At 50.1% G+C, this 57,671-nt stretch carries 47 protein-coding genes (2 of these 47 only partly in view); 19 read left to right on the forward strand and 28 right to left on the reverse strand.

Translation table 11 applies throughout. From position 1 onward, the window contains the following. From ACX9GV_RS14925 to ACX9GV_RS14935, 3 genes are all read left to right on the forward strand, one after another. Window positions 1-1,248, forward strand: partial view of a DNA polymerase II gene (locus tag ACX9GV_RS14925; protein WP_473196040.1) — the 3' portion only. The gene continues 1,119 nt to the left of window position 1, outside the view; only the last 1,248 of its 2,367 coding nucleotides appear in the window; its start codon lies beyond the left edge, outside the window; it ends in the stop codon at window positions 1,246-1,248. 446 nt (window positions 1,249-1,694) lie between these two features. Further along, on the forward strand, window positions 1,695-4,601 hold the full coding sequence (rapA, locus tag ACX9GV_RS14930) for an RNA polymerase-associated protein RapA (protein WP_023490583.1): 2,907 nt from the start codon (window positions 1,695-1,697) through the stop codon (window positions 4,599-4,601). 453 nt (window positions 4,602-5,054) lie between these two features. Next, window positions 5,055-6,113 carry a hypothetical protein gene (locus ACX9GV_RS14935; RefSeq protein WP_473196041.1) on the forward strand — a complete coding sequence of 353 codons (1,059 nt, stop codon included), beginning with the start codon at window positions 5,055-5,057 and terminating at the stop codon, window positions 6,111-6,113. A 210-nt stretch (window positions 6,114-6,323) separates the two neighbouring features. Here the strand turns inward: ACX9GV_RS14935 and ACX9GV_RS14940 are convergent, their stop codons facing one another. Both ACX9GV_RS14940 and ACX9GV_RS14945 read right to left on the reverse strand, forming a co-directional pair. Continuing rightward, window positions 6,324-7,484, reverse strand: coding sequence for a glycerophosphodiester phosphodiesterase family protein (locus tag ACX9GV_RS14940; protein WP_473196042.1), 1,161 nt, complete (start codon window positions 7,482-7,484; stop codon window positions 6,324-6,326). A gap of 403 nt (window positions 7,485-7,887) precedes the next feature. Beyond that, on the reverse strand, window positions 7,888-8,820 hold the full coding sequence (locus ACX9GV_RS14945; protein WP_473196043.1) for a LysR family transcriptional regulator: 933 nt from the start codon (window positions 8,818-8,820) through the stop codon (window positions 7,888-7,890). 82 nt (window positions 8,821-8,902) lie between these two features. Between ACX9GV_RS14945 and ACX9GV_RS14950 the strand changes: the two genes are divergently transcribed. Further along, complete coding sequence (locus ACX9GV_RS14950) at window positions 8,903-9,409, forward strand: ester cyclase (RefSeq protein WP_473196044.1); 507 nt, start codon at window positions 8,903-8,905, stop codon at window positions 9,407-9,409. Between the two features lie 179 nt (window positions 9,410-9,588). Here the strand turns inward: ACX9GV_RS14950 and ACX9GV_RS14955 are convergent, their stop codons facing one another. Together ACX9GV_RS14955 and ACX9GV_RS14960 are read right to left on the reverse strand one after the other, a co-directional pair. Next, window positions 9,589-10,554 carry an XdhC family protein gene (locus tag ACX9GV_RS14955; RefSeq protein ID WP_473196045.1) on the reverse strand — a complete coding sequence of 322 codons (966 nt, stop codon included), beginning with the start codon at window positions 10,552-10,554 and terminating at the stop codon, window positions 9,589-9,591. A gap of 8 nt (window positions 10,555-10,562) precedes the next feature. Next, window positions 10,563-10,685: a hypothetical protein gene (locus tag ACX9GV_RS14960; RefSeq protein WP_473196046.1), complete on the reverse strand. Its 123-nt coding sequence runs from the start codon at window positions 10,683-10,685 to the stop codon at window positions 10,563-10,565. 258 nt (window positions 10,686-10,943) lie between these two features. On the opposite strand from ACX9GV_RS14960, the gene ACX9GV_RS14965 reads away from it, so the two are divergent. Genes ACX9GV_RS14965 through ACX9GV_RS14975 form a run of 3 tightly spaced genes read left to right on the forward strand, consistent with a single transcriptional unit; the run spans window position 10,944 to window position 15,522 of the window. Beyond that, window positions 10,944-13,733, forward strand: a complete 2,790-nt coding sequence (locus tag ACX9GV_RS14965) for a xanthine dehydrogenase family protein molybdopterin-binding subunit (RefSeq protein ID WP_473196047.1) — start codon at window positions 10,944-10,946, stop codon at window positions 13,731-13,733. Continuing rightward, a complete protein-coding gene (locus ACX9GV_RS14970; RefSeq protein WP_473196048.1) occupies window positions 13,730-14,281 on the forward strand; it encodes a (2Fe-2S)-binding protein in 552 nt (183 codons plus the stop codon). The genes ACX9GV_RS14965 and ACX9GV_RS14970 overlap by 4 nt, the downstream gene beginning before the upstream one ends. Then, window positions 14,281-15,522: a c-type cytochrome gene (locus tag ACX9GV_RS14975; RefSeq protein ID WP_473196049.1), complete on the forward strand. Its 1,242-nt coding sequence runs from the start codon at window positions 14,281-14,283 to the stop codon at window positions 15,520-15,522. The genes ACX9GV_RS14970 and ACX9GV_RS14975 overlap by 1 nt, the downstream gene beginning before the upstream one ends. Before the next feature lie 133 nt (window positions 15,523-15,655). Here the strand turns inward: ACX9GV_RS14975 and ACX9GV_RS14980 are convergent, their stop codons facing one another. Further along, on the reverse strand, window positions 15,656-16,066 hold the full coding sequence (locus tag ACX9GV_RS14980) for an ASCH domain-containing protein (RefSeq protein WP_473196050.1): 411 nt from the start codon (window positions 16,064-16,066) through the stop codon (window positions 15,656-15,658). 647 nt (window positions 16,067-16,713) lie between these two features. On the opposite strand from ACX9GV_RS14980, the gene ACX9GV_RS14985 reads away from it, so the two are divergent. Next, window positions 16,714-16,971: a cag pathogenicity island Cag12 family protein gene (locus ACX9GV_RS14985; RefSeq protein ID WP_473196051.1), complete on the forward strand. Its 258-nt coding sequence runs from the start codon at window positions 16,714-16,716 to the stop codon at window positions 16,969-16,971. Here the strand turns inward: ACX9GV_RS14985 and ACX9GV_RS14990 are convergent. Next, window positions 16,968-17,315 (reverse strand): hypothetical protein, encoded by a 348-nt coding sequence (locus ACX9GV_RS14990; protein ID WP_473196052.1) that lies wholly within the window; start codon window positions 17,313-17,315, stop codon window positions 16,968-16,970. The genes ACX9GV_RS14985 and ACX9GV_RS14990 overlap by 4 nt on opposite strands. Window positions 17,316-17,745: 430 nt before the next feature. Between ACX9GV_RS14990 and rluA the strand changes: the two genes are divergently transcribed. Further along, window positions 17,746-18,366 carry a bifunctional tRNA pseudouridine(32) synthase/23S rRNA pseudouridine(746) synthase RluA gene (gene rluA, locus ACX9GV_RS14995; RefSeq protein WP_473196053.1) on the forward strand — a complete coding sequence of 207 codons (621 nt, stop codon included), beginning with the start codon at window positions 17,746-17,748 and terminating at the stop codon, window positions 18,364-18,366. A 53-nt stretch (window positions 18,367-18,419) separates the two neighbouring features. On the opposite strand, the gene djlA is transcribed toward rluA, so the two are convergent. Continuing rightward, window positions 18,420-19,247 carry a co-chaperone DjlA gene (djlA, locus tag ACX9GV_RS15000; RefSeq protein ID WP_023492719.1) on the reverse strand — a complete coding sequence of 276 codons (828 nt, stop codon included), beginning with the start codon at window positions 19,245-19,247 and terminating at the stop codon, window positions 18,420-18,422. Between the two features lie 373 nt (window positions 19,248-19,620). On the opposite strand from djlA, the gene lptD reads away from it, so the two are divergent. From lptD to apaH, 6 genes are all read left to right on the forward strand, one after another. Further along, entirely contained in the window at window positions 19,621-21,957 is a 2,337-nt protein-coding gene (gene lptD / locus ACX9GV_RS15005) for an LPS assembly protein LptD (protein WP_473196054.1), read from the forward strand. Window positions 21,958-22,039: 82 nt separating this feature from the next. Continuing rightward, entirely contained in the window at window positions 22,040-23,341 is a 1,302-nt protein-coding gene (gene surA, locus ACX9GV_RS15010) for a peptidylprolyl isomerase SurA (RefSeq protein ID WP_473196055.1), read from the forward strand. Continuing rightward, window positions 23,328-24,320 carry a 4-hydroxythreonine-4-phosphate dehydrogenase PdxA gene (gene pdxA / locus ACX9GV_RS15015; protein WP_473198044.1) on the forward strand — a complete coding sequence of 331 codons (993 nt, stop codon included), beginning with the start codon at window positions 23,328-23,330 and terminating at the stop codon, window positions 24,318-24,320. The genes surA and pdxA overlap by 14 nt, the downstream gene beginning before the upstream one ends. Further along, window positions 24,313-25,131, forward strand: a complete 819-nt coding sequence (rsmA, locus tag ACX9GV_RS15020; RefSeq protein ID WP_473196056.1) for a 16S rRNA (adenine(1518)-N(6)/adenine(1519)-N(6))-dimethyltransferase RsmA — start codon at window positions 24,313-24,315, stop codon at window positions 25,129-25,131. The genes pdxA and rsmA overlap by 8 nt, the downstream gene beginning before the upstream one ends. A gap of 13 nt (window positions 25,132-25,144) precedes the next feature. Further along, the gene (gene apaG, locus ACX9GV_RS15025) at window positions 25,145-25,522 is read left to right on the forward strand and encodes a Co2+/Mg2+ efflux protein ApaG (protein ID WP_473196057.1); all 378 of its coding nucleotides are present in this window, start codon (window positions 25,145-25,147) and stop codon (window positions 25,520-25,522) included. A 1-nt stretch (window position 25,523) separates the two neighbouring features. Continuing rightward, the gene (apaH, locus tag ACX9GV_RS15030) at window positions 25,524-26,375 is read left to right on the forward strand and encodes a bis(5'-nucleosyl)-tetraphosphatase (symmetrical) ApaH (protein ID WP_473196058.1); all 852 of its coding nucleotides are present in this window, start codon (window positions 25,524-25,526) and stop codon (window positions 26,373-26,375) included. 191 nt (window positions 26,376-26,566) lie between these two features. Here apaH and folA read toward each other — a convergent pair whose 3' ends face one another. From folA to ribF, 11 genes are all read right to left on the reverse strand, one after another. Next, window positions 26,567-27,049 (reverse strand): type 3 dihydrofolate reductase, encoded by a 483-nt coding sequence (gene folA / locus ACX9GV_RS15035; protein ID WP_473196059.1) that lies wholly within the window; start codon window positions 27,047-27,049, stop codon window positions 26,567-26,569. Between the two features lie 183 nt (window positions 27,050-27,232). After that, window positions 27,233-27,697 (reverse strand): threonine/serine exporter, encoded by a 465-nt coding sequence (locus ACX9GV_RS15040; RefSeq protein WP_037386403.1) that lies wholly within the window; start codon window positions 27,695-27,697, stop codon window positions 27,233-27,235. After that, complete coding sequence (locus ACX9GV_RS15045) at window positions 27,694-28,494, reverse strand: threonine/serine exporter family protein (protein ID WP_037386437.1); 801 nt, start codon at window positions 28,492-28,494, stop codon at window positions 27,694-27,696. Before ACX9GV_RS15045 ends, ACX9GV_RS15040 begins: the two co-directional genes overlap by 4 nt. Window positions 28,495-28,594: 100 nt before the next feature. Next, window positions 28,595-31,819 carry a carbamoyl-phosphate synthase large subunit gene (carB, locus tag ACX9GV_RS15050; RefSeq protein ID WP_473196060.1) on the reverse strand — a complete coding sequence of 1,075 codons (3,225 nt, stop codon included), beginning with the start codon at window positions 31,817-31,819 and terminating at the stop codon, window positions 28,595-28,597. A gap of 16 nt (window positions 31,820-31,835) precedes the next feature. Further along, window positions 31,836-32,984 (reverse strand): glutamine-hydrolyzing carbamoyl-phosphate synthase small subunit, encoded by a 1,149-nt coding sequence (carA, locus tag ACX9GV_RS15055; protein WP_023489408.1) that lies wholly within the window; start codon window positions 32,982-32,984, stop codon window positions 31,836-31,838. Between the two features lie 465 nt (window positions 32,985-33,449). Next, the gene (dapB, locus tag ACX9GV_RS15060; RefSeq protein WP_473196061.1) at window positions 33,450-34,271 is read right to left on the reverse strand and encodes a 4-hydroxy-tetrahydrodipicolinate reductase; all 822 of its coding nucleotides are present in this window, start codon (window positions 34,269-34,271) and stop codon (window positions 33,450-33,452) included. Between the two features lie 39 nt (window positions 34,272-34,310). Next, on the reverse strand, window positions 34,311-35,264 hold the full coding sequence (gene ispH / locus ACX9GV_RS15065) for a 4-hydroxy-3-methylbut-2-enyl diphosphate reductase (protein WP_473196062.1): 954 nt from the start codon (window positions 35,262-35,264) through the stop codon (window positions 34,311-34,313). Then, the gene (gene fkpB, locus ACX9GV_RS15070; RefSeq protein WP_473196063.1) at window positions 35,245-35,715 is read right to left on the reverse strand and encodes an FKBP-type peptidyl-prolyl cis-trans isomerase; all 471 of its coding nucleotides are present in this window, start codon (window positions 35,713-35,715) and stop codon (window positions 35,245-35,247) included. The genes ispH and fkpB overlap by 20 nt, the downstream gene beginning before the upstream one ends. 1 nt (window position 35,716) lies before the next feature. After that, the gene (lspA, locus tag ACX9GV_RS15075; RefSeq protein ID WP_037386435.1) at window positions 35,717-36,223 is read right to left on the reverse strand and encodes a signal peptidase II; all 507 of its coding nucleotides are present in this window, start codon (window positions 36,221-36,223) and stop codon (window positions 35,717-35,719) included. Window positions 36,224-36,366: 143 nt separating this feature from the next. Then, on the reverse strand, window positions 36,367-39,183 hold the full coding sequence (gene ileS, locus ACX9GV_RS15080; RefSeq protein ID WP_473196064.1) for an isoleucine--tRNA ligase: 2,817 nt from the start codon (window positions 39,181-39,183) through the stop codon (window positions 36,367-36,369). A gap of 32 nt (window positions 39,184-39,215) precedes the next feature. Beyond that, entirely contained in the window at window positions 39,216-40,154 is a 939-nt protein-coding gene (gene ribF / locus ACX9GV_RS15085; RefSeq protein ID WP_473196065.1) for a bifunctional riboflavin kinase/FAD synthetase, read from the reverse strand. Window positions 40,155-40,611: 457 nt separating this feature from the next. Between ribF and rpsT the strand changes: the two genes are divergently transcribed. Further along, window positions 40,612-40,875: a 30S ribosomal protein S20 gene (gene rpsT, locus ACX9GV_RS15090; protein WP_023489415.1), complete on the forward strand. Its 264-nt coding sequence runs from the start codon at window positions 40,612-40,614 to the stop codon at window positions 40,873-40,875. A gap of 75 nt (window positions 40,876-40,950) precedes the next feature. On the opposite strand, the gene nhaR is transcribed toward rpsT, so the two are convergent. The 4 genes from nhaR to dnaK form a co-directional block, all read right to left on the reverse strand. Further along, window positions 40,951-41,847 (reverse strand): transcriptional activator NhaR, encoded by an 897-nt coding sequence (nhaR, locus tag ACX9GV_RS15095; RefSeq protein ID WP_037386400.1) that lies wholly within the window; start codon window positions 41,845-41,847, stop codon window positions 40,951-40,953. 235 nt (window positions 41,848-42,082) lie between these two features. Next, on the reverse strand, window positions 42,083-43,249 hold the full coding sequence (gene nhaA / locus ACX9GV_RS15100) for a Na+/H+ antiporter NhaA (protein WP_023492391.1): 1,167 nt from the start codon (window positions 43,247-43,249) through the stop codon (window positions 42,083-42,085). Between the two features lie 221 nt (window positions 43,250-43,470). Then, window positions 43,471-44,595, reverse strand: a complete 1,125-nt coding sequence (gene dnaJ, locus ACX9GV_RS15105) for a molecular chaperone DnaJ (RefSeq protein ID WP_023489758.1) — start codon at window positions 44,593-44,595, stop codon at window positions 43,471-43,473. A gap of 105 nt (window positions 44,596-44,700) precedes the next feature. Further along, window positions 44,701-46,614: a molecular chaperone DnaK gene (gene dnaK / locus ACX9GV_RS15110; RefSeq protein WP_473196066.1), complete on the reverse strand. Its 1,914-nt coding sequence runs from the start codon at window positions 46,612-46,614 to the stop codon at window positions 44,701-44,703. Between the two features lie 309 nt (window positions 46,615-46,923). Between dnaK and satP the strand changes: the two genes are divergently transcribed. Then, window positions 46,924-47,493, forward strand: a complete 570-nt coding sequence (gene satP / locus ACX9GV_RS15115) for an acetate uptake transporter (protein ID WP_023489760.1) — start codon at window positions 46,924-46,926, stop codon at window positions 47,491-47,493. Window positions 47,494-47,557: 64 nt separating this feature from the next. Here the strand turns inward: satP and ACX9GV_RS15120 are convergent, their stop codons facing one another. The 3 genes from ACX9GV_RS15120 to tal all read right to left on the reverse strand — a co-directional run bounded on the left by ACX9GV_RS15120 (window position 47,558) and on the right by tal (window position 50,690). Further along, window positions 47,558-48,850 carry an MFS transporter gene (locus tag ACX9GV_RS15120; protein ID WP_023489761.1) on the reverse strand — a complete coding sequence of 431 codons (1,293 nt, stop codon included), beginning with the start codon at window positions 48,848-48,850 and terminating at the stop codon, window positions 47,558-47,560. A gap of 121 nt (window positions 48,851-48,971) precedes the next feature. After that, window positions 48,972-49,559, reverse strand: coding sequence for a molybdopterin adenylyltransferase (gene mog / locus ACX9GV_RS15125; protein ID WP_473196067.1), 588 nt, complete (start codon window positions 49,557-49,559; stop codon window positions 48,972-48,974). A 177-nt stretch (window positions 49,560-49,736) separates the two neighbouring features. Then, the gene (tal, locus tag ACX9GV_RS15130) at window positions 49,737-50,690 is read right to left on the reverse strand and encodes a transaldolase (RefSeq protein ID WP_023489763.1); all 954 of its coding nucleotides are present in this window, start codon (window positions 50,688-50,690) and stop codon (window positions 49,737-49,739) included. A 476-nt stretch (window positions 50,691-51,166) separates the two neighbouring features. Here tal and ACX9GV_RS15135 point away from each other — a divergent pair, with 476 nt between their 5' ends. Next, entirely contained in the window at window positions 51,167-52,600 is a 1,434-nt protein-coding gene (locus ACX9GV_RS15135; protein WP_473196068.1) for an alanine/glycine:cation symporter family protein, read from the forward strand. Between the two features lie 142 nt (window positions 52,601-52,742). After that, complete coding sequence (gene yaaA, locus ACX9GV_RS15140) at window positions 52,743-53,516, forward strand: peroxide stress protein YaaA (protein ID WP_473196069.1); 774 nt, start codon at window positions 52,743-52,745, stop codon at window positions 53,514-53,516. A gap of 68 nt (window positions 53,517-53,584) precedes the next feature. Here the strand turns inward: yaaA and thrC are convergent, their stop codons facing one another. The 3 genes in view from thrC to thrA are tightly spaced (at most 3 nt apart) and all read right to left on the reverse strand, a layout consistent with a single transcriptional unit that may run on beyond the window. Further along, window positions 53,585-54,874 carry a threonine synthase gene (gene thrC / locus ACX9GV_RS15145; RefSeq protein ID WP_473196070.1) on the reverse strand — a complete coding sequence of 430 codons (1,290 nt, stop codon included), beginning with the start codon at window positions 54,872-54,874 and terminating at the stop codon, window positions 53,585-53,587. A 3-nt stretch (window positions 54,875-54,877) separates the two neighbouring features. Further along, on the reverse strand, window positions 54,878-55,807 hold the full coding sequence (thrB, locus tag ACX9GV_RS15150) for a homoserine kinase (protein ID WP_473196071.1): 930 nt from the start codon (window positions 55,805-55,807) through the stop codon (window positions 54,878-54,880). Between the two features lies 1 nt (window position 55,808). Then, window positions 55,809-57,671, reverse strand: partial view of a bifunctional aspartate kinase/homoserine dehydrogenase I gene (gene thrA / locus ACX9GV_RS15155; protein ID WP_023489768.1) — the 3' portion only. Its footprint extends 597 nt past the window's final position; the window shows 1,863 of its 2,460 coding nt (coding positions 598-2,460); its start codon lies off the right edge, out of view; its stop codon occupies window positions 55,809-55,811.

A 57,671-nucleotide genomic window follows, 5' to 3' on the forward strand; every position in this document is an offset into this window, starting at 1 on the left:
GCCGCATTCAGCCATCTTTATATTCCCCGCATGCATCGGCAAGGCTATGTCGCCCCGAATCAAGGGGAATTACCGGAGGAACATAGCCCAGGCGGTTTTGTGATGGACTCACAGCCTGGCCTGTACGACTCGGTACTGGTACTGGATTACAAAAGCCTCTACCCCTCTATTATCCGCACCTTCCTGATCGATCCAGTCGGCCTGGTGGAAGGGATGCAGCAGCCTGACGATCAATTTTCAGTACCGGGATTTCGTCAAGCCCGTTTCTCACGCAGCAAGCACTGCCTGCCGGAGATCGTTCGCCAGATCTGGCACGGGCGTGAAGTGGCTAAACAGCAGCATAACAAACCGCTGTCACAAGCCCTGAAGATCATCATGAACGCGTTTTATGGCGTGTTAGGGGCCAGTGGCTGTCGCTTTTTTGATCCAAGGCTGGCCTCTTCCATAACCTTGCGGGGTCATGAAATCATGCGCCAAACCCGGCAATTAATTGAAGAACAGGGTTATCAGGTGATTTATGGCGATACCGACTCGACGTTTGTCTGGCTGAAAAAAGCCCATAGCGAACAGCAGGCAGTCGAGATTGGCCAGCAATTGACTGCCCACGTCAACCAATGGTGGCAGCAACATCTGCAACAACAATATGGCTTGGATAGTGCGCTGGAATTGGAGTTCGAAACCCATTACTCACGCTTTTTGATGCCGACTATCCGCGGTGCCGAGCAAGGCAGTAAAAAACGTTACGCTGGGTTGAGTATCCAGCCCGATGGCAGTGAAAACATGGTATACAAGGGGCTGGAAACCGTGCGTACTGACTGGACGCCACTGGCCCAGCAATTTCAGCAGCAACTTTATCAGCGTATCTTCAAACAGCAGCCTTATCAGGGGTTTGTTCGCGAGTATGTGGCTAAAACCCTCAACGGAGAATTTGACGATCAACTGGTGTATCGCAAACGTCTGCGGCGTAAGCTGGACGATTATCAACGCAACGTCCCCCCTCATGCGCGCGCAGCACGTATTGCTGATGACTACAATCGCCAACAAGGGCGGCCTTTACAATATCAAAACGGGGGTTGGATCAGCTATGTAATGACCTTGGCCGGGCCTGAGCCGCTGGAAACCCGGCACTCCCCCATTGATTACAACCACTATCTTGAACGTCAACTTCAACCGGTCGCTGACGCTATCCTGCCCTTCCTACATGATGACTTTGCCACCCTGATCACCGGGCAGATGGGGTTGTTCTGAGGAGAGATAGATCGCCACTCCTCTTCAAGTGGCAGAGATGAAAGCTGCAACTAGAATAAACGGGGGATACATTGCGATGAAGCAGCAAAATCATTCGGTTTGGCAGGTGACGTATGCGCTACCTTCCATTACCATAGCGCCCTTCTGAATTTTGTGCGCCTTGCAAGCGCCGATACCCCAATTCATTCATGTTGCTGCCAGACGGCAAATGGAGTGTAGCTTATAAATCAAGCGAGTCGCTCTGCAACTTGAAGCATGAAGGATATATACCCAAAATAATTCGAGTTGCCTGTAGGCAGCAAGTGATGGAATCCCCAGGAGCATAGCTGACTATGTGACTGGGGTGACAGAGCGCAGCTAACACCCAAGCAACTTGAAGTATGAAGGGTATAAGTCACTATTATCCGGTGACGGGACTAACTTAATAAAAATCGAGCCAACAAATTATGCCTTTTACACTTGGTCAGCGCTGGATCAGCGATACAGAAAGCGAATTGGGATTGGGTACCGTGGTAGCACTGGATACCCGTATGGTTACCCTATTGTTCCCTGCTATCGGTGAAAACCGCCTCTATGCCAGAAACCACTCTCCCATCACCCGTGTCATGTTTAATCCGGGGGATACCATCAGCAACCACGAAGGTTGGCAGTTGCAAGTGGAGGAAGTCAAAGAGGAGAACGGCCTGCTGACCTATATCGGCACACGTCTGGATACGCAGGAAAGCGGCGTCGCCATGCGTGAAGTGCTGCTGGACAGTAAATTGACCTTCAGCAAACCACAAGACCGCCTGTTTGCCGGGCAGATTGATCGTATGGATCGCTTTGCCCTGCGTTTCCGCGCCCGCAAATACCAAAGTGAACAATATCGCCTGTCGTTTGCCGGTTTGCGCGGCATGCGTACCAGCTTAATTCCGCACCAATTGCATATTGCCTATGAAGTCGGCCAACGCCACGCCCCGCGAGTGTTATTGGCAGATGAAGTGGGGTTGGGTAAAACCATTGAAGCCGGGATGATTATTCATCAGCAATTACTGGCTGGCCGCGCCGAACGCGTATTGATCGTAGTACCGGAAACCTTGCAGCATCAGTGGCTGGTGGAAATGATGCGCCGTTTCAATCTCTATTTCTCGCTGTTCGACGATAGCCGCTATAGCGAAGCCTTGCTGGATAGCAGCAATCCCTTCGAAACCGAGCAACTGGTCATCTGTTCGCTGGATTTTGTGCGCAGTAACCGCCAACGCCTTGCTCAGTTAGCTGATGCCCAATGGGATCTGCTGGTGGTGGATGAGGCTCATCATCTGGCCTGGAGTGAAGAAGCCCCCAGCCGCGAATACCAGGTTATTGAGCAACTGGCAGAGGAGATCCCTGGCGTACTGCTATTAACCGCCACCCCGGAACAACTGGGTCAGCAAAGTCACTTTGCCCGCCTGCGCCTGCTGGATCCCAACCGGTTTCATCACTATGCAGAATTTGTCGCTGAACAACAAAAATACCACCCGGTGGCGGATGCAGTCGCCCTGTTATTAAGCGGCGAACGGTTGACGGATGATCAACTCAACCTGCTGGGTGAACTGATCGACGAACAAGACATTGAGCCATTACTTAAAGCGGCCAACAGTAACAGCGATAATCGCCAGCAAGCACGGCAAGAGCTGGTCACCATGCTGATGGACCGCCACGGCACCAGCCGTATCCTGTTCCGTAATAGCCGCAATGGCGTGAAGGGGTTCCCTCACCGTCATCTGCACCAAATCAAGCTTCCGCTCCCCGCACAGTATCAAACCGCCATTAAAGTCTCTGGCATCATGAGCGCGAATAAAACCCTTGAAGCTCGCGCCCGTGACCTGCTCTACCCTGAACAAATTTATCAGGCGTTCGAAGGGGAAAACGCCACCTGGTGGAATTTTGACCCTCGGGTTGAATGGTTGTTGGATTATTTGGTGGCTAACCGCCATGAAAAAGTGCTGGTGATTTGTGCCAAAGCCGCCACAGCACTGCAACTGGAGCAAGTGTTACGTGAACGGGAAGCTATCCGCGCAGCGGTTTTCCATGAAGGGTTATCAATCATTGAGCGTGACCGCGCTGCGGCTTACTTCGCGTCACAAGAAGAAGGGGCACAAGTGTTACTGTGCTCTGAAATCGGTTCCGAAGGGCGTAACTTCCAGTTTGCCAGTCACTTGGTGATGTTTGATCTGCCCTTTAACCCAGACCTGCTGGAACAGCGTATTGGTCGTTTGGACCGCATCGGCCAGATGCATGATATTCAAATCATGGTGCCTTATCTGGAAAATACCGCCCAAGCGGTGTTGGGGCGCTGGTTCCATGAAGGGCTTGATGCTTTCGAACATACCTGCCCCACTGGCAGGCCGATTTATGACAGTTGCTACCAGCAGCTAATGGGTTACCTGGCGGCACCGCACGAGCAGGCTGACCTGGATGATTTTATTCATCGTTGTCGTCAGCAACACAACCAACTCAAAGCACAGTTAGAGCAAGGGCGTGATCGTCTGCTGGAAATGCACTCCAATGGTGGAGAGCAAGCCCAGGCACTGGCTAACACCATTGCGGAGCAGGATAATGACGTCAATCTGATAAATTTTGCGCTGAATCTGTTTGATATTGTCGGCATCAATCAAGAAGATCGCAGTGATAACCTGATTGTCCTAACCCCTTCCGACCATATGCTGGTGCCAGACTTCCCGGGCCTGCCGCAAGATGGCTGTACCGTCACCTTCGACCGGGAACAGGCGTTATCCCGTGAGGATGCCCAATTTATTACCTGGGAGCACCCCATTATTCGCAATGGTCTGGACCTAATCCTCTCCGGCGATATGGGCAGTACCGCAGTCTCCCTGTTAAAAAACAAGGCACTGCCAGTAGGAACACTGTTGGTGGAACTGGTTTATGTGGTTGAAGCACAAGCGCCGAAACAACTGCAACTGACCCGCTTTCTGCCGCCGACGCCAATCCGCCTGCTGATGGACCGCAAAGGTAATAACCTGGCAGCACAAGTGGAGTTTGAAAGCTTCAACCGCCAGTTAAATGCCGTTAACCGCAATACGTCCAGCAAGTTGGTCAATGCCGTGCAGCAGGAAGTGCATAGCATGATATTGCAGGCTGAAAACCTGTTGGAACAACAAGCTCGGGAGTTGATCGAACAAGCCAAACAGCAAGCTGATGATAATTTGAGTAGCGAACTGGCCCGTTTGGAAGCCCTGAAGGCGGTCAACCCCAATATCCGTGATGACGAAGTGGAAGCGCTGGAATTAAACCGTAAGCAAGTGCTGGCTAACCTGAACGAGGCCGGGTGGCGGCTGGATGCCATCCGCCTGGTGGTGGTGTCTCACCAGTAACCCTACTTATGGGGGGATTGATTCACGTTTAACGTGTACCGCAATCCCCCGCTATATACCCCAAATAATAGATATGAACGCTGCTGGCGCGCCTCATTAGGGCAAGGCTTAGAAAGAACCGGGTACCTGCGATAAAAAAGGACTTTTCACCCCCAGAACCTCACCACTATTTTCAGTGTTATATTTCGAATAAATTTTTTTTATAGAATATAAAACCCATTGGTGACGTTTTTTATACTAAATGCATCGTTAAATCATCAATAGAACACATTGCCATCACGGTTACCTCGCGAGGTCAGTCGCAGTATACTCCGCACTCTCCAAATTTATACCCAAGTTCATTTATATTGCTTACAGTGCCCTCGAGTGGCGTGAGACTCAGGGAGCAGGCGAAAGCAGCTACCAGCACCGGCGACTTGAAGAACAAGGAGTATATTTCCATCGGTGAATAGAATGACAACAGGGATATTAATCATGAAGATAAGATTGCCATTACTGCTATTGACATTACTTTTCCCATCGTTAACCAAAGCAGATTATGTCAGCGTTTTTTATACCGGTTGGGTCAACCCTGCTAATAATTTTAACGTTAGCATAACCAACGGTCACGTCCCTGTTTTTTTATATTCAAATATATTTATCTTACGGACGAATGCTAATGCCATGGCAGCAAAGTGCGATGTAGGCTCTGTTTCTACCCAGACTCTATATCGACGGTTTTGGCTGCTGATGCCCAATGAAACGGTTGTGCAAGGAATAACTTTTATCCGTAACTCCAACACGGGGCTGACGCAGATAACGAATGTTCCCATTCCGGCCGGCTATACTCTTTGGGCTTCAACGGAAGATCGGACGAACATGGCTGAGCCATACCCTAATATTGCTTGCCCCAGCCCAGGGAGCCAAGCTGACGTCAATTGGTCAAGAAACTTTCTAGGTGGGATTACATACAATGTAAAAAATCCCATCGGGGGAGCCTATAATATTCGCCTGCCAATCTATGCCGGCGTACAGTTTATTTATTCTTCAACCGCCAGCAGGCCCACTACCGCCGTTTTTGATAGAGAAGTGTCTAATTTACTGTTATCTGCTGGCCCTGAGTACATTAATATACGAGCCACTGTTCAAGCAGAATGTTCTTTGAGTAGTGGCGGTAGTGACATTAATATTAATCATGGACCCATTATGTTGCAGCAAGGTGTTACCGCTTACCCATCCAACGATTACACGTTAGGGTTAAATTGCACGTCACCGGCTTCGGCGAGTTTTTCCCTAAAGGGGACTAATCCCGTCAGTGGCAAGAGCGAAAATTATACACAATGCGGGCCAGGGGGGACTTGTCAGTTACTCTTTGATATACCCAGTGACAATATTTTTGACCAATATTCGGCCACCACAGCTCGTTCCTCAGGGAATAAAAATATTCTTATTCGCTCTATTTATCAACCCAATGCGGTACCTGTTGCGGGTGACTTTACGGGCTCTGCCGTATTGACGGTGTTGATCAATTAACGTTGATAGCCATCACCAATCAAGCTACAGCGCTGTTAGCTATATGACGAGGTCCATCCGTGGACCTCACCGCTTACCGGCTAACGTGAGGGAGTTCAAATCGGTCCTGACCGATTTTTCACTCAGTTGCCGCCTACAAGCAAATCAAATTATTTTGGATATAAAGCCTATTACCATTACTTTATTACTCGATTAACTTACTGTTACTTATTATTTATTTTGGCTCTCAGTAGGCAAGCGTTTTTGTGTTTCGATAAATATCGACTTTGCTTCAACGGCTATATCAGGGTAATTTGAGAAAAAGCCATCCATTCCCAATTCAAAGAAACCCAAGTATTCAGCAATAGACAGGGCATCTGCCCTTGATTTATTAAACGTCCAGCCGGTTACCGTCATACCAAGATCATGAGCATATGTATAAAGTCCAGGTGTATATAGAGGCCAACTTGAACTTGTTGTCAATGCTTTAGAGGTGGAGAGAGATACACCAATATTTGGCGCGTATTCTTTTATATCCGCCAGACGAATCACCTGTGGGGGATTGTCTTGTGTAAGGACGCAGTAATCTTGGCAATCCACGCCTAAATTGGCACTGTAATCAGTATCATTAAAGCCACTATCAACCGCATTACCCAGTTGTACCAGTGGTAATAAATACCCTCTATTTTGCATTTTATTTTTTAAGCTTTTTAATGTTTCCGCACTAAAAGATTGAATGAAAACTTTACTTTTTTCAGTGTAACCATATTTCTCCAATGACTCTAATATTTTATCCTCTTGGACTTCATCTTTCAGTTTAGCTTCTGGGTAGATACCAATCTCTTTTCCTGTCTCTTTTGACAGCCTTTGAGCCAACTCAATCACTTCATCAAAAGTAGGAACTTTAAAGGCATTATCGGATACTGGCGTAAAACCAGGATAAGTATTTTTAGCTGTACCGTTTAGCTTCATTTCAAGCTGTTTGATCTCCGCTAAGGTGTACTCCCCTACATTAGTAGAATCATTTCTAGCACCAAAGCGCTCTAAAACATCCGTTGTCCGCGCCAGGGTGTTATCATGAACAGCGACAAGCACCCCATCTTTTGTTAATTGGAGATCAGGCTCAATGTATTCAGCACCCATTTTAACTGCCAACTCATAAGCCCCTAATGTATGCTCAGGTAAATATCCGCTTGCCCCTCTGTGTGCAATGATTACCGGTGATTTAATGGGTTTTAGTTCTGGGTCGATATATTCCGTTTTTGTAACATACTCGGTATCACCTTTGATATATTCCGTTTTTGTCTCATACTTGGTATCACCATCGCAGCCAATTAATAACATCGCACTTAATGCCGCAGTGCTAAAATTAACTATTGTATTGCTCCTCATTACACTCTCCTTTGGTAAATTAGGATTAATAATAAATTTTAAACGTCATTTAAATCAAGGTTGCTTTATCCAAAAAACCAGACAAATACATTATCACAGGCTATACCCATTTCATGCCTATGCTAACCACCTTATATTACAGTCTTATGAAAGAAATAATTCACATCAGTTTAAAAATAATTTTTCTTTAAGAAAATCATCAGGATTAGCAATCCGAACCTTCTTTAGCGTATGACCCCTGCCCAAAAAGCTCATCGGATCTCGAAGAAATCATTGGCTACGTGCTGAGGTAATGGTGATTATTTCAGTCATGGCCTCACCAATTTCATCGTCACGCTGATGGTTTAGGCTTAGTGAATGGGCAAATGCTAACCTTCTCGTGCTTAAATGAAAGGCGATAAATTCAAAACAGCTTTCCTGCCTCAGCCAGCTTGGCCTGATAAATTTCGGCAAAACACTCCCGTAACCACTGGCTGGCTGGGTCATTGTTCAAACGGGTACTCCAAGCTAATACATGTGGCATATCCGGTATAGCAAATGGAACGGGCTTTACCTGTAATTCAAAACGCTCCATCGCATCGGCCAAAACAATCACAGGTAAGGTGGTGAGCATATTGGTTTGCGCCAATAAGGGGGCCACGGCACCAAACGTTGGTACCACAAGACCCGTTCTTCGCTGCAATTTGACTTTTTCTGCTGCAGATGTCACTGGATTATGTACCCGGTCACCGATGCCAACCACAATATGGGGCCAACCAGCCCATGCCTTTTTACCCCAGCGTTGCAGCGCAGGATGCCCCACTCGCATAAAACATGCCCACTGAAAATCCCCTACGCGTCTTGAAGCGACCCCCTCTGGCTTTGGGATCGCTTCTGGCAATAACGCCAAATCAACCAGCCCCTCAGCAACATCTACAGGCGTACTGAATTTTGGAATATCCCACTCAATCAGTATATTGGGCGCTTCTCGCTGAATACGTTGCATCAGGTGAGAAAATAAATTCATAGCCAAATCGGGAACAACCAGGCGAAAACGTCGAGTCGAGGTTGCTGCATCAAAAGCTTCACGCGGACTCAAGATACGCTCAATACTGCGTAAAAGGGGGCGAACCTCTTCTAACAACTCCAGTGCGTAGGGACTCGGTTGCATCCGCCCGCCCACTTTAACCAATAACGGATCACCCAATTGGTCCCGTAAACGTGCAAGCGCATGACTAATCGCAGACTGTGTACGCCCTAATTGTTCGGCCGTCTTGGAAACACTACCTTCGCGCATTAACGTCTCGAACAATAACAGCAGGTTCAGATCCACTTTTCTTAAATCAATTTTATTCATGAGGTGTTAATAATATTCATTATATTCATCTTATCTTATGCCATAAAATCGGTTTCGTATCTAAATTTTCATGGAGAGAATAATGACAAAATCTGCGTTTTACCTACGATTGGTCTGTGGAGCCACGTTACTGACCAGCACATTTGTGTCTCTGGGGCTTCAAGCGAAAAACCTTGCCCCAGCGGAGGCGCAAGCGATAGTCGCGCCATTTTACGATGCACTGAACGCCGCTTCCGGTAAAAATGCTGAAAAGCTTGTTTTACAGGCTACCGCGCCAGAATGGGTGTCTTGTAGTGGCAATGATGAGTGCAAACCACGTGAGAAAGTAGCGGTGGGCATCGCAGGCTTTGGCAAAGTGATCCCAAATTTGAAATGGGAAATCAAAGAACTGCTGGTCGACGGTAACCGTATTATTGTTCGTGGTGAAGCCTCTGGTACACCCGCTAATGAATTTATGGGAGTACCTTATGGCGGCAAAAGCTTCAAGATCATGTCTATCGATATCCACACTGTGAAAAATGGTAAAATCGAGCGTTCTTACCATGTGGAAGATTGGATGAGCGCGGTGCGCCAACTGTCCGCGAAATAATTCTATATCCAAGTTGATTCAAGTTGCCTGTAGGCTCCTGAGCTTATCGCCTACCGGCAACTTGAATTTATCTATTTCGACTGAGCCGCTAACCAATTAAAACCAACACTGTTTCGCTATACCACAGCGGGCGGGTTACACCTAAACCAGACAGTTAACCCCGTCCAAACACCAATCCATCAGCGAACCTGATTCTTCTGTTGCACAATATCGGCCATCACCGCCAGGGCAATCTCTGCCGGCGTTTTACTGCCGAGCGGTAAGCCGATAGGGGCATGGATACGCGCGAGTTCCTGGGGGCTAAATTCTGCAATCTGTTTGAGCCGTTGGCGGCGGCGATCGCTGTTTCGTTGAGAACCCATCGCACCAATATAAAACGCCGGGGTATGGATAGCCTCCATCAGCGTTAAATCATCCATGCGCGGATCGTGGGTCAGCGCCACGATCGCCGTATTGGCGTGGCAGCCCCCTTGTTCAATAAACTTTGCCGGAAACTGGCGTAGTAAAGTGATGGGGGGCTTGAGCTGGCTGGCGAAGTTCTCCAGCGCTTCTGGCCGGTTTTCGCACACCAGAACCTCGAAGCCTAATGCGCTGGCAAAATCGGCGCAAAACAGCGCGACGCTGGAAAGCCCGGCAATCAATAACCGTGGCGCTGCGGCAATATGTAATGTGATGGTTTGCTGATCCCGTACCACTTGGCTCGTGCTGACAAATTGGGTGGTTTCCAGACTGTTACAGGCATTAGGTAAGGTCAGGCGTTTGATCAAGGCATGGTGACCAGCCAACGCATCGGCAATGGTACGTATATAACGGATGCTGGCATCACCTGCGGGCAGGTGCTCGATCAAGACATCCAGAACGCCACCGCAAGGGAGAGCAAGGTTAGGGGCCAATCCGCCCGCGCCGTAACGGATCACTTGGCTGGCAGCTTGATATTCACCGGCGGCCAAACGGTGTAGAAAATCCTCTTCCACACAACCACCGGACAGCGAGCCACAATAGTGCCCATCGCGGGTGGTCACCATCAGCGCGCCAGGGGAACGGGGGGAGGATCCGTAAGTGTTCAGCACGGTACACAACCACACTGGCTGCTGTTCTAGCCAGTTTATCGCCTGGCTGACTACGCTGATATCAAGGTGTTGCATCAATGAATTTACTCGTTCGCTGCCAGCGGTGATGGCAGAAGGTTATGTTCAAATACGGTGGGCTTGAATTTATCAGCCTGGATAACGTGATCATGATGTCCGGTAACGATCATCACAATATCTGTTGCCATCTTATCTAACCGCTATTGCGCAAGTCATGCTACCTGCAAAGAATTCACGTGTTTTTATATGTGATTTTTTTGAAAGCAGAATGTTAATTCTTACATAATTTCTTTTATAAGCATATGATTATAGCGTCTCCAGCAAGATTCCATGCAGTTGCGCAACGAACCTGCTGAAAAAAAACGAATTAGCCCTTACCTCCCCAGTCTCGGTGTTATTAGTTGCAGGGGGATATAGTGGATATATAAAGATATCAAGGACACTTTATGAGCAATTTCGACCTGTCACGACGCCGTTTCATCAAAGGTAGCGTGATTGCAGGGATATCTGTTTACCTCGCTCCCCTCTACAGCCGTGCCTATGCTGCACTATTTGAACAGAGGATCCTGCAATCACCCAATTGGGATGCCCATGCCAGACGCATCCGCTATCGCATTGATGGCCGCTCCAAAGTGATGGGGCAGAAAGTGTTTGCCCGTGACATCCGTGCGGTCGATATGCCGCACTGGCCGCAAAAGCAGGCGCATGCTTTTATTCTCAGGGTGACGAAAGCCGATCGCTTGTTTACCGGTATCGATCTCTCCCTGCTCGGTGACGACCTGCGGCCGGATCGCTTGGTGACGGCAGAAGATCTGGCCCGTGATGGCCTGGCCTTCCCGGAATTCTACGGCGACGACATGCTACTGCCGACGGGGAAAACCCCAGCCTACCTTGGCCAAGCGGTGGCGATCCTGATCTATCATGATTTTGCCCGTTTCCGCTTTGCCAAAGACAAGCTGAAATTCCGCGATGAAGTGATCCAATATGGCAGTGAAACCGGTCCGTTAGAGCGCGACCCTTGGGGTAGCTTCCGCTTTGTGCGCGTTGGTGGCGCTCAATCTTCTGATGACGATCGCTTCTCCAGTCTCAAGGACAGCCCAATCTTCCCGCTGGCAATGAGAAGGCACTTGCCGGTATGGCCGGAAGGGCGCGAGGGCGGCAAACTGGATCAGGAGGGGATGTATTACGCCGGTATGATTGACCAGCAACTGCAATCCCCACCTACTGACTGGCTGGTGATGGCACGACGCTATACCACACAATCCGCTGATACTTCGGCGTTAGAACCGGATAACGCCAATGGTTGGTTTGATCCTGCAACCCAAACGCTGCATTTGGTGATCCCGACTCAGTCTCCGCAAGAGGTGGCTGAACAAATGCCGCACATGTTGGCTAAACGCCTTCAGCCGGTAAAACAGTTGATCCTACACCCTTGCTATACCGTCGGATACGGTTCAAAAGACCATTATAACTTCCCGTATTACGGTGCTGTTGCCGCGCTTTATGGTGATGGGCTACCGGTGCGGCTGGCCAATGACCGCTTTGAACAGTTCCAGACATCCATCAAACGTCACGCTTTCGATATGAACTACCGTATCGCGGTTGATAAGCAAACGGGGGTGTTGCAAGCGTTCCAAGGTTCGATGACGGCAGACGGTGGTGGGCGCTGCAACTTTACGCCTTCGGTGGTGATGGTGGCGGCCACTGCGGCACAGTCGATTTACTATTTCCCGAAAAGTGACCTTTCGGCGGTGGGGTTGGCGTCTCGCGCCATTGATGCTGGTTCTGCCCGTGGTTACGGCACCCTGCAAAGCATGGCCGCCACCGAAATGATGATCGATGAGTTGGCAGAGGAGCTGAAACTCGATCCGATCGAGTTCCGCTTGCGCAACGTTCTGAAATCCGGCATGAAAAATACCCAAGGGGCGATCCCGGCGGGTGCGATTCGCGCCGACGAAGTGTTAGAGAAGGCCGCACAGCATGAAATGTGGCTTAAACGTGCCGAACGTAAAGTGGCGTTTGAACGCCAGAACCCAGGTAAACGCTATGGCGTAGGCTTCGGTTGTGTACAAAAAGACTTTGGCACGGGGGCCGAAACCTCCTTTGCCCGGGTGGAATTGAGTGACGATGGGCGCATTACGCTTTACCACAGCGGGGCTGAAATGGGCACAGGCATGTCCACCTCGCAGTCCGTGCTGTGCGCGCAATGGCTGGGTAAACCGGCCGATGTGGCTAATTTCTCGGTGACCGATTGGTCATTATTACCGATGGTGACCAGTGGCGACCCTTACCTGATGTCGCAGGAAGAGCAGGACAAGCTGCAAACCAACCCCAATTGGACACCCAGTTATTGCTCACCTTCCAGCGCCAGTAACTCCGCTTACTATTTCTCGCACAGCACGCGTGAAGCGGCACGGTTGGTGTTCGAACAAGGGATATGGCCAGCCGCGTTGGCGATCTGGCAGTCCGGCATTGGTGGTGGCCAGGCGGCTCCGCTGGTGGTACGCAAAGAAGAGGCTCGCTGGGTTGAAGGGGGCTTGACGGCAGCAGGGATGCAGATCTTGCCACTGGAGCTATTAGCAAAGAAAGCCCACCAGATGGGGTTTCTTACTGGTGCAGTGGTGCATGTATTCAATCGCTGGCAGTGGGCTGAAGCAGAATTCATGCTGAATAACCAACGTGAGCGCTTACCCATCGACGGGCTGGCGGTGCGCCTGGGTGGCGGTGAGTTCAAGACCATGGCGCGTGAACAGGCCTTTTATCCGCCGACCCAGCGTAACAACGCCGCAGTGACCTACTACAGTGCCGCAGGCACGTTGGCCGAAGTTGCGGTGGATATCGCTACCGGCAAGGTTGAACTGTTGAACCATCACTCGATTATGGAGTGCGGCAATCTGATTGTGCCTGAACTGGTTTCCGGTCAGTTGCAGGGCGGGTTGGCGATGGGGATTGGCCATGCGTTGCATGAATATCAACCATTATACGAAGACGGGCCGGGTAACGGCACCTGGAACTTTAACCGTTACCATTTACCGCGCGCCAGTGACGTGGCGGTCTGGAAGCAGACCGGTGACATCCTGCCTGCGTTGTCGGAAACCGATCCGCCGAAAGGGATGGCGGAAGTGGTGATGATCCCAGTGGTTGCCGCACTGGTTAACGCCATCGCCCATGCTACTGGGCACCGTTTCCGTGATTTGCCTGTCCGTGCCGAGAATATTCTTGAGGTATTACCATGAGCATTAAAACCCACCCTATTACGCTTACCGTTAACAGTAAACAGGTCGGTCCCATCGAAGTGCCAGAAGGTTTGATGATGATCGATTTTCTTCATGAATACCTCGATCTCACCGGTTCGCGTCTCGGTTGTGGCCAAGGGATTTGCCATGCTTGTGTCGCGATCCTCGATCATCCTAGCGGTACCAGCGAAGAGATTCGTACCTGCATTACCGGCGCTCACTTCTTCAATGGCAAGCAAATACGCACCATTGAGGGGCATGCGGCAGTGGATAGCAAAGGGGAAACCGTTGAACTCTCGCCGATCCAGCAGTCGTTCCTTGAGCATTACAGCTTCCAGTGCGGTTATTGCACCCCGGGGTTTGTTAACGCGGCGACCATTTTTGTTGAGCAACTCAAACGTGAACCGATCCCGCGCGAACAGTTAGAAGAGGCGATTGCTCAGGCTTTGGAAAATCATATTTGTCGCTGTACTGGCTATGTGCGTTATTACCAAGCGGTGCGTGACGTGGTGTTGAAAACGCCAGGTTTGCTTAAGGAGACGGCGTGATGAAAAAACGTTTGGCACTGTGGATCCTGTTAATTGTGGCTATCGTGATCGCCGTACTGTGGTGGCGGGAAAATCGCCGCTATGACGGTCCGGTCCAGCAGGTTACCGCCAGTAGCGAGCAGATTGCCCGTGGGCGTTACCTAACGCAGGCTGCCGACTGTGCGGCTTGCCATACCGCTACCGGTGGCGCACCGCTGGCGGGTGGCTATCCCATGGAGACACCGTTCGGCACGATTTACGGCAGTAACCTGACGCCTTCTGCAGACCACGGTATTGGCCGCTGGACCAAAGATGATTTCTTCCTGGCACTGACCCAAGGGATTGCGCCAGGGGGGCGCCATTTGTACCCGGCGATGCCTTACACGTCCTACAAAGGGATGTCGCGTGAAGATGCTGATGCCATTTATGCCTATCTGATGTCACGCCCTGCGGTAGATGTCGCCACGCCGAAAAACGATATGCCATTCCCGTTCAACCAGCGTATGGCGATGATCGGCTGGAATTTGCTGTTCCGTAGCAGCGATCCGTTGCCAGCAAGTTCACAGGGCGCTTCTGCCGAATGGTTGCGCGGTCGCTATCTTGCTGATGTGCTCGGCCACTGTGGCGAATGCCATACGCCACGAGGCATGTTTGGGCAGATGGAATTGAGCAAGCCAATGCAGGGTGGCGATCTGGGGCGCTTTACCGCGCCTGATCTAACCCCGCAAGGGCTGGCACAGCGCGGCTGGACGCTAGAGGATATGACCCGTTTCCTGAGTACCGGCATAGCGCCCCAGGGCTCCGCTTTCAGCGAAATGCATACCGTGGTGGCACTCAGTACCCGTCATTTAACGCCGGAAGATCATCGGGCATTAGCGACTTATCTGCTGGGCGACAAACCACCCCAGGCGGTGGCTGTGAAAATCGGCCAGGGCAATGAAGCCGGGCGTATCACGTATCTTGACCAATGTTCGGGTTGCCATGAGCGCGATGGTGCAGGCAAACCCCATGTCGCCGTGGCGATGCGCGATAATTCAACTTTACGCCAGCCAGACGGTAAGAATCTGATCGTCTCCGTGTTGGATGGCCTGCCTGCGCAACAGTTCCCTGGCAACGAAAGTATGCAAAGTATGCCGGGTTTTGCCGATCGGCTGAATGATGCGCAAATTGCAGAGTTGGTCAATTATCTGCGTGTAACCTGGGGAGGCTTACCGGGGGATATCACTGCAGAACAGGTGAAGGCACTGCGTAAAGCGCATTAATGATGGTTAATAAACAGGCTCACGGATGTGAGCCTGTTAAGTGATGCCAGAATGGCGATTCAGTCTCTTTTTCTTATTGAGTTCGCTGGCCACCTGAGCGATCACCTTTAATACGGTGGCAGTTACACATAAGCTAAACAATTTCGATTAATTGAAACTCTTCAAAAACAAGCTCCATATCCTCAGAATATGTGCCTTCACGTTCAAAAAATGCTTGATGTGCCTTTTTCCAATAGTCCAGACTCAGATCGCCCTCCCCTTCTTTTTTAGCCAATTCTGCAGTCACATCAGAAAAACACTTAAGGTACATAGCTGTAGTTCTTATCACGCAAACAGGGGAACCTTCACCGCTAAGAACAATGCTATAGCTACCGACTGAGGGGGATCCGTCCTCCTTTTCAAAAGACGAAAAAGAACCGCAACTTGCTGTTTTCAGCCCTTTCATGACTAAAGCTGCAAGTGCGTCTGCCAACTCAGGTGAATCCCCAAAAGACCAGGATAAAGCATTAGGGTATTTCGCCTTCAATTGCTTAATAATAGTCAAAATAAATTCCTTTTTAACAGCGGGTTAACTGATTTATCAGAATGTGAACCTAGCCAAAATTATACCTTATTTGACAATTAATCATCACTTGAAGAATGAATGATACCCTAAAGCGTTAAATGTGATCCTACGCTGTATCTAGTCAAGGCTGCGTTACAATCGGCTTTCACCAATGAGCGGCGTCTGATCGCACCACTTGTATTTAAGGTCACTGGTGGTGCGTAGATCGTTATTGATGCATTGGCAACCAGCGGTATAACCGCCGATTGTGTGGAAATATAGTGATGCCTACATCTTAACATTGAACGTTTATCAATGAGGTATCAGCAGATATCAGGTCGAGATAGCGCCTGTAAGCCAATTAGGGGTTTGAAACCCAATGGAACAGAAACGTAAGTTAAGACCATATGATTTTAAGTCTATAAAGTCGTGGCGTTGTCGGTCGGGTTTACGTTGATTTAATTACCGAGCTTATTAACACTGGAAGTGCAGAAAACCGCATGGCTACTGGTATCAACGGAAATAGTAAACAAAACCCTCGTTTTCTTTACTCGGCAAATTTGCTCAGAAAATGCACTTATCGGACGTTTCCGTACAGTTGGGCTTCAAACCCCTTAATAGCACGTTGCCTGAGTGGTAGGAAAATCATGTTGTGGTTCCCTCTCCGGACGTTGCGGGAAACTAGTCGAAACGGATCACAGTTTTACGGATGCTACGGCCCTGATTTCTATTATGCCGTGGCGCATTCGACCCGGATTGTGGTTGCCAGCAACAGCAGCGCGGCATGGTTTGACGCAAAAGAGTGGTTACAGGCCCACGGCGCAACTGCCCTCATTGAGTTTAATCGTCAAATGGCCTGTTTAACCTACAACACGGTTGACGTTTATTTATCAAGAGGAGGTTAACTTTTGAGTAAAACTGTGATTTCCACATTTTCATTATTCATTGTCTCCAAAAGCGCCGCTTCAATACTCCGCTGTACATAGTGGATTTCACCCGTATAGGGAAATTTTCGAGCATTATTTAATTCAGTTGTTGTCACATTCCGTGTATATACCAATTTCTGGGTAGGTTTATTTTTAAAATCAACTGATTCACACGACCAGCCTAATCTTTGACATATTCGTTGTAACATTGTCACATCGACAATCTTTTGAATAATATAGACTGTAACTTCCATAGGAAGCTTGAGTGATAATTCACCAGTAACTTTCATCGGTTTTTTTTCATCATATCTTTCAAATGTCATTGTCTTATCTCCTAAGACTCACCAGATGGATGATGCATTCACTATGACATTATTGCTTTGGGCTGACAAACGCTGTCAAGGCTAAGTAGAAGTGTTCGCCTGCCCCGGCATCGAGGCCAGTATCCCCTTTCCTAAATCAAACTCGCTTACGCAAACCATACCAAGTTAGCCTTATTTTCATCCCACTCGCCAAACCCAAGAGCAAACTCGTCAGCAGCACAGAGTTCGCGTAGAATGCGCCACTAGTTCCACCCGTGGTTGGTAATCTCCGGTTTTCACCCTCATCCGCTTTGTCTACATCAGTGGGGTTGGTTACCTCAATGACGTTGGTTAACTGTGCTGGTGATGAGATAAAGCGAGCATGCAAATATTTGACTAATCCGTTAACCCCATAAAATAAAACAAAAAAGCCAAGTAAAGAACCATAAATATGAACATTATTTACCAAGACCAGCATATTATCGTGGTCAATAAGCCCAGCGGGTTGCTTTCTGTACCGGGGCGAGCACCAGAAAATCATGACAGTGTGCTGGCACGTGTCCAGGCAGAATTTCCTGCGGCGCAATCGGTACATCGTCTGGATATGGCGACCAGTGGGGTGATTGTTGTCGCGCTAACCAAGGCTGCTGAGCGTGAGCTAAAGCGTCAGTTCCGTGAGCGTGAACCAGAGAAATGCTACATTGCCCGGGTCTGGGGCCATATAGAATTAGACGAAGGATTAGTGGATTTGCCGCTGATTTGTGATTGGCCGAACCGTCCGCTGCAGAAAGTCTGTTTTACCACCGGTAAAGCGGCGCAAACCCACTATCAGGTGCTTTCCCGTGATGCGGATGGCAGTACGCGAGTAAAACTTACCCCGATCACCGGGCGCTCCCACCAATTGCGTGTTCATATGCTGGCATTGGGGCACCCGATCCTCGGGGATGGCTTCTACGCGCACCCCGAGGCCAAAGCCATGGCACAGCGCCTACAGCTACATGCCCAAGAGTTGCGCATCACTCATCCAGAATTTCACACATCCATGAATTTCCGAGCCGACGCCGATTTTTAAGCGCCGGCTTAATACCGGACTCATGCCCTATATATAAGTCATTCCCTGTGCGGCTACTTGAAGCCTTTTTCATGTTTAATCAAGTCATAAGCCGCCTGAATTTCCTGCGCTTTCTGCTTGGCCATTTCCATCATTTGTGGCGGTAATCCTTTCGCCACCAGTTTATCTGGGTGGTGTTCGCTCATCAGTTTGCGATAGGCACGTTTGATGACAGCGGCATCATCATTGCTGTTAACGCCCAAGACCTTGCAGGCATCCTGTAGCGTCGGGCCCCGTTGGGCCTGTTGATACCCCCCTTGGGAACCGTAACTGTGCTGCCCCTGGCCGCCACCAAACTGACGACCACCTTCCATCATGTTGAGAAACTGATCGAACTGGCTATGTGAAATCCCCAGCTCTTCGGCAATGACATACAGGACATCCCGCTCATTGGGATGGAGTGAACCGTCAGCAAATGCCGCCTGAATTTGAATTTCCAAAAACATCCGAATCAAGTCAAAACGACCCACGCAGATACTGCGCAATTGCTGTAATGTTTCCCGCAATGGAAATTGATTCTGCTTACCCTCTCGGAAAGCTTGCTGTGCCGCGGTTCTGGCCTCGCCATGCAGTTGCAAACGGTCCATAAACAGGTTGGCTATTTGAATGTCAGCCTCGGTCACCCGCCCTTTCGATTTAGTCAGGTGCCCCATAACCTGGAAAGTGGTACGGAAAAATAGCGCCTGCCGCGCTTGCTGATTGGCAAAAAAACCCTGGTTGCGTTTGTTATAAAGCGCAGTATCAATCATCTGGCCGATAATCAGCCCTAAAATAATCCCCCAGAATCCCGCTCCAGACCAGACAGCGATAATCACTCCGAGTAGTTTTCCCCAATACTGCATAGACTCCCCAACTGTAAATTGTCAATCGCACACCACGGGTTGATTGAAGTGTTGCCGCCTTACCAGGATGAACTCCAATTATTTTGGTGTAATTCCCTTATTTATACGCAAGGGGTAAGGCGATTTTTTCCAAGAATTCGATTATCATACCTGTCATTTATCGCTACGCCTAACGTCGGTGTTGTCGACAGCAAGGTTTATACTTGTCGTCATTCAAGCGCCTACGATGTGACTGGTGCGAACGGATGCAAGCAACACTCAAGCAATTTGACGTATGAAAGGTATAACACTAGCGCAACGTTGATGCATGATATAGTCTCTGAATCATTTGCTGGACATGACGCTTCGGATAACGGAACACCAAAAAACGCGTATGAAAAAATGTTTCCCCACACTGCTGGCCACATTGATTTGGTCAGCAATTTATAGCCAGTATGCCGTCGCTGACTTGACTGAGCAATGTATGCTCGGTGTACCTATTTACGATAAGCCCCTTGTTACCGGCTCTCCTGACAGCTTACCTGTCACCATTCGTTCTGAGAGCGCCCATGCCAATTTCCCTGATAATGCCCAATTCACCGGCAATGTGGATATTGAACAAGGCAACAGCAGGCTGCTAGCCGAACAAGTTGATCTGAACCAAACACAAAAAGAGGGTCAACCGAACCCTATCCGCACCGTCACCGCCACCGGTGATGTGCATTACGCGGATAATCAGATCAAACTGAAAGGCCCGAAAGCCTGGTCAAACCTGAACACCAAAGATACTGATGTTTATCAGGGTGAATACCAGTTGGTGGGGCGCCAAGGGCGCGGCGAAGCCGACAAAATGAAGATGCGTGGTGAAAACCGCTATACCATTTTGGAAAATGGCTCCTTTACCTCCTGTTTGCCAGGAGATAACAGCTGGAGCGTAGTCGGATCTGAAGTTATCCAGGACCGAGAAGAACAAGTTGCCGAAATATGGAATGCCCGCTTCAAGATTGGTAATGTGCCGGTGTTCTACAGCCCTTATATGCAATTGCCGATAGGCAACAAGCGCCGTTCAGGGTTTTTGATCCCGAACGCCAAATATAGTAGCAATAATGGTTTCGAATTCCTGTTGCCCTATTACTGGAACATTGCTCCCAACTTTGATGCCACTATTACGTCACACTATATGACAGAGCGTGGCCTGCAGTGGCAGAACGAGTTCCGTTATCTGCTGCAACCCGGTCTGGGGACTATTGCCCTGGATTGGCTGCCCAGTGATCGTCAATATGAGAACGACCATGGCGAATCCAATGACAGTAAGCGTTGGCTGTTTTACTGGGGCCATAGCGGCGTAATGGCCAAGGTGTGGCGTTTTAACGTTGACTACACCAGAGTCAGTGATTCTTATTACTTTACGGATCTCACCTCACAATATGGAACCACCACTGACGGTTACGCAACGCAAAAATTCAGTCTCGGTTACGCCAATGAAAACTGGGATACCGCGCTGTCATCCAGGCAGTTCCAGGTTTTCCCTGCGGGCGGTAACCAAAATGCCTACCGTTCTCAACCGCAGTTGGATATCAACTATTACAAAACAGATATTGGCCCCTTTGACCTGCATACTTACGCCCAGGTCGCCAAGTTCACTACCGTCAACCCGGATAACCCGAAAGCCACTCGCTGGCATATTGAGCCGGCAGTGAGCCTACCATTAGGTAACAGTTGGGGGAGTCTGAATACTCAAGCCAAAGTGATGGCAACTCATTTCCAACAAGATATTCCAAACGGTTTTGCGGCACATTCAGATCTGGATGAGTCGGTCAATCGCCTGCTGCCACAGTTCAAAACCGATGGCAAAGTGGTTTTTGAGCGAGGCATGGCCTTGTCACCAGACTATACCCAGACCATCGAACCACGGGTGCAGTATCTCTACGTGCCATATCGCGACCAAGGCAATATTTATACCTATGACTCAACACTGCTACAGACGGACTATTCTGGCCTGTTCCGTGATCGCTCCTACAGTGGGTTAGATCGTATTGCATCACAAAATCGTTTTGCAACCGGGGTCACCTCGCGAATTTATGATGATGAGTTAGTGGAACGTTTTAACGTTTCTGTGGGTCAAATCTACTATCTCAGCCATTCACGTACTGGGGAGCAATATCGCGAATTTGATAACAATAAAGATATCGGCAGTGTTGTCTGGGCGGGTGATACTTATTGGAAGATCGATCAACGTTGGGGCATGCGAGGGGGTGTGCAATATGATACCCGCCTGAGCAGCTTTGCGTTAGGTGATGCGGTAGTGGAATATCGTCAGGACGAAAATCGCGTGGTGCAATTAAACTACCGCTATGCCAGCCCAGAGTATATTGCTACTACGTTGCCAAATATCAGCAACCCAGGCTATCAGGAAGGTATTTCACAAGTTGGCTTGATCGGTGGCTGGCCAGTGGCTGATCGTTGGGCGGTGGTGGCAGGTTATTATTATGATACCCGGGCCCAACAGACGGCAAACCGCTTGGTAGGTCTGCGCTATAACACCTGCTGTTGGGCAATTAATCTCGGTTATGAACGTAAGATCACTGAGTGGGATAATATCAACCAAAGCAGTAAATATGATAATCGGTATACAGTCAGTGTTGAACTCCGTGGCCTAGGTAACGATCACAGCCTGGGTACTAACGGAATGTTACGTGCAGGCATTCTGCCTTATCAACGTGCATTCTGATGTATTTTATGCCCAGGACAGGTATAACAGATTGAAAATAAAAACTTTCACCCGCAATTGCGGATTAAATAACGGGAAATGTATGAAGAACTGGAAAGCGTTTCTTCTCGGATTGGTGGTTTGTGCCAATACGGCATTCGCAGCGCCGCAAGAGGTCAATAAAGTCGTCGCCGTGGTCAATAACGGGGTGGTACTCGAGAGCGATGTGAACGGTTTATTACAATCGGTGAAACGCAACGCGCAGCAAGAAGGGCAACAGTTGCCTGGTGACAGCGAACTACGTCAGCAAATCATTGAACGCCTGATCATGGATAATATTCTGTTGCAGATGGCGCAAAAAATGGGTATCACCGCCAGCGATGCCGATGTGGATAAAGCGATTGCCAATATTGCCGCCCAGAACAAAATGTCTGTTGATCAGTTGCGCAGCCGTTTGGCCTATGAAGGCTTAAACTACAACACCTACCGCGCACAAATCCGCAAGGAAATGCTGACCGCTGAAGTGCGTAACAATGAAGTCCGCCGTCGTGTCAACATCCTGCCACAGGAAGTTGAGGCATTGGCTCAACAGGTCGGTGCTCAAAATGGCGGAGATACCGAGGTTAATATCAGTCATATCCTGATACCGTTGCCAGAAAACCCGACTCAAGAGCAAGTTAACCAAGCCGGAACACTGGCAAAACGCTTGGTGGGTGAAGTTAATGGTGGCGCAGATTTCGGTAAATTAGCCATCACCTACTCCGCCGACTCACAGGCCCTGAAAGGTGGCCAGATGGGATGGGGTAAACTACAGGAAATGCCTACACTGTTCGCAGAACGGTTGGTGAATGCCAAAAAAGGGGATGTGGTTGGTCCTATTCGTTCCGGCGTCGGTTTTCACATCCTGAAAATTAACGATCTCCGTGGTGGCAATCAGTCAATTTCCGTCACCGAAGTACATGCGCGCCATATTCTGTTGAAACCGTCTGTCGTGATGACCGACGCTCAGGCGCAGGCGAAACTTCAGGCTGTGGCTACCGCTATCAAGAGTGGTAAAGCCAAATTTGAAGATAAAGCCAAGCAACTTTCTCAAGATCCTGGTTCAGCATTACAAGGTGGAGATCTGGGTTGGAGTTCGCCAGATGCTTATGATCCTGCCTTCCGTGATGCACTGCTGAAGTTGCAGAAAGGCCAGATCAGTGAACCGGTTCACTCCGCCTTTGGCTGGCACCTGATCCAATTGATCGATACTCGCCAAGTGGATAAAACTGATGCCGCACAGAAAGATCGCGCTTACCGCATGCTGTTCAACCGCAAATTTGCTGAGGAAGCACAAACCTGGATGCAGGAACTCCGTGCTTCAGCTTATGTGAAGATCCTCAATGGCAGCAATGCACAACACTAAGCGTATCGTGATTACCCCCGGTGAACCCGCCGGGGTGGGGCCGGATTTGGTCACCACACTGGCACAGCAGGATTGGCCTGTTGAGTTAGTGGTGTGTGCCGATCCGGCCTTATTGCTTGCGCGTGCCCGCCAATTGTCATTACCCCTGACGTTGAGAGAGTATCAACCCGAACAGCCAGCTCAACCACAGCAAGCCGGTAGTTTAACGGTGTTGCCCGTTGTAGCCCGAGCACCGGTGGTGGTCGGTGAGCTAAACGTGGCGAACAGTAGCTATGTCGTAGAAACACTGGCTCGCGCCTGTGACGGCTGTCTGAGCGGTGAATTTGCTGCTCTGGTAACCGGCCCGGTTAACAAAGGGGTCATCAATGATGGCGGTTTGCCGTTTAGCGGACACACTGAGTTCTTCGCCGAACGTAGTCACTGTGAACGCGTCGTGATGATGTTGGCTACCGAAGAGTTGCGTGTTGCGCTAGCCACCACCCATCTACCGTTATTGGCGGTACCCGGGGCGATTACCCTGCAGAGTCTGGATGAAGTGATCACCATTCTCGATCATGATCTAAAAACCAAATTCGGCATTGCGCAGCCACAGATCTATGTTTGTGGGCTTAACCCCCATGCCGGGGAAAATGGTCATATCGGGCGTGAAGAGCTGGATGTCATTATTCCCGCACTCGAATTGTTGCGTCAGCGCGGCATTCAACTGGTTGGGCCGCTACCTGCTGATACCCTGTTCCAACCGAAATATCTGCAACATGCCGATGCCGTGCTGGCAATGTATCACGACCAAGGTTTGCCAGTATTAAAATACCAAGGGTTTGGTCGGGCGGTAAATATCACCCTTGGCTTGCCCTTTATTCGTACCTCGGTCGACCATGGTACTGCATTGGAACTGGCTGGTAGCGGCACTGCCGATGCCGGTAGTTTCAAAACAGCCTTAAATCTCGCCATTAAAATGATAATTAATTCTAATGAATAATAGAGTCCACCAAGGGCATTTTGCCCGCAAACGTTTTGGACAAAACTTTTTAACCGATCAGTTTGTCATCGATAGCATTGTCTCAGCGATTCATCCACAACCGGGTGAAGCAGTTCTTGAGATCGGTCCAGGTTTGGGTGCCTTAACCGAACCTGTTGCTGCACGTATGGATCATATGACGGTGATCGAACTGGACCGTGATCTGGCCGCTCGCTTGGCCAATCATCCCCAGTTAAAAGATAAGCTGACCATCCATCAGCAAGATGCGATGACGGTGAACTTCGCCGAGTTGGCTGAACAAGTAGGTCAACCATTGAGAGTGTTCGGTAACCTGCCTTATAACATCTCAACACCGCTGATGTTCCATCTTTTCAGCTATACTTCGGCTATTCGCGACATGCATTTTATGTTGCAAAAAGAAGTGGTCAATCGCTTGGTGGCTGGCCCAAACAGCAAAGCTTATGGCCGGCTGAGCGTGATGGCACAATACTACTGCAATATCATTCCGGTACTGGAAGTGCCGCCTACCGCCTTCGCTCCACCACCTAAGGTCGATTCAGCGGTGGTTCGTTTGGTACCCCATGCGACAATCCCACATCCGGTGCATGATGTGCGCATGTTAAGCCGTATTACCACCCAGGCGTTTAACCAACGCAGGAAAACCATCCGCAATAGCCTGGGTGAGTTGTTTACCCCAGAGCAACTGACGGAACTGGGTGTTGATCCGGCACTACGAGCAGAAAATATTTCTGTCGCGCAGTACTGTAAGCTGGCAAACTGGCTTACAACCCAGCAGGTGCCAGCGCAATAAAGGAGTCATGACCATGATTGATTCGCCCCGTGTATGTATCCAAATTCAGAGTATTTATGTGGAGTCACAATCAATACCTGAAGAGGAGCGTTACGTCTTCGCATATACCGTTACTATCCGTAACCTGGGGCGTTTTAACGTGCAACTCCTGGGGCGTTACTGGCTGATTACCAACAGTAATGGCCGCCAAACTGAAGTACAAGGGGAAGGGGTGATCGGCGAACAGCCCCTTATCCTACCCAGTAACGAGTTTCAATATACCAGCGGTGCGGTACTCGAAACACCGCTCGGTACCATGGAAGGTCACTACGAAATGGTGGATCACCAAGGTAAGCCATTTCGTACTGCTATCCCAGTCTTCCGCTTAGCCATCCCTACGCTGATCCACTAATATGGCAACCTATCTTATCGGCGATGTTCATGGCTGCTTTGATGAACTGCAAGCGCTGTTAGCTCAAGCTAATTTCGAGCCACACCAGGATCAACTGTGGTTAACCGGTGATTTGGTTGCCCGCGGGCCAGATTCGCTCGCGGTGCTGCGTTATGTGCGTTCACTCGGCCCAGCAGTGCGTATGGTGTTGGGTAACCATGATTTACATCTGCTGGCTATCTATGCCGGCATTAGCCGTAATAAACCGAAAGACAATCTGACGCCTTTACTAGAAGCCCCCGACAGTGATGAGCTAATCAATTGGCTGCGGCGTCAACCCATTCTGCAAGTTGACCACCAGCGTAAACTGATTATGGGGCATGCAGGCATTACTCCACAGTGGGATATTGCCACCGCGCAACAATGTGCCCGTGAAGTTGAAGCCGTATTGAGTAGCGACTGTTACCCGTTATTCCTTGATGCGATGTATGGCGATATGCCAAATAACTGGACCCCAGAGATGATTGGGCTGGCACGCCTGCGTTTCAGCACCAATGCACTGACGCGTATGCGCTATTGTTTCCCTAACGGGCAGTTGGACATGATTTGTAAAGATGCCCCCACTGATGCTCCCTCCATGTTGAAGCCCTGGTTTGAACTCCCTCGCCAAGTTGACCCCGATTACACCGTTATTTTCGGTCACTGGGCTTCACTGGAAGGTAACGGCACACCTGAAGGTATTATTGCTCTAGATACCGGTTGTTGCTGGGGCGGGGAACTGACCATGTTACGTTGGGAAGATAAACAGTTTTTTGCCCAACCGGCCAGCCAACGCGCAACGCTCGATGGTCAGAATTTACTCACCGGCATTTAATTAAGCAACCGCAGGCCAAACGATGGTCACAAGCATTAGCCACAAACATTAGCCACAAACAATGGCCAATAATGGTGCTCTGCGGTTGTCACCCAAGTGAGTCTCTTTTACTCAAGCCTGGTAAGCTGGATACCCCCCCACAGATAGGCAAGACCCACATTGGGTTATCAGGAAGGGGTTATCAGAAAGACTTAGCGACGTTCTAAAATCTCAAAACAATAACAGTGAGAATTCAGTTCATCTGCATCATGAAATTCACTGAACGAGCTTTCCCACTCATCGGGCTCGTAATCCGGAAAGTGGGCATCCCCCTCCACTTCAGCATCAATATGCGTCAAATATAACCGGTTAGCCCGTGGCAAAAACTGTTCATAAACCCGGCCACCACCAATCACCATGACCTCTTCCACATCCCCAGCGGCAGTCAATGCCTGCTCCAACGAGGTTACCCAAGTCACACTCTGGTCACTGCCTGGCTGGCTGCTTAAAACAATATTCTGGCGGCCTGGCAACGGACGACCTATCGACTCAAACGTCTTACGACCCATAATAATAGGTTTATTCAACGTGTTACGTTTGAACCATGCTAAATCTGCGGGTAAGTGCCATGGCATGGTATTTTCCATACCAATAACGCGGTCTGCTGCCAAAGCGGCAATCAGGCTGATAATCATTATATAACCCTGTATGTCTTCGTCATTTGAGCAGCAGCGGTGTTAGCTGCAACCTGAACAAACTTGGCGATAGAGTAGATGGCAAAATCGTCCACACTATACGTAAAGCGCTATTCGCCGTCGATAGCGTTTTGTCTCATTTACGCGATAAGACCTGAAGGTGTTAAGCCTACAGTAACAACCTTAAACCCCTGGTCGTTTGCGATATAACCATAAACCAGGCACGGATAAACCGATAGATAGCGCACCGACAATAAAACAGGCTTTAAGGAAATTGGAAATCATAACCGACATCAATGCTTCGCTATAGCCAAGATGGGAGATTTCTACCACACTAATCATCGCGGTATAAGCAGAAATCCCCGGGAACATCGGGATTACTGCGGCCACGGTAAATACCTTGGGGTGAGCCAGCAACCAACGTGACCAACTGATACCAATAATACCAATCAGAATGGCGGCCAAAAACGAAGCCCACTCGATATTCATCCCAAAATGCATCATCAGCATACGAGAACCATGGCCTAATGCGCCCAGTAAAGCGCAATAGCGCAAGGCACGGGCAGGCACATTAAATACCATGGCAAAACCCAAGGCAGGCACCGCAGCCAACAACATATCCTGCAGTAACATCCATAATAGGTTCATGCCCACCCCCGCAATTGCCATAACGACATGGCCATCACCACGCCGATACAGGTTGCCAGGGTCAATAAAGTGGCCATCGCCCAACGCGCCAACCCGGTATTCACATGGCCTTTAAACATATCAGCCACGGCATTAATCAATGGGAACCCGGGTACCAGCAGCAGAACACTGGCGGCCATCGCCACACTGGAGGTTTGGCTAAAAACAGGTAAACGCAGCAGTAAACCAGAAACCGAGGTGGCAACAAACGCCGTCAAACAGAAATTGATCAACGGATTCAAATGGCGGGCAGTCAATAGTTGGCGCACAAACATGGCCAGACCACTGGCCAGAAAAGTGACCACAAAGGCATCAGGGCCGCCACCATTGAGCATGCTGAAGCAGCCACAGGACAACCCCACCATCAACACCACCAGCCAGCGTGGATAACGCAGTGGAACGATCTTGTTAAAGCGCCGGGCAACCGTCTGGGCATCCGCCAAACGGTGTTCAGCCAAGATCACAATATGCTGCACCTCAGTAACAATTTGCATATTAATGCCGCGATCAACATTCTTACGTGTTGTCGTCAGGCAGGCATCATTGCTGATCGTGGTCAGCACCACCGCATTGGCCGAAATGGAGCTTTCCACACTGTCCATCCCCAGTGCCAAACCCAGGCGAGTAGAGAGCTGCTCCACCACCATGCTTTCCGCACCATGTTGTAACAGTAGCAACGCGCACTGAATACAAAGGCGCGTAATCTCACGTTGCTGCTGATTGACACTGGGTAGATCCACCGTCAATTCCCGTTTCATATTGCTCATTGTACTCCCTGAATGAACGCCCACCCCAGCTAAACACCTTACCCTGCAAGATGCAGGTAGATATCCCCTACCTGCAACTTAGAACGTTCAGTTATTTACTGATTCGGGCATGTAATTCCTGTACCGAAGTCACCTGTTCAGTAGGATCGGCCTTTAATGCCATCACGGTAGCAAAACCACCATTAAGTGTGGTGTCATAGTGTACTTTATACTGCAACGCACTACGACGGATCAGTTTGGAGTCCTCAATAGCCTGGCGGCCCGCGGTGGTGTTAACAATATAGGTGTACTCGCCATTTTTGATGCGGTCCTGAATATGTGGCCGCCCTTCATGCACCTTATTGACTAAACGGGGATTAATCCCTGCCTCACCCAGTACGATGGCGGTGCCATGAGTGGCATCCAGTTCAAAACCCTGTTTGAGCAGGCTGGCTGCCAGGTCCACCACGCGGGCTTTGTCACCCCCACGTACTGATAACAACGCACGCCCCTGTTTTTTCATACCGGAGTTACTGCCCAGCATCGCCTTGGAGAAAGCTTCAGCAAAGGTAGCCCCAACCCCCATCACTTCCCCTGTCGAACGCATTTCTGGCCCCAGAATCGGGTCAACACCCGGGAACTTATTAAATGGCAGGACCACTTCTTTCACCGAGTAATACGGTGGGATAACCTCTTCGGTTACCTGCTGCTCAGCCAGCGATTTACCGATCATCACTCGTGCCGCTACCTTCGCCAAAGGGACCCCAGTGGCTTTGGAAACAAAGGGAACGGTACGGGCAGCACGCGGATTAACCTCAATCAGGTACACTTCGTTGTTTTTCACTGCAAACTGGACGTTCATCAAACCACGGACCTGCAGCTCAAACGCCAACTTTTCCACCTGTTGGCGCATCACATTCTGGATATCCTGGCTCAACGTATAGGCTGGCAGGGAACAAGCCGAGTCGCCAGAGTGTACGCCAGCCTGTTCGATATGCTCCATGATGCCACCGATCAACACACGCTCACCATCGCAGATGGCATCGACATCCACTTCTACGGCGTCGTCCAGGAAACGATCCAACAGTACCGGAGCATCATGGGAGACACTCACCGCATTCTGGAAGTAACGACGGAGATCAACTTCATCGTAAACGATCTCCATGGCGCGGCCACCCAGCACGTAAGAGGGGCGCACTACCAGCGGATAACCAATCCCTGCGGCTTTTTCTACCGCCTGCTCAATAGTGGCCACGGTGGCATTGGCGGGTTGCTTCAGCCCCAAGCGGTGGACAGCCTGTTGGAAGCGCTCACGATCTTCCGCACGATCAATCGCGTCCGGGCTGGTACCAATAATCGGCACACCAGCGGCTTCCAGCTCACGCGCCAGTTTCAGCGGAGTTTGCCCACCATACTGCACGATAACGCCTGTTGGCTGCTCGATACGTACAATTTCCAGCACATCTTCTAACGTCACTGGCTCAAAGTAGAGACGATCCGAGGTATCGTAGTCGGTGGAGACAGTTTCCGGGTTGCAGTTGACCATAATGGTCTCGTAACCATCTTCACGCAATGCCAGCGCGGCGTGCACACAGCAGTAATCGAATTCGATTCCCTGGCCAATACGGTTTGGGCCGCCCCCCAAGATCATCACTTTCGGACGGTCATGGGATGGATTGGCTTCACACTCCTCTTCATAAGTGGAGTACATATAGGCGGTATCGGTAGCAAACTCCGCAGCACAGGTATCGACCCGCTTATAAACCGGGTGCAGATTGAAACCATGGCGTAACTTGCGGATTTCATTTTCTGAAACCCCGACCAATTTGGCCAAACGCGCATCTGCAAAACCTTTACGCTTTAGCAAGCGCATAAAACCGGCGTTTAAACCGTTGATGCCCAACTCAGCCACCTGCTCTTCAAGGCGCACCAACTCTTCAATCTGCACCAGAAACCAGCGATCGATATTAGTCAGGTTGAACACACCATCCACCGACAAACCGGCACGAAAAGCATCAGCGATATACCAGATACGATCACAACCGGCATCTTTAAGTTCGCGACGTATTTTGGTCAGCGCCTCAGGGTCATCAAGGCTCACTTTAGGATCAAAACCGGTGGCACCCACTTCCAGCCCACGCAGTGCTTTCTGCAATGATTCCTGCTGGGTACGGCCAATTGCCATCACTTCCCCCACAGACTTCATCTGGGTGGTCAGGCGATCATTGGCACCGGCAAATTTTTCGAAATTAAAACGCGGGATTTTGGTAACTACATAGTCAATGGAAGGCTCAAAGGAAGCTGGCGTGCGGCCACCGGTGATATCATTCATCAACTCATCAAGGGTATAACCTACTGCCAACTTGGCGGCGATCTTGGCGATCGGGAACCCCGTGGCTTTCGATGCCAACGCTGATGAGCGGGAGACGCGAGGGTTCATTTCGATCACGATCAAACGGCCGGTTTTCGGGTTGACGGCAAACTGGACGTTAGAACCGCCGGTTTCAACGCCGATCTCGCGCAACACCGCCATCGAGGCGTTACGCATAATTTGATACTCTTTGTCGGTCAGGGTCTGCGCGGGTGCCACGGTGATAGAGTCACCGGTATGGATGCCCATCGCATCGATATTTTCGATGGAGCAGACGATGATGCAGTTATCATGCTTATCGCGCACCACCTCCATTTCATACTCTTTCCAGCCAATCAGCGATTCATCAATCAATAGCTCGTTGGTAGGAGAGAGATCCAGACCACGCTGACAGATCTCTTCAAATTCTTCACGGTTATAGGCGATACCCCCACCGGTTCCTCCCATAGTGAATGATGGGCGAATAATGCAAGGGAACCCCACATCAGCCGCAACCGCCAACGCCTCATCTATATTATGCGCGATGCCAGAACGAGCGGTATCCAGGCCGATCTTCTTCATGGCAATATCGAAACGGCGGCGATCTTCTGCTTTATCGATAGCATCGGCAGTAGCACCGATCATGGTGACACCGAATTCAGCCAGCACCCCTTGGCGCTCCAGCTCCAGAGCACAGTTGAGTGCTGTTTGCCCACCCATGGTTGGCAAGACCGCATCTGGGCGCTCTTTTTCGATGATTTTGCGCACCACTTCCCAGTGAATTGGCTCAATATAGGTGGCATCCGCCATTTCTGGGTCAGTCATGATGGTCGCGGGGTTGGAGTTAACCAGAATAACGCGGTAACCCTCTTCACGTAGTGCTTTACAGGCTTGTGCACCGGAATAATCAAATTCACACGCCTGGCCAATCACAATCGGACCGGCACCGAGGATCAGGATGCTTTTTATATCTGTACGTTTTGGCATGTTGTATGGCTCCTGATTATTTGGCGTTGGAACGATAAGATTCAATCAGTTCAATAAAGTGGTCAAACAGCGGTGCCGCATCATGGGGGCCCGGGCTGGCTTCTGGATGCCCTTGGAAACCAAATGCTGCTTTATCGATGCGATGAATTCCCTGCACCGTATGGTCAAACAGCGATTTGTGAGTGACCCGCAGAGTCGATGGCAAATTATTTTCATCTACAGCAAAACCGTGGTTCTGCGCGGTGATCATCACCCGCTGATTATCCAGATCCTGTACCGGATGGTTACCACCATGATGACCCAACTTCATCTTGGTGGTTTTCGCCCCGCTAGCTAACGCCAGTAGTTGATGTCCAAGACAGATACCGAAGAGTGGAATGTCGGTTTCCAACAACTGTTTGATAGCGTTAATGGCGTAATCACAAGGTTCTGGGTCACCCGGGCCGTTGGACAGGAACACGCCGTCTGGCTTCATTTTTAACACATCTGCAGCCGGGGTCTGAGCAGGAACCACCGTAAGACGACAGCCACGATCCACCAACATGCGTAGAATATTGCGTTTTACACCGTAATCATAAGCCACCACATGGTAAGGCAGTTCATCTACTGATTTGGCAGCCGGCAGATCCCCAGCCAGGGTCCAACTGCCTTGCAACCAAGGGTATGCATCCTTGGTGGTGACCTCTTTCGCCAGATCCATCCCCTTCAAACCGGGGAAAGCCTTGGCTTTTTGCAGTGCAAGCTCAGCATCAGCAGCATCGCCAGTCATGATGCAGCCATTTTGTGCCCCTTTTTCCCTCAGCAGACGCGTCAGTTTGCGCGTATCAATATCGGCAATGGCGACAATATTATGCTGCTTAAGGTAGGCCGACAGTCCTTCTTCGTTACGGTAGTTGCTGGCAATGAGAGGAAGGTCGCGGATAACCAGGCCTTGAGCATGAACAGAGGAGGATTCTTGGTCAGCATGATTGGTGCCAACATTGCCGATATGGGGATAAGTAAGAGTAACGATTTGGCGGGAGTAGGAGGGGTCAGTGAGGATTTCTTGATAACCGGTCATCGACGTATTGAAGACCACTTCCCCCACTGCCGAACCTTCCGCCCCAATGGCCCGACCATGGAATTGGGTTCCGTCTTCCAGAACCAATAGCGCTGATTTGATCAAAACACCCTCCAAGGAATAATAAGTCACATTATTTGCATATTAATTCATATGTCACACTCTAAATCAATGCCAAAAACGCCATCACAGCTGATTTTTGGCAAATTGCGCGCATTCTAATGATGAGTGCTGGTCTTGTCTACAAAAAGCCCCCTTTTTTACATTAATTTTGTCCACCTTACGATTTATTTTAACCCACAGCCTCGAAAACACACAAAAACTCGGGCTGGAAAACGGTTGCAATAAGAAATAGCAGAAAAATTGGTTTTAAAAGGTCGCTGCCTAGATAAGATGAGATCAAATGGTCTAAAAATGAACAAATAAGCAAGATAAACATTAAAAATAGAAATTAGAGTAAAAATTAAAGCCATAAAGCCTATTTTTACATAAAAAAATAGGGCAATTGGATTATTGCCCTATTTTCATGTAATTAGAAAAAAAACCTTAAAAGAAAGGGGATTTAAAATATTATAACTGCTCTAATCCGAGCACATCGCGCATATCAAATAACCCATTTTGCCGCGCAGAAACCCAAATAGCCGCACGGACGGCACCATTGGCGAAAGTCATACGGCTTGAAGCTTTATGCGTAATTTCCACCCGCTCGCCGATATCGGCAAACATCGCGGTATGCTCACCCACAATGTCGCCAGCCCGGATAGTGGCAAACCCGATGCTCTTCGGATCTCGTTCGCCAGTATGACCAACACGCTGGTAAACCGCACACTCTTTAAGGTCACGGCCTAATGCCCCGGCAATCGCCTCGCCCATCGCTAGCGCAGTGCCGGAAGGCGCATCAACCTTATGGCGATGATGTGCCTCCACTATTTCGATATCCGTATAATCACCCATCACCTTGGCGGCCTTCTCCAACAGTTTCAACATCACATTGACCCCGACACTGAAGTTAGCGGCAAAGACAATGCCAATCTGTTGAGTAGCGGCTTGGATGGCGGCTTTACCCGCATCATCAAAACCGGTGGTGCCAATCACCATACCTTTATGATGAGCCACACAGAATGCCAAATGAGTCAACGTGCCTTCTGGGCGAGTAAAGTCGATCAAAATATCAAAATCATTGACCACCTTTGCCAGGTCATCAGTGACAGTCACACCTAGCACCCCTACCCCGGCCAACTCACCGGCATCTGAGCCCACCAGACTTGACCCTGAGCGCTCCATAGCAGCACCTAACACCACGCCTGGTGCCTGCTGTACCGCTTGAATCAATTGACGCCCCATACGTCCACCAGCACCAGCGACGGCAATGCGGATCTGTGAATTAGTCATACTCTGCTCTCTTTTTGATCACTAGCCATTCTTCAGCACTCAGTCGACCTGCTTAATGTCCAGCCGCAGTTCTCTGGGTACTTCAAACACGATGTTCTCTTCACGACCACTAAGCTCATGAACGTCTTTGCCACCCAATATCTTCAAACGACTGATCACTTCCTGAACCAACACGTCTGGCGCAGAAGCCCCCGCGGTAACCCCAATGTTGCCACCCCCTTGCAACCAGGCTTCTTGAATATCAGCGGCAGAATCGATCAGATAGGCAGGTTTACCTACACGTTGAGCCAATTCAGCCAAGCGGTTGGAGTTCGACGAGTTTTTCGACCCCACCACCAGGACGAGGTCCGCCTGTGCCGCCAGATTACGTACTGCTTCCTGACGATTAGTGGTGGCATAACAAATATCATCTTTCCGCGGGCCGATAATATTCGGGAAACGCTCACGCAATACATCAATCACATCCGAAGTGTCATCCACAGAGAGTGTCGTCTGGGTCATAAAACAGAGGTTATACTCATTCTTTACCTGCAGTTTCCAGACATCCTCGGGTGACTCAACCAGATACATTCCCCCCTGCGGGTTACTGTATTGCCCCATCGTGCCTTCCACTTCCGGGTGCCCAGCATGACCAATCAGGATCGCCTCAGTCCCCTTGCGGCTGGCTCGTGCCACTTCCATATGCACCTTGGTCACCAACGGACAAGTGGCATCAAACAACATCGTCAGTTCACGGGTTTTGGCTTCAGCGCGTACCGCCTGTGAAACACCGTGGGCAGAAAAGATCAGGATCGAACCATCAGGCACCTCGGCGATCTCTTCAATGAATATCGCCCCGCGTTCACGCAGGCTATCGACGACATAGCGGTTATGTACCACTTCATGGCGCACATAAATCGGTGCGCCATAAATCTCCAACGCACGTTCCACAATGCTAATCGCACGATCAACCCCGGCACAGAAACCGCGCGGATTAGCCAGCAATATTTGCATCTGTTTTCTCCTGCTGTGGATCAATCTCCAATACTTCAATATCAAAGAGGACTGGGTGACCCGCCAACGGATGGTTGAAATCGACGGTGACAGAGTCTTCAGCCACTTCATGCACCACACCAGGCATTTCACTGCCATCAATGGCGGTAAACAGCATGATGGTACCCACCTCCGGCACCCCGGTATCGATGAAATCACGGTGCGAGAAGAACTGAATCAAGTCTGGATTCTTTGCCCCAAATGCCGCTTCCGGTTGCAGGGTAAAAGCACATTTATCACCCACCCGCAGACCAATAAGTTGCTGCTCCAAAGGGGCGGACAAGCTGCCATCCCCCAGGCGAAACAGCGCAGGTTTACCGTTGCCTCGGGTAGACTCCGCCGTTGAGCCATCTTCCAATTTCAGCGTGAAATGCACCAACACCGCACTACTACTGTTAACCTGAGCTGTCATGTTACTTCCCTTCACTGCTGGCACGTTTCTTCGCTGGCAGGAACCCTTCCAGTACGATCATCACAGCCCCTATACAGATAAAGGAGTCCGCCAGGTTAAAGGTCGGGTAATGCCAATTACCGATATAGAAGTCGATAAAATCGACGACAAAACCATGCCATAGACGATCAAACAGGTTACCGAGCGCACCACCAATAATAAACGCATAGGCGATATTGTTGAGCTTCTGCTGGGCACTGCTGCGATACATCATCACCAGCAGGACCACCACGATAGCAATGGCGACACCCGCAAAGAACCAGCGCTGCCAACCACCATGGTCCGCAAGGAAACTGAATGCGGCACCGTAATTACGCGCATAATACAAGTTGAATGACGGGAACAATGGCTGGAGTTGGCCCAGCTCAAAATTATTCAAAATCCACAGCTTACTGGCTAAATCCAACGCCAGTACCACCACCACCAACCATAGCCAGCGCAAGCCGGTCGAACTTATCGGTCTACTCATTAGGTCATTGCTCTCAGCCATATACCCTTCATCCTTCAAGCTGCTTGGGTGTTGGCGGCGATTACTCGTCTCATCCATGAGACTCGCCCCTCACGGGGTTACCGCCTACAAGCAACTAGAATTATTCTAGGTATCGTTAGTTCTCAGGCATAGTGCCGTTTTTCGCCATCACCAGCGACGTTAGTCACACAGCGGCCACAAATATCCGCGTGTTCTGCGGTCTGGCCAATATCCGTGGTGTAATGCCAGCAACGTGGGCATTTCTCACCCACTGCGGTACTGAAAGCGATTTTTAACCCTTTAAGCAATTCGCTCTGCTGTGCATCCGCCGGAGCTGACGCTAAAGGTGCCACATTGGCGGATGAGGTCAGCAACACAAAGCGTAGCTCATCCTGCAGGCTGTTTAGGCAAGCCGCCAAGTCATTGTCTGCATACAGCGTCACCGCCGCCTCCAGTGAGCCACCAATGCGTTTGTCTGCACGCGCCTGTTCCAGCACTTTGTTCACTTCACCGCGTACCTTCAGCAGTTCAGCCCAAAATGCGTCATTCATGCTCTCCCCTTCAGCCAAACCAAACAGGCCACTGTACCACTCTTCAGTGAAGACATACGGCGCACGTTTGCCTGGCAGGAAGCCCCAGATTTCATCCGCAGTAAACGACATGATCGGTGCCATCCAACGCACCAGCGCTTCAGCAATATGGAACAGGGCGGTCTGGCAACTGCGACGAGCCACACTGTTGCCCTTCGCGGTATATTGACGGTCTTTGATGATATCCAGATAAAAAGAGCCCATCTCCACCGAGCAGAACTGCATCAGCCGCTGTACCACTTCATGGAAATCGTAGTTGGCATAGGCCTGCTCGATATCCTGCTGCGCCGCTAATGCGCGACCCACTGCCCAACGATCCAAGACCACCATTTCATCGGCGGCAACACAATCGGTCGCAGGATCAAAGCCGTTAAGGTTTGCCAGCAAGAAACGCGCGGTATTGCGAATACGGCGGTAAGAGTCCGCTGCACGTTTGAGGATTTCGTCAGAAACTGCGATCTCGCCAGTGTAATCCGTCGACGCCACCCACAAACGTAAAATATCCCCCCCCAGTTTGTTCATCACATCCTGCGGACTAATGGTGTTACCGATAGACTTGGACATTTTGCGGCCCTGACCATCGACAGTAAAACCGTGGGTCAACACTTCTTTATAAGGTGCCTTGCCTTTCATGGCGGTGGAAATCATCAGCGATGACATAAACCAACCGCGATGCTGATCCGACCCTTCTAAATACATATCAGCGCCATGGCCGTTGAACTCAGGGCGAACATCCACCACTGAAGCATGGGTTGAACCAGAGTCAAACCATACGTCCAAAGTATCCGGCACTTTGACATAATCTGCGGCTTCCGCACCGAGGATCTCGGCAGCATCCAGATCCCACCAGGCCTGAATTCCCTCTTGCTCAACACGCTTGGCAACCTGTTCCATCAGCTCAACACTACGTGGGTGAAGCTGCTCCGTCTCTTTATGGACAAACAGAGACATTGGCACACCCCAGGTGCGCTGACGCGAGATACACCAATCGGGACGATTAGCCACCATCATTTCGATACGTGCCTGGCCCCAATCGGGGATCCACTGCACGCCTTTGATCTCTTCCAGTGACTGTTTACGCAATCCATGCTGATCCATGCTGATAAACCATTGTGGCGTGGCACGGAAAATAACCGGCGTTTTGTGGCGCCAGCAGCAGGGATAGCTGTGCTGCAGTTTTTCAACATGCAACAGCGCACCTTTTTCACGTAACAGCTCCACCACCAGATCATTGGCCTTAAACACAAATTTGCCATCCAGTGAGGGGTAAGTCCCCGTCAGATAGCAACCATTCGGCCCCACCGGGTTAGCCACTTCCAAGCCATATTTCTGGCCAATCACAAAGTCATCCGGGCCATGGCCTGGTGCGGTATGGACGGCACCGGTACCCGCATCCAACGTAACGTGATCCCCCAGAACCGCCGGCACATCAAAGCCCATAAACGGATGGGTGAAACGCATTAACTCTAGCTCACTACCTTGGCAGGCGCCAAGCACCGCCCACTGGGTAATGCCCGCACGCCGCATCACACTTTCCACCAGATCCGCCGCCAGGATCAGGCATTGACCATCAACTTGTACCAATTGATAGGCAAAATCCGGGTTCAGCGAAATCGCACGGTTGGCAGGCAAGGTCCATGGTGTGGTGGTCCAGATCACCAAAGAAACTGGGCCATCAACCTGTGTTACGCCAAACTTGGCGGCAACCGCAGCGGCATCAACCGCCTGGAAAGTGACATCAATAGAAGGTGAAGTTTTGTCGTAATATTCAACTTCTGCCTCTGCCAGGGAAGAACCACAATCGGTACACCAGTGAACCGGTTTGGCCCCCTTGAGCAAATGACCATTGCTGATGATTTTAGCCAAGGCACGGATAATGTTGGCTTCAGTTTTGAAGTCCATGGTCAGGTAAGGATGATCCCAGTCACCCAATACCCCCAGGCGAATAAAATCTTGCTTCTGCCCCTCAACCTGTTCGGCTGCATACTCGCGGCATTTCTGACGGAACTCCGCAGGGGTCAGTTTCTCACCGGGTTTGCCATAAAGTTGTTCAACTTTCAATTCAATGGGCAGACCGTGGCAGTCCCAACCGGGAATATAAGGCGAATCAAAGCCCGCCATCCCTTTGGATTTAATAATAATATCTTTGAGGATTTTATTTACCGAGTGACCAATATGAATACTGCCATTCGCATACGGTGGGCCGTCATGCAGAATAAAGGTCTTTTTCCCCTTTTTAGCAGCACGAATAATCCCGTACAGATCCTGTTCATACCAACGGTTAAGCATGCCAGGCTCGCGCTTGGCGAGATCGCCGCGCATCGGGAACCCTGTTTCCGGCAAGTTCAGGGTATTCTTGTAGTCACTCATTAGATTCTCGGTTCCGTTTTCGATTGGTAAGATTAAGCCGGTGTCTGTAGCCCAAAAAACTTCCGGGCAGTCACCACATCATTGGCGATTTGCTGCTTAAGTTCATCAAGCGAAGCAAAACGCTGTTCATTGCGCAATTTTGCGCGCAGCACCACATCCAGATGGCGGCCATACAGATCCATAGTCACATCCAGCAAATGCACTTCCAGTTGCTGACGGACGCCAGCAACGGTAGGCCGAGTGCCGATATTGGCCACCCCGGGCAAAGGTTGTGGTGCCAGGCCATAAACATCGACCGCATAGACCCCTTTGACCGGTGCAACCAGGCGTTTAAGTGGCAGGTTGGCCGTTGGGAAACCAATGGTTCTCCCCAATTGGTCACCATGTACTACACGCCCTGAAATACGATAAGGGTGCCCCAGCAGGGTCTCCGCCAGCAGCAAATCATCATCACGCAGGGCATTGCGAATCGCCGTACTGCTGATACGCTGATCCCCTTCACGAAAAGTGGACGCACTCACCACTTCAAAGCCATATTTCTCCCCCGCTTGCTGCAACAGTTGATAATCCCCTTGGCGACCCGCCCCAAAGCGGAAATCATCGCCCACCATCAGGAATTTCACTCCCAACTTTTCCACCAGCAGTTCAGTCACAAACGCCTTTGAAGGGTGAGCGGCAAAACGGGGATCAAACTTGACGCACAACAAGAAATCCACCCCGGCCTCAGCCAAATATTTGGCCTTGTCACGCAAGCGCGTCAGGCGGGCCGGTGCTTTATCTGCAGCAAACAATTCCAACGGTTGCGGTTCAAAAATCATTACCACCACCGGCAGCCCGAGGCGGTGTCCTACCTGTTTCAGCTGTGCCAACAACGCCTTGTGACCGCGATGTACGCCGTCAAAGTTGCCGATGGTGAGCACACAACCATGATGGTGTGCCCGGATATTATGGATGCCACGAATTAGCTGCATAGCTGGCTCAAAACAGTGGAAATCGGCGGATTATACCTTGTACAACGGTTAAGGTTAACCGGCGATTGTTCCCTTTGATGTATATAGTCATACCATACCGAAGGAAAAGCGCCTTCACCACCGTTTCAATTCCTCAAATTACCGCCAGATGACGGTTTTATCCCCATGTTCCTTCAAATTATCGTCAAAAAATAGCTCAATCAGACGCTATTGTTGGTATGATACCCAGTCGCTTCTCCACCAGGCGGAGCAGGATACAAATCATATGGCGATTTTTATCGCGAAACACTGTATTCCCATAGCCGAAACTGGTAAGATCCTGCGCCATCACAACGTAGCAAGTGCCGCCCGTACAAACGGCGCTTATTTGCACAAATCCATTGACAAACGAAGGCTAAAAGGGCATATTCCTCGGCCTTTGAATTGTCCTCAATAGCATATATTTGGGAGTTGGACCTTGGCTAATATCAAATCAGCTAAGAAACGCGCCGTACAGTCTGAGAAACGCCGCAAGCATAACGCTAGCCGTCGCTCAATGGTGCGTACCTTCATTAAGAAGGTGTACGCCGCTATCGCAACTGGCGACAAAGCAGCAGCACAAAACGCATTTAATGAAATGCAACCTATTGTGGATCGCCAGGCAGGTAAAGGCCTGATCCACAAAAATAAAGCAGCACGTCATAAGTCGAGCTTGATTGCACAGATTAACGCAATGCAGTAAGTCTTACGTTTTCTGCTTGATAAAAAAACCGGCTTTGGCCGGTTTTTTTACATTTGAGATCCAGCCAGTATCGGCTTAAAAGGTAAACAGGGCTGAAAAATCCTTGTTACATACCCGTCGTACTGCCGGATGTTGGATCATCCGCTCAGCAAAAATAATGTAATACTCTTCTTGCACGCTATCGATGCGCCCAATCTCCATCACATTATCATCCTTGTAGGTGTCCAATGCATACAGTGTCGGGGCAACGAAAATCGCATTGTGATACAACCCGAAAGCCTTCATCAACGCAGCATCATCAAACTCCCCGAGGATCTGAACCTGAATCCCCTGAGTATTAAACCAATTAAGCAGTTTGCGCCCCAGCATCGAACGCTTTCCCGGGATCAGTAATCGTCGCTGCTCCAGGCAGGCTGGGAACGGTAAATCAGGCACCGGTGGACGACAGAAGAAGCTGATGCCACACTCCCCCAATTTCAGCGAGAACAATCCCTCCTGTTGACTGGAGTCGACAGGACAATCCGACAGAATCATATCCAATTTGTGCTGGCTCAACTGTTCCAACAGCATCTCATGGGTTGATTCGAAACAGCGCAGATGGATCTGCTCATTATCAACCACCGCGGCTTCCAATACCTGGCTGACCAGCCTCTTGGAGAGCGCATCCGCCACACCAACGTCAAACAACAGGTTGGATTCCTTGCGGTAATTGACGATATCCAGCATTTCCTGGCTCAGCATAAACATCTTATCCGCATAGCGGAAGACCAGTTGGCCGAGTTCAGAGGGCACCACGCCACGCCCTTGGCGCTTGAACAGTTTTCCATCAAGGCGCTCTTCCAAGGCTTTGATCTGACCGGTAATGGTTTGCGGCGTAAGGAACAGCGCCTGCGCCGCACCCACCACCGATCCCTCCTTGCAAACCTGCCAGAAGTAATAGAGATGGTTAAAGTTGATATGTGACATTTTCACTCGCTGTTCTCCTTAAATTCCCTATCAGCACAAAGCTCCACCTTGATGAGCGACAAACTCCATTGCTTTCTTCCCTATTCATGCTTATTGCAGGCGGGCATATCACCCACCTGCAATAAGATTATACCCTTCATCCTTCACGTTGCTTGGGTGCTGGCTGTCGTTACTCGCCTCATCCGTGAGGCTCGCCCCTATCGGGGCCGCTGCAAGCAAATCGAATGTTTTTGGGTATCACTTATTGGCGCTTCGGTAATGTCTGACGCAAAAGGACATAACCAATCACCGCCGCACTGGTTGAACCTAATAATATGCCCAGTTTGGAATAGGTAATCAGTTCCGGCGCCGCCTCAGCAAAGGCCAATGAGGCAATGAAGATCGACATGGTAAATCCGATACCACAAAGCATGGCGACAGCAAATACCTGTTTAAAATTAATGTCTTCTGGCAACTTGGCAATGCCGAGTTTCACCGCCAGCCAACTGAGGGTAAAAATCCCCAGTGGTTTACCAATCAATAACCCTGCGGCAATCCCCATTGGCAACAGTGACGTCAAACCACTCAGCGAAACCCCTTGTAATGGTACCCCCGCATTGGCGAACGCAAACAAAGGCAAAATAAGGAAAGCCACCCAAGGATGCAACTCATGCTCCAGGGTTTCCGAAGGAGAAGGCTCATGCTTGGCTTGCAGCGGTATCATAAAGCCGACGATGACCCCTGCCAGCGTCGCGTGTACACCGGATTTAAGAATAGCCACCCACAGCACCAGGCCAACTATCATATACATCGAGGTTTTGCCTACCCCACGCCAGTTCATAATCGCCAGCACGGCTATCGCAGCAGCAGCGACTGCCAATGCCATCAGCGACACCTTATAGGTATAGAACAGGGCAATAATGATGATGACACCCAAATCATCAATAATCGCCAAGGCTAACAAGAATACCTTCAAACTGGTGGGTACCCGCTTCCCCAGCAGGGCCATCACCCCTAGCGCAAACGCGATATCAGTCGCCGCAGGGATTGCCCATCCTTGACGGGTGACTTCATCTGCACCATTAAAAAATAGATAGATCAATGCCGGTGCCAGCATACCGCCCAAGGCAGCAATTGCTGGAAAAACAGCTTGGTCACGACCGGCTAACGAGCCTTGCATTAATTCGCGTTTAACTTCCAAACCGACCACGAGGAAAAAGATGGCCATTAACCCATCGTTGATCCATAGCAGTAATGGCTTGGCAATCTCCAACGAAGCGATTTTGACCATTACTGGCAAGCTGAGGAAGCTTTGATAAAGCCCTTGTAAGGAGGTATTTGCCATAATCAACGCCACTACGGCAGCGATGATCAGAATAATTCCCCCTGCTGCCTCTTGGCGCAAGAATTGACGGATAATATTGGTCACTGTGAGTCACTCCAGATAATCACCAGGCACTATCGTCCTGCGTGTCAGACAATGCATAGAGTATAGGCGAGGAATAACTTCGAAAAAATCAGTTTATAAGCACAATATAATTCGTAAAAACCGAGCATTCAGTGATGTATGCCACAGTTTTATTCTGGGAATTAACAAAGATAGTAATAAAAAGCCCCAGTTTTTTAACCGGGGCTCTATTCAATTGTTGATTAACGCGTCAGATCGTCAAAAAACTTTTTCACACCATCGAAAAAGCTTTTCGAACGAGGGCTGTTTTTATCGCCAGCCGGACCACCCAAGCTCTCTTCCAGCTCTTTTAACAACTGTTTCTGCTTGTCGTTCAAGTGGACTGGTGTTTCCACCACTACGCGGCATAGCAGGTCTCCCTGGCTACCACCCCGTACCGATTTCACGCCTTTGCCACGCATACGGAACAGTTTACCGGTTTGAGTTTCCCCCGGTACTTTCAACTTAACACGGCCATCCAAGGTAGGGACTTCAATCTCACCACCCAACGCGGCCATGGCAAAGTTAATCGGCACTTCACAATACAGGTTATTACCTTCACGCTCGAAAATCGGGTGCGCTTTCACCTGAACCTGAACATACAAGTCACCCGCTGGTGCACCATGTTCACCGGCTTCGCCCTCGCCTGCCAGACGGATACGATCACCCGTATCGACGCCAGCCGGGATCTTCACCGACAAGGTTTTGGATTTTTCTACGCGACCATGGCCGTGACACTTGTTGCACGGATCTTTGATGATCTGACCACGCCCATGACAATGCGGACAAGCCTGCTGCACGCTGAAAAAACCTTGGCGCATCTGTACCTGGCCTTGACCATGGCAGGTCGGGCAGGTAATGGGTGAACTGCCTGGCTTGGCACCGCTACCGTGGCAGACATCACACTCTTCCAACGTAGGAATGCGGATCTCTTTGGTCACACCACGCACCGCTTCTTCGAGAGTCAGATCCATGTTGTAGCGTAAATCGGAACCACGGCTGGCACGCTGGCGACGTCCGCCACCAAAAATATCACCAAATACATCACCAAAAATATCGCTGAAATCAGCCCCGCCGCCAAAACCGCCGCCGCCCATGCCACCTTGCTCAAAAGCGGCATGACCGTATTGATCATAGGCTGCACGCTTTTGATCATCGATCAGGATCTCGTAGGCTTCTTTGACTTCTTTAAATCTGACTTCAGCATCAGCATCCTGATTACGGTCAGGGTGATACTTCATCGCCAGACGCTTATACGCCTTTTTGATTTCACGCTCATCTGCCGTTTTGGTGACGCCGAGCACCTCGTAATAATCTTTCTTTGCCATTGGTTGTCTAACCCTTAACATGCGTGCACGGGCGCAGAGTTACCTCGACGCCCGTGCTGGTTTCCGGTTATGGTCGATGACCTCACCGTGCCCGCTTAAGGGCAATTACTTTTTGTCTTTAACTTCTTCAAACTCAGCGTCAACAACATCGTCTTCTTTCTTTGCCGCGTTGTCTGCACCGGCATCAGCACCCTGTGCTTGTGCCTGCGCCTGTGCCATTTCCAACAGTTTGCCGGAAACCTGCACCAAAGCCTGAGTTTTCGCTTCAATTTCAGCTTTATCTTCGTTCTTCACAGCCGCTTCCAGATCTTTCAGCGCTGCTTCAATCGCTGTTTTATCTTCTGCTGGCAGTTTATCGCCTGCTTCTTCAATTTGCTTACGGGTACCGTGGATCAAGTGATCCGCCTGGTTACGCGTTTGTACCAGCTCTTCGAACTTACGGTCAGCTTCGGCGTTCACTTCTGCATCACGCACCATTTTCTGGATTTCTTCTTCATTCAGACCAGAAGAAGCCTTAATGGTGATCTTCTGCTCACGACCGGTGTTCTTGTCTTTAGCAGAAACATGCAGAATACCATCCGCATCAATGTCGAAAGTCACTTCGATCTGGGCCATACCACGCGGTGCAGCCTGGATACCATCCAGATTAAACTGGCCCAGTGATTTGTTATCGCTGGCACGCTTACGTTCCCCTTGCAGGACATGGATAGTCACCGCAGCCTGATTATCTTCAGCTGTTGAGAACACCTGACTATGCTTGGTCGGGATAGTGGTGTTTTTGGTGATCAGCGGGGTCATCACACTGCCCATGGTCTCGATACCCAGTGATAGCGGAGTCACGTCCAACAACAGAACGTCTTTCACATCACCTGCCAACACACCACCCTGTACTGCGGCACCCACAGCAACCGCTTCGTCCGGGTTAACATCTTTACGTGGTTCTTTACCGAAGAAGTCAGAGACGGTCTTCTGGACCAGAGGCATACGAGTCTGCCCACCTACCAGGATCACGTCATTGATGTCAGAAACTGACAATCCTGCATCTTTCAGCGCCACTTTCAACGGCTCGATAGAACGTGCAACCAAGTCTTCTACCAATGACTCGAGTTTGGCGCGAGTCACTTTGATGTTCATGTGTTTTGGACCGCTGGCATCTGCAGTAATATACGGCAGGTTCACATCGGTCTGCTGAGCGGAAGAGAGCTCAATCTTCGCTTTTTCTGCCGCTTCTTTCAGACGTTGCATCGCCAACGGATCATTACGCAAATCCATACCTTGGTCTTTCTTGAACTCTTCGACCAGATAGTTGATCAAGCGACTATCGAAATCTTCACCACCTAAGTGAGTATCACCGTTGGTTGCCAGCACTTCGAAGGTTTTTTCACCGTCAACTTCATCGATCTCAATAATTGAGATATCGAAAGTACCACCACCCAAGTCATAAACAGCAATGGTGCGGTTACCGACTTCTTTATCCAAACCATAAGCCAATGCTGCGGCCGTCGGTTCGTTAATGATACGTTTCACTTCCAGACCAGCAATACGCCCGGCATCTTTGGTTGCCTGACGCTGAGCATCGTTAAAGTAAGCAGGAACCGTAATTACCGCTTCAGTCACTGGCTCACCCAAATAATCTTCTGCTGTTTTCTTCATTTTTTTCAGTACTTCTGCAGAGATTTGTGGTGGAGCCATTTTCTGGCCTTTAACTTCCAACCAAGCATCACCATTGTCTGCGGCGACAATGCTGTAAGGCATGATAGCTTTATCACGCTGTGCTTCGTCATCCTGGAAGCGACGGCCAATCAGGCGTTTGATCGCAAACAGGGTGTTTTGTGGGTTAGTCACAGCCTGACGCTTAGCAGGCTGGCCAACCAGAATTTCACCATCCTGGGTATAGGCGATAATTGACGGTGTGGTGCGGTCGCCTTCGGCGTTCTCTAGTACACGCGCCTTGCCACCATCCATAATTGCTACACAAGAGTTGGTTGTACCCAGGTCAATACCAATGATTTTACCCATCTAAACATCTCCACTAATAAATTCATAATTGGTCAGGTTGCTAACCTATATGCGGGCAATCTTTTACTTTTCAACTGTCCGATCTCGCCATTTACCCGCGGTCAGCAATTGCGGTTGTCAATAAGATGGGGCCGACCACTTCAGCATCAAGGGCCAACGTAAAAAAAATTTCGTTTTTATCCCTTTCCGATCATTGTTTCCTGTTGCCAGGATCACTATGATCCCGCGCGGTCTGATAAAGTCAGCTGTGCTTATTGACTCTTCAGAACAATGATTAATTTATCTATCACCTGTTATCACAGAGAACATATGCAAACCAATACGTTGGCAAATCCTGGTCCTTTGGGGCTGATGGGCTTCGGAATGACGACTGTCTTACTGAACCTGCACAATGCGGGCTTTTTCCCGCTAACTTCCGTCATTATCAGTATGGGAATTTTCTTCGGTGGCATGGCTCAGATTTTTGCTGGCATCCTTGAGTTCAAGAAAGGCAATACCTTCGGTTTAACCGCTTTCACCTCTTACGGCTGCTTCTGGCTGAGCCTGGTGGGTATTCTGTTATTGCCACGAATGAATCTTGCCGATCCCACTGATGCCAGCGTGCTGGGCACCTATCTGGCACTGTGGGGCATATTCACACTGTTTATGTTCTTCGCTACGCTCAACACCAACCGCGCTTTACAGTTCGTGTTTGCCAGCCTGACCTTGTTGTTTGCACTGCTGGCTATCGGTAACATCACCGGTAACCAGGGGCTGCTCACCTTCGCCGGTTATGAGGGGATCATCTGCGGTGCCAGTGCCATTTATCTGGCAATGGCAGAAGTCATCAATGAGCGCCTGGGCCGTACTGTATTACCCATTGGCGCAATAAAAGCTTAATCGTTATCAAAGATAAAAAAGCCCAGCAACCTGATGACTGGGCTTTTCTTTTTCTAGCATCAAATCAATCTAACAACGGCTTTTCACCATTGAGATCTCGGTGCAAATAAACCCCGAGCAGCAGACCGATGGCTGCTAACACCAGCACATAATAAGCTGGTGCTAATGGCGTTAACTGCATGATCAAGGTGACGAATATCGGGGTCAAACCGCCAAAGATGGCATATGCCACATTGTATGAGAATGAAATCCCGCTAAATCGCACTTCTGCCGGGAAGGACCGCACCATGATGTAAGGCACCACACCGACAGCGCCCACACTAAACCCGGCCAACGCATAAGTGGCAAACAACCATTCCGGGTGTGTTGCTACTGACTGGTAAAAGAACCAAGTGGATCCCGCCAGTAACAGGCTCCAGACGATCAGGGTCTTGCTGGCACCAAAACGGTCTGCCGCACAACCGCTGAGGATACAACCGATAAACAACATGACAATCGCCACGCTGTTGGCTTGCAGTGACAATGCCGGTGCAATACTAAACTGTTTCTGTAGATAAGTAGGGGTCATCAGGATCACCACTACAATACCGGCAGAGAGCAACCAGGTAAGCAGCATCGAAACCACAATGGCTTTTTTGTGATTCACCACCACAGACTTGAGTGGTAACTCTTCTGCCAACGCCTTGCGCGCCTGCATCTCAAGAAAGATAGGGGTTTCCTGCAACCAACGGCGCAAATACATGGCAAACAGACCGAAGAATCCGCCGAGGAAGAATGGAATACGCCAGCCGCCATCATGAATGGCTTGCTGGCTAAGAGTGGTATTGATGACGGTAGCCACCAGCGAACCCAGTAAAATACCGGCGGTCAGTCCTGCGGTCAGTGTGCCACAGGCAAAACCTACGCGATTACGTGGCACATGTTCCGCGACAAATACCCAAGCCCCCGGGACTTCTCCACCAATGGCGGCACCTTGCAAGACACGCATTAACAGCAACAGCAATGGTGCAGCAATACCAATACTGGCATAGGTCGGTAAAAAACCCATCGCCAGCGTAGGTAAGGCCATCAGTAATATACTGAGGGTGAACATTTTTTTGCGCCCGACCAGGTCGCCAAAGTGCGCCATGACAATGCCGCCCAGCGGCCGAGCCAGATAGCCTGCGGCGAAGATGCCAAAGGTTTGAACTTGACGCAACCACTCCGGTATATCGGCAGGGAAGAATAAGTCCCCCATGACTGCGGCGAAGAAAACAAAGATGATAAAATCATAAAACTCCAACGCACCCCCTAAGGCCGCTAAGGTCAGAGTCTTATAATCTTGCCGGTTTAATCGGCGATTATTATCGTGATGCATAAAATACCGTCAGATAGAGTAGGAAAAAACCTGGTGATTTGCTGTAAAAAGATCCTTACTATAACGGAAATTTATTTCCACATCACACCACCCAACATATCGTATTAAATATAGGTAAAATTTAGTTATTTATATTGATAATTGCACTTTTAGGGCGGAATGACGCTACGACAGTCTGATGAGTTTCGACATAAGGGCCATCAAGTAGTTGAATACAGTAAGGTACACTAGCAAATATACCGTGCACCTGTACTTTTCCTTGCTCATCTTTCACCCCTTCCAGGGTTTCTTTGATCGATTTAGGTTGCCCTGGCAAATTAATGATCAATGCTTGCTTGCGGATCACACCAACCTGACGTGAAAGAATCGCCGTTGGCACGTAGTGCAAGCTAATCTGGCGCATTTGCTCACCAAAACCAGGCATCACACGGTCAGCTATCGCCAATGTGGCGTCAGGGGTTACGTCACGCCGTGCTGGCCCCGTGCCTCCGGTGGTCAGCACCAAATGACAGCCAGCGTCATCCACTAACTCACACAGAGTGTGCTCAATCACCCCTTGCTCATCCGGGATCACTCTGGTTTCCAAAGTGAACGGGGTGATTAACGCGCTACTCAGCCAAGCTTCTAAGGCTGGGATCCCTTGGTCTTGATAAACCCCTGCAGAAGCCCGATCAGAAATAGAAACCAAGCCAATATGTAATGTGTTCATGTGCACCTCTTTTTTTGCTGATTGACTTCGGCGGATTGACGCCCCACTCAACCTTCACTTGACGAGAAAAACCAATCAAGTCAATGGCTGGCAGAAGTATAGGGTGTTTGCCTCTCGAATAGATAGCAGGAATAAAAAAGGCGACCTAAGCCACCTTTTTATTTTTATATCAACAGATTACAGCAAATCGGCAATCATTTTTTCCAACTTGCCTTGGTCTACGGCAAACTTGCGGATGCCATCAGTCAGTTTATCAACCGCCATCGGATCCAGGTTATGTTGCCAGTAAAACTCAGGTTCAGTCATTGGCGCTGGGCGAGCTTTGACTTCCCCCGTAAAGGCGAGCTTACGCTCCAGTGCCCCTTCACTCTCGGCCAGCTCTTTGAGCAATGCAGGCGCAATGGTCAAACGATCACACCCTGCCAATTCGATGATTTCACCCACGTTACGGAAGCTCGCCCCCATAACCACGGTTTTGTAACCGTGCTGCTTGTAATATTGATAGATTTCGCTGACGGAAATCACACCCGGGTCTTCATGAGGTAAAAACTCTTTTTTATCGCCATTGGCTTTGTACCAATCAAGGATACGGCCAACGAAAGGCGAAATCAGATAGACTCCGGCCTCCGCACAGGCACGTGCCTGGGCGAAAGAAAATAGTAACGTCAAGTTGCAGTTGATGCCTTCTTTTTCAAGACGTTCGGCAGCACGGATACCCTGCCAGGTAGAAGCCAGTTTGATCAGAATGCGTTCATTACCAACACCCGCTTCATTATAAAGTTTGATCAGCCGCTTGGCCTTGGCAACACTGGCTTCCGTATCATAAGAAAGACGTGCATCCACTTCCGTGGAGATACGCCCAGGGATCAGCTTGAGAATCTCCAGGCCAATGTTGACCGCCAGTTTGTCAGCAGCATCGGCAATTTGTTGCTGATGGTCACCGCTCTGCTCACGCGCCCAGGCAATGGCATTGTCAATCAATGGGCGATATTCAGGAATTTGAGCCGCGTTGAGGATCAGCGAGGGGTTAGTGGTGGCATCTTGCGGTTGATATAGCTTCATTGCCGCAATATCACCGGTATCCGCAACCACAGTAGTCAGTTGGCGTAGGGAGGTTAATTTATCGGTCATGTTAGTATTATCTCATCGTTTGTGCATAAACTTTTAGCATTGTTCAGCCATGCTTTGCCCCGATGATAACATGCGGCATCTTCGGTGCAAGGAGGGAATATGATGGCGACGGGTCCACGGTTTTATACCCAGGTTTAAGCAAGATACCGTGAGGGTCAGCGCGCCGAATCGGTCCGGTCCCTGTTACCGATAAGCAACATAAGAGGCATCAATGATGACTTTTTGCTTAATCTAAGTTGAAACAATCTGTAATATAGCCACTATAGTTCACGTTTCAGGGAGATTCGCTGCGACTTACATAAAATTTAGTATAAGACGCTATACCCCAATTCGTTCAAGTATCAGGACAAAATGCATCGCGTTTTGAACAGCGCCTGCGCTGGCTCCGAAGGAAATAGGCCCAAATGGGCAGAGTCACGCGGCAAGCCTGCAGTTTGAATGGAGACGGGTCTATAAGTCTTCATGAGGAGAAGTCGGTGATAGATCTGATTAACTTTATCAACAATGTTCTATGGCGTTCAGTACTCATCTATTTACTACTGGGCACCGGTATCTATTTTACTTTACGTACCCGTTTCATTCAGATCCGTCACTTCCGCCACATGTTTTCATTGCTGAAAAACAGCACGAAAAGTGACAGTGCAGGGATCTCATCCTTCCAGGCGTTATGCACCTCACTCGCTGCCCGCGTCGGTAGCGGTAATCTCACCGGTGTCGCGATAGCACTCACAGCTGGTGGCCCCGGCGCTATCTTCTGGATGTGGGTGGTGGCACTCATCGGTATGGCGACCTCTTTTATTGAAAGTACCCTGGCTCAACTCTACAAAACCAAAGATGATCAGGGCAACTATCGTGGCGGCCCCGCTTACTATATGGAAAAAGGGTTGGGGATGCGCTGGATGGGGATCCTGTTCTCTATTTTCCTGCTTATCGCGTTCGGGTTGGTATTTAACGCCGTACAGGCCAATTCCATCGCCATGGCCAGCGCCGTCGCCTTTAACTTCGATCCGTTATATGTAGGCATCGCTTTAACGCTATTGAGCGGCCTGGTGATTTTTGGTGGTATACGCTCTATCGCCCGTGTTGCAGAAAAAGTCGTGCCATTGATGGCGACCATTTATCTCCTGCTGGCATTTTGGATCATCGGTCATAATATTACCCAAATGCCCGCTATCTTGGCATTGATCGTCAAAAGTGCTTTCGGCCTGCAGGAAGCCGCGGCAGGTGCCATGGGTTATGGGATCGCCCAGGCGATGACGCAAGGGATACAGCGCGGGCTGTTTTCGAACGAAGCCGGTATGGGGTCGGCGCCAAATGTGGCGGCATCCGCGACACCTTATCCCCCTCATCCTGCTTCACAGGGCTATATGCAGATGTTTGGTGTATTTATCGACACCATTGTTATTTGCAGTGCAACCGCCGCGATTATTCTCGCCTCTGGCGCGCTCGAACAGTCCGCCGGCAATATCAGTGGTATCGACCTGACTCAGCGGGCCATGGCCTATGCGCTGGGTAGCTGGGGGCCGGCGTTTATCGCCGTGGCGATTTTCTTTTTTGCGTTCACCTCCATTATTGCCAATTATGCTTACGCAGAAAATAATCTGATCTTTCTTGAGCGCAATCATCCTGCCGGATTGATGCTTTTCCGTTGTGTGGCTTTATCAATGGTGATGTACGGTTCATTGGCTGATTTGCCCGTGGTGTGGAAAATGGCCGACATCGCCATGGCGCTGATGGCCATTACCAACCTGACAGCAATCTTACTGTTGTCCGGTGTCGCCCTTAAAGTCGCTAAAGATTATAACTACCAGCGAACCCTGGGTAAGATCCCCAGTTTTGATGCCAGCCGCTTCCCGGAATTAGCACCTCAACTTGAACCCGGGATCTGGGAAAACAACAAACCGCATTAACCATCTTGGGGCGCACATCCGCTGTGCGTCCCGGTCTTCAACAGTGGCATACGCTTACACGTGTGAATAACTCGCCACTATTCCTCCTGCTCTGACACACTTTTTGCTACATTAGCTGCAAGTTGATCAACAGGACATCACCATGCTTATTATCATTTCACCGGCCAAAACCCTGGATTATGACAGCCCGCTCGCTACCCAGCGTTTTACGCAACCAGAGTTGCTGACTCAATCGCAGCAGCTGATCAACATTTGTCGTCAACTGACCCCAGCACAAATCGCCACGCTGATGAGCATCAGCGATAAACTGGCTGGTCTGAATGCTGCGCGTTTTGGTGAATGGCAAGATAAATTCACACCCGATAATGCCCGTCAGGCCTTGCTGGCATTCAAAGGTGATGTTTATACCGGGTTACAGGCTCAGGACTTTAGCGAAGAGGATTTCGACTTCGCACAACAACACCTGCGCATGCTATCAGGGTTGTACGGGGTGTTGCGTCCACTGGATTTGATGATGCCCTATCGGCTGGAAATGGGAATCAAACTGGAAAACCACCAAGGCAAAGATCTCTACAGTTTCTGGGGAGACCAAATCACTCAGCATCTCAACCAAGCCCTTGCACAGCAAGGTGATGATGTGGTGGTTAACCTGGCTTCGGATGAATACTTCAAAGCGGTGAAACCCGCCAAACTGCAGGGTTCACTGATCAAACCGGTATTTCTTGATGAGAAGAATGGTCAATACAAAGTAATCAGTTTTTATGCCAAGAAAGCACGGGGGCTGATGAGTCGTTTCATCATCAAAAACCGACTGACTCAGTCCGAACAGCTGATGGATTTCAATCTGGAGGGTTACTGTTTTGATGAAGCCGCATCAAAGGGGAATGAATTAATATTCAAACGTGCCGAACAATAAAGTCACGCGCTGCAAAACAGAGAACGGCACCAACATGGCACCGTTCTCCGGTCAAATGCCGTGTTTAATCAAGCTGGCAACGTCATCAGGAATTGACGCATTTTGGCAAAATCTGCTGGCATGTTATGCGACAACAGGGGTAACTGGGCACGCTCTGCCAGTGCCTCAGGTAATGGCAACTCCTGGCCCAGAATCGCCTCCACACTCTCTTTAAATTTGGCTGGGTGCGCAGTCCCCAGGAACAGGCCAAACTCCCCTTCTTGCAATTGATCACGCAATACCCGATAGGCGATTGCCGCATGGGGTTCAGAAAGATAGCCCAACGCTGCCAGTTCTCTCATGGCCGCCTTGGTGGTTTCATCACTGACTGCACCATAGCCCAACGCTTGCAACGGCCAGTCTTTGCGGCGGAACAACTCCTCCACTCGCGGCCAGTTGTTTGGCTGGCTAACATCCATCGCATTGGACAATGTCGCCACCGTGGCATGGGGTTGCCATAGGTCAGAGGCCAAGAAGCGCGGTACGGTATCGTTGGCATTAGTGGCAGCGATAAAGCGTTTTACCGGTAGCCCTAAAGATTTAGCCAGCAGCCCCGCCGTCAAATCACCAAAATTGCCACTTGGCACGGAAATGACTAATTGATTACGTACGCTCTGTGGCAATTGTGCTACCGCTTCAAAGTAGTAACAAATTTGCGCCAGTAAGCGGCTGATATTGATCGAGTTGGCCGAGTTCAGATGGATGGCTTCTTTCAATGCCTGGTCATCAAACGCCTGTTTGACCAGCGCCTGGCAGGCATCAAAATCGCCATCAATCGCGATGGTGTGGATATTCCCCCCCAGAGTACAAAACAGTTTTTCCTGTAATGTACTGATCTTGCCCTGCGGATAAAGGATAACCACTCGCACATTTTTCAAGCCATAGAAGGCATGAGCCACTGCGGCACCGGTATCCCCCGAGGTCGCCGTCAAGATGGTTACTGGCTGATCACCCGCCACCTCAGCCAGCATTTGCGCCATAAAGCGGCCACCGAAATCTTTAAATGCCAGGGTTGGGCCATGGAACAGTTCCAGGCAAGCAACATCACTTGTCACTTCCGCCACCGGGGCCGGGAAGGCAAACGCCGCGTTTACCCGCTGGTATAACGCCTCTTCAGTTATCTCGTCGCCAATAAAAGCCGACAGGATCTTGCTACTGCGCGTGACGAAATCCATCGCCAACAGTTGATCGATCTCGGTCAAGCCAAATTCTGGCAATTCCAGCGGGAAAAACAGCCCTTGCTGTTTACCCAGGCCCTGTTTGATCGCCTGGGCGAAATTAACCTGTTCGTTATGGTCTTTAAGGTTATACAGTTTCATGCGTTATCCCAATCTCCGAGCGCCTGCGGTATCCAGACGGCAAATATGAACAAAACCTTCGTCGTTTTGCAGGTAGTGGTTAGTCAGCCAGTCAGCCATGCGTTGTGCCGTCGTCATATCATCACAAACGGCAAACAGGGTCGGGCCGGAACCCGAAATCCCACAAGCCAGTGCCCCAATATCCTGCGAAGCCTGACGTGCCTGGGCAAAACCAGGCAATAAACGGGTACGATAGGGCTCGGCAATCACATCCTGCATCAGCTTGGCCGCCAAATGGGGTTGCTGAGTATGGCAAGCATGAATAAAGCCCGCCAGATAGCGACCATGGCTAATGCAGTCTTGCCGACGATACTGTGCCGGCAGAATGGCACGGGCTTCTGCCGTGGAAACTTTGATCCCCGGATAGGCCATTACCCACAACCACTGATTAAAACCGGGGACTTCCTGGCTGATAATTCCTTCTTCTTCCAACATCAACTGCAAGCCACCCAGATAGCAAGGGGCAACATTGTCATAATGTACGCTACCAGAAATGCGCCCTTCCAACTCCCCCATCAGGGCCAGCAGTTGCATTTTGTCGAGTGGCTGATGACAAAACTCGTTCATGGCCATCAACCCCGCCACCACCGAACAGGCACTGGAACCCAGCCCCGAGCCAATCGGCATATTCTTCTCTAAACGCATCGCCACCGGCACTTCGCGACCAATCTCTTGGCAAAAACGCTGCCAACACTGGTAGACGATATTATCTTGCGGATCTGGCGGCAATTTGCTGACAAAGCGGCCGGTATTCTCCAGGCTGAAACTACTGGCGGCCTCTACGCTGACGCAATCCCCCAGCAGCGTACCATCAACAGGGGACACTGCAGCCCCCAGAACATCAAACCCAACACTGACGTTACCAATTGAAGCCGGTGCATAGACCTTAACCATATTAAACTCCCAACTTCCACGATAGTGTGCGCAGCAAGTCGGCAAATACCCCGGCCGCAGTCACATCATTACCCGCACCATACCCACGCAGCACCAACGGCAATGGCTGGTAGTAACGGCTGTAGAATGCCAGTGCGTTCTCACCATTTTTAACTTTATACAGCGGGTCGTTGCCATCTACCGCATCAATACGCACCTGACAACGGCCATCTTCAATAACACCGACGTAACGCAATACCTTGCCTTCTTCAGCGGCGGCAGCGACGCGACGACTGTATTCGGCATCCAATGCCGGTAAGCGGGCCATAAATGTCGCCACATCGCCACTGGCATCAAACGACGCGGGCAACACTGATTCAACCTCAATATCACCCAACTCCAGCGTATAACCCGCTTCGCGTGCCAGAATAAGCAGCTTGCGCGCCACATCCATTCCGGAGAGGTCATCACGGGGGTCAGGCTCAGTATAACCATTGGTTTTAGCCTGCAGGGTCGCGGCTGACAGCGACATTCCCTCATCCAGTTTGCCGAAGATAAAAGAGAGTGAACCCGACAAAATGCCTGAAAAACGCAAGAGTTCATCACCGGCATTGAGCAGGTTTTGCAGGTTTTCGATTACCGGTAACCCCGCCCCTACGTTGGTATCATAGAGGAATTTCCGCCGTGAATTAGCAGCAGCAATACGCAATTGCTGATAATAACTCATTGATGAGGTGTTCGCTTTCTTGTTCGGGGTCACCACATGGAAACCATCAGCCAGGAAATCAGCATACTGGTCAGCCACAGCCTGGCTGGAAGTACAATCGACAATCACCGGATTGAGCAGATGGCACTCTTTCACCAAACGAATCAAGCGACCAAGATTAAACGGTTCTTTGGCTTCCTCCAGTGACTCTTGCCAGCTTTCAAGCGGAATACCATGCACATTGGTCAACATGGCGCGTGAATTGGCAATACCACAAACCCGCAGGTCGATATTCTTCTGTTTCAGCCAAGATTGCTGGCGGTTAATTTGCTCAAGCAATGCTCCGCCAACACCACCGACACCGATGACAAACACCTCAATCACCTGTTCGGTATTAAATAGCATTTGGTGGCTAACACGCACCCCGGTAGTCGCCGAATCATTATCTACCACCACTGAGATAGAGCGCTCTGAAGAACCTTGAGCAATCGCCACAATGTTGATATTAGCGCGCGCCAATGCGGAGAAGAAACGAGCCGAGATACCACGTAATGTGCGCATCCCATCCCCCACCACCGAAATGACCGCCAAATGCTCCATCACATCCAGAGGTTCCAGAACGCCATCTTTCAGCTCCAGGTAGAATTCCTCTTCCAGAGCACGGCGAGCACGTTGTAACTGGCTCTGCGGTACGCAAAAACTGATGCTGTATTCAGAAGAGGATTGGGTGATCAACACCACGGAAATCCCGGCGCGCGACATCACGGCAAACACCCGGGCCGCCATCCCCACCATACCTTTCATCCCCGGCCCTGAAACGTTGATCATCGCCATATTGTTCAGGTTGGTGATACCTTTCACCGGAGTATCATGATCCACACTTGCACCACCAATCAAAGTACCTGGCGCTTGTGGGTTGGCGGTATTCTTAATCAGGCAAGGGATATGGAATTGGGCAATCGGTGCGATAGTACGCGGATGAAGCACTTTAGCGCCAAAGTAGGAAAGCTCCATCGCCTCCTGGTAGGACATTGATTTCAACAACCGGGCATCTGGCACTATACGCGGATCACAAGTATACACCCCGTCGACATCGGTCCAGATCTCACAACAATCCGCGCGCAGGCAAGCCGCCAACACCGCTGCCGAATAGTCAGAACCATTGCGCCCCAGAACCAC

This window comes from Serratia sp. 25CWL12, assembly GCF_055790885.1.

Bases quoted from the DNA above. Each gene is read 5' to 3' on its own strand.
- ACX9GV_RS14950 (WP_473196044.1), top strand. From the start codon at position 8,903: ATGACAAAATCTGCGTTTTACCTACGATTGGTCTGTGGAGCCACGTTA.
- ACX9GV_RS14965 (WP_473196047.1), top strand. From the start codon at position 10,944: ATGAGCAATTTCGACCTGTCACGACGCCGTTTCATCAAAGGTAGCGTG.
- ACX9GV_RS15045 (WP_037386437.1), bottom strand. From the start codon at position 28,494: ATGAAACGGGAATTGACGGTGGATCTACCCAGTGTCAATCAGCAGCAA.
- thrC (WP_473196070.1), bottom strand. From the start codon at position 54,874: ATGAAACTGTATAACCTTAAAGACCATAACGAACAGGTTAATTTCGCC.
- lptD (WP_473196054.1), top strand. From the start codon at position 19,621: ATGAAAAAATGTTTCCCCACACTGCTGGCCACATTGATTTGGTCAGCA.
- lspA (WP_037386435.1), bottom strand. From the start codon at position 36,223: ATGAGTAGACCGATAAGTTCGACCGGCTTGCGCTGGCTATGGTTGGTG.
- ileS (WP_473196064.1), bottom strand. From the start codon at position 39,183: ATGAGTGACTACAAGAATACCCTGAACTTGCCGGAAACAGGGTTCCCG.
- carB (WP_473196060.1), bottom strand. From the start codon at position 31,819: ATGCCAAAACGTACAGATATAAAAAGCATCCTGATCCTCGGTGCCGGT.
- dnaK (WP_473196066.1), bottom strand. From the start codon at position 46,614: ATGGGTAAAATCATTGGTATTGACCTGGGTACAACCAACTCTTGTGTA.
- apaG (WP_473196057.1), top strand. From the start codon at position 25,145: ATGATTGATTCGCCCCGTGTATGTATCCAAATTCAGAGTATTTATGTG.
- ACX9GV_RS14940 (WP_473196042.1), bottom strand. From the start codon at position 7,484: ATGAGGAGCAATACAATAGTTAATTTTAGCACTGCGGCATTAAGTGCG.
- ACX9GV_RS14975 (WP_473196049.1), top strand. From the start codon at position 14,281: ATGAAAAAACGTTTGGCACTGTGGATCCTGTTAATTGTGGCTATCGTG.
- djlA (WP_023492719.1), bottom strand. From the start codon at position 19,247: ATGCAGTATTGGGGAAAACTACTCGGAGTGATTATCGCTGTCTGGTCT.
- yaaA (WP_473196069.1), top strand. From the start codon at position 52,743: ATGCTTATTATCATTTCACCGGCCAAAACCCTGGATTATGACAGCCCG.
- pdxA (WP_473198044.1), top strand. From the start codon at position 23,328: ATGCACAACACTAAGCGTATCGTGATTACCCCCGGTGAACCCGCCGGG.
- ACX9GV_RS14985 (WP_473196051.1), top strand. From the start codon at position 16,714: ATGTTGTGGTTCCCTCTCCGGACGTTGCGGGAAACTAGTCGAAACGGA.
- mog (WP_473196067.1), bottom strand. From the start codon at position 49,559: ATGAACACATTACATATTGGCTTGGTTTCTATTTCTGATCGGGCTTCT.
- ACX9GV_RS14945 (WP_473196043.1), bottom strand. From the start codon at position 8,820: ATGAATAAAATTGATTTAAGAAAAGTGGATCTGAACCTGCTGTTATTG.
- ACX9GV_RS14935 (WP_473196041.1), top strand. From the start codon at position 5,055: ATGACAACAGGGATATTAATCATGAAGATAAGATTGCCATTACTGCTA.
- ribF (WP_473196065.1), bottom strand. From the start codon at position 40,154: ATGCAGCTAATTCGTGGCATCCATAATATCCGGGCACACCATCATGGT.
- surA (WP_473196055.1), top strand. From the start codon at position 22,040: ATGAAGAACTGGAAAGCGTTTCTTCTCGGATTGGTGGTTTGTGCCAAT.
- dnaJ (WP_023489758.1), bottom strand. From the start codon at position 44,595: ATGGCAAAGAAAGATTATTACGAGGTGCTCGGCGTCACCAAAACGGCA.
- tal (WP_023489763.1), bottom strand. From the start codon at position 50,690: ATGACCGATAAATTAACCTCCCTACGCCAACTGACTACTGTGGTTGCG.
- rsmA (WP_473196056.1), top strand. From the start codon at position 24,313: ATGAATAATAGAGTCCACCAAGGGCATTTTGCCCGCAAACGTTTTGGA.
- ACX9GV_RS15040 (WP_037386403.1), bottom strand. From the start codon at position 27,697: ATGAACCTATTATGGATGTTACTGCAGGATATGTTGTTGGCTGCGGTG.
- fkpB (WP_473196063.1), bottom strand. From the start codon at position 35,715: ATGACAGCTCAGGTTAACAGTAGTAGTGCGGTGTTGGTGCATTTCACG.
- dapB (WP_473196061.1), bottom strand. From the start codon at position 34,271: ATGACTAATTCACAGATCCGCATTGCCGTCGCTGGTGCTGGTGGACGT.
- ACX9GV_RS15120 (WP_023489761.1), bottom strand. From the start codon at position 48,850: ATGCATCACGATAATAATCGCCGATTAAACCGGCAAGATTATAAGACT.
- folA (WP_473196059.1), bottom strand. From the start codon at position 27,049: ATGATTATCAGCCTGATTGCCGCTTTGGCAGCAGACCGCGTTATTGGT.
- ACX9GV_RS14955 (WP_473196045.1), bottom strand. From the start codon at position 10,554: ATGCAACACCTTGATATCAGCGTAGTCAGCCAGGCGATAAACTGGCTA.
- satP (WP_023489760.1), top strand. From the start codon at position 46,924: ATGCAAACCAATACGTTGGCAAATCCTGGTCCTTTGGGGCTGATGGGC.
- ACX9GV_RS14990 (WP_473196052.1), bottom strand. From the start codon at position 17,315: ATGACATTTGAAAGATATGATGAAAAAAAACCGATGAAAGTTACTGGT.
- ACX9GV_RS14970 (WP_473196048.1), top strand. From the start codon at position 13,730: ATGAGCATTAAAACCCACCCTATTACGCTTACCGTTAACAGTAAACAG.
- ACX9GV_RS14960 (WP_473196046.1), bottom strand. From the start codon at position 10,685: ATGGCAACAGATATTGTGATGATCGTTACCGGACATCATGATCACGTT.
- ispH (WP_473196062.1), bottom strand. From the start codon at position 35,264: ATGCAAATATTGCTGGCTAATCCGCGCGGTTTCTGTGCCGGGGTTGAT.
- apaH (WP_473196058.1), top strand. From the start codon at position 25,524: ATGGCAACCTATCTTATCGGCGATGTTCATGGCTGCTTTGATGAACTG.
- thrB (WP_473196071.1), bottom strand. From the start codon at position 55,807: ATGGTTAAGGTCTATGCACCGGCTTCAATTGGTAACGTCAGTGTTGGG.
- rapA (WP_023490583.1), top strand. From the start codon at position 1,695: ATGCCTTTTACACTTGGTCAGCGCTGGATCAGCGATACAGAAAGCGAA.
- rluA (WP_473196053.1), top strand. From the start codon at position 17,746: ATGAACATTATTTACCAAGACCAGCATATTATCGTGGTCAATAAGCCC.